The sequence below is a fragment of the Parahaemophilus parainfluenzae genome (genome assembly GCF_001053575.1).
In the GTDB taxonomy this organism is placed as follows: domain Bacteria; phylum Pseudomonadota; class Gammaproteobacteria; order Enterobacterales; family Pasteurellaceae; genus Haemophilus_D; species Haemophilus_D parainfluenzae_S.
The window spans coordinates 1-57,671 of record NZ_JVSL01000040.1 but is presented as its reverse complement, the minus strand read 5'-3'; the positions used below and the strand labels follow the sequence as shown (position 1 = coordinate 57,671).

The window sequence follows — 57,671 nt, the reverse complement described above, 5'->3', positions numbered from 1 at the left end:
GCATAACCTTCCGCATCTGGAATTTGCCATTGTGCAGCGTTTTTCAAATGTTTTTCAAAACTGAGTTGAACATACGGCGCAAGCACTTCATCAATGCGATTAATGGTTGTACCGCCATAAATATGGCTGGCTACTTGAGCAATAATTTGTGCAGTAACCGCTGTTGCTGTGCCGATAGATTTAGGCGGTTCAATTTCGGCATTACCCATTTTAAAACCATGTGAAAGCATACCTTTTAGATCAACCAGCATGCAGTTAAACATTGGGAAAAATGGCGCGTAGTCTAAGTCGTGATAATGGATTTCGCCTTTTTCATGAGCTTCAACAACATCTCTTGGCAGAATGTGACGTTTGGCATAATGTTTTGCCACAATACCCGCCAGTAAATCACGTTGGGTAGGGATCACTTTCGCATCTTTATTTGCATTTTCGTTAAGCAATTCGACGTTGCTTTGCTCAATCAGCCCTTCAATTTCTTTGGTTAATTGACTGCGTTTTTCACGAGCAAGGTCGCGATCGTGACGATATTCAATATAGGCACGTGCAATTTGTGGATACTTGCTTGTCATTAAGTGATTTTCAACGATTTTTTGAATCTGGTTGATATCAATTTCATGCTGATAATGACTAAAAATTTCAGTATTAATCTGCTGGCTCAGATCATGGATATACATTTCATCAACAATATTGACCGCACTTGCCGCTTTTTTGATGGCATTAGTAATACGTTGTAGGTCAAACCCAATTCGTGAACCATCACGCTTAATCACGAAGAAAGCATTCATTTTATGACTCCTATATAGGCTACTTTAAAAAAAACGAAAGCACTATATATAGTTTTATTTAGCAGATCAACGCACAATATGTAGTGTTATTTGCTGTTTTTTGATGGTTGGAATTAAGGTGAAACCTTGCTAAATCTGGGAGGAAAGAGTGTTTTTGTTGATAATTATTCTCAAATTATTTTTTAATAATTTGATCTGAATCAAGGTTTTTGCTAATAAAAAAACGGACGAAAAATCGTCCGCTCTTTTAGTCTTAGAAAAGAAATTAAGCTGCAACCATTACCATGGCTGGGCGAATCACTCGACCATTTAAGGTATAACCTTTTTGTAAAACGGTAGTGATTTGATTCGTTGCAAAGCCTTCTGCTGGTTGCATAGAGATAGCTTGGTGAAGATCTGGATTAAAGGTATCACCTACTGCACCAACAGGCTCGACACCAAAGCGAGAAACCGTTGAGAGTAATTCTTTTAAAGTCAGCTCGACGCCATCGAATAAGGCTTTGATATTTTCATCTTCCTTATTGGCAGGCGTTGCAAGCGCACGCTCTAAGTTATCAATCGTATTTAAAATGTCTTTTGAGAATTTTTCGAGCGCAAATTTATGTGCTTTTTCGATGTCTTGTTCACTGCGACGACGCATATTGTCAATTTCAGCACGCGTACGAAGCAATAAATCTTGCTCTTTTTTAGAGGTTTCTTCCACTTGTGCTTTTAATTGTTCTTCAAGCTCTTGTACGCGGGCAATCGCTTCTTCTAACGGATCTTCCGTTGAGCTGGTTTCTTGCTGAACTTCTTCAACAAGTTCTTCATTTTCATTTAAGTTTTGTGCTTGTTCTGACATCTTTTTCTCCATTTATCAAAAATAAGTGCTATTTTAGCAAAACTGAATTGCTATGTAATATAATGGCTAAAATTTTAAATTCAAGTGCGGTCAGAAATCGGTGAGTTTGCACTTGGGAGCAATCATAGTTATGGATGAATTAGTCAAATCATTTAAAACCATCGCCTTGATGGGAAAACCACGTCGCGACATTAATTTGCAAATGCATAAAAACTTGTATCAATGGCTGAAAGAGCGAGGATATCAAGTTTTAGTTGAAAAAGAGGTGGGAGAAAAATTTGGTTTACCGGAAGAGGTGTTAGCAACGGTTGAAGAAATTGGAGAGCAAGCTCAACTCGTAATTGTAATCGGTGGTGATGGCAATATGCTAGGGCGTGCTCGCATTTTGGCTAAATATAATATTCCAATGATTGGGATTAACCGAGGCAACTTAGGCTTTTTGACTGATATTGACCCGAAAAATGCTTATGCACAGCTCGAAGCGTGTTTAGAACATGGTGAATTTTTTGTAGAAGAGCGTTTTTTATTGGAAGCTAAAATTGAACGAAACGGAGAAATTATCTCCAGTAGTAATGCCGTAAATGAGGCGGTGATTCACCCAGCTAAAATTGCGCACATGATTGATTTCCATGTTTACATCAATGATAAATTCGCGTTTTCTCAGCGTTCAGATGGCTTGATTGTTTCCACTCCCACAGGTTCAACCGCTTATTCGCTTTCCGCAGGCGGCCCAATTTTAACACCAAATTTAAATGCGATTGCCCTTGTGCCGATGTTCCCACATACACTTTCTTCTCGACCATTAGTAATTGATGGCGATAGCAAAATTTCAATTCGTTTTGCGGAACATAATACTTCACAGTTGGAATTAGGCTGTGATAGTCAAATTGCGCTAGATTTTTCTCCTGATGATATCGTTCATATTGAAAAAAGCCCGCACAAGCTACGTTTATTACATCTTAAAAATTATAATTATTACAATGTATTAAGTACCAAATTAGGTTGGCTTAAAAATTTCTAATCCCAAAAGTTAAAAATCTCTTTACTGTATATCGTAACAGTTATAGTATATGGATATACAGTTAAGGAGATTTTTTTATGCTAACCCAACTTACCATCAATAATTTTGCAATTGTTCGTCAATTAGAGATTGAATTGGCGAAAGGAATGTCTGTGATCACGGGGGAAACCGGCGCAGGAAAATCCATTGCTATTGATGCATTGGGGTTATGCTTAGGGCAACGTATTGAAACGTCTATGGTTCGAGAAGGGCAGGAAAGAGCCGAAATCTGCGCCACCTTTTTTATTGAACCAACGAACCCCGCTTATCAATGGTTGCAAGAGCAAGAATTGCAAGATCCTGATAATCCCTCTGATTGTATTTTACGCCGTGTCATTAATGCAGATGGGCGTTCTAAAGCCTTTATTAATAGCACGCCTGTATCAGCTTCTCAATTAAAAGAAATTGGTCAATATCTTATTCATATTAATGGGCAGCACGCTTCACAGTTATTATTGAAAAATGATTATCAGCTTCAGTTGGTGGATACATTTGCACATCACCATGATTTGCTCGTTCAAATGCGAGAAGATTATCGCGCGTGGAAAAATCTTCAAACGCAAGTTAAAACCTTCCAACAAAAAGTTGCCGAAAATGAAGCGAAGAAACAACTTTTACAATATCAGGTAGAAGAGTTGAATGAGTTTGCGCTTCGTCCAAATGAATATTTAGAATTAGAAGAGGATCAACGTCGTCTATCAAATAGCGAACAGCTGACACAGTTATCACAATCAGCTTTACAGCTACTCAGTGAAAATGAGACCGTGAGTATCGATTCTATGCTTTATCGTGCGACACAGTATATTGATGAATTAAGTGAGTTAGATCCTCGATATGTTTCCGTTCAAACAATGTTGAATGATGCACTTATCCAAGTGCAAGAGGCGACAAGTGAAGTTCAACATCTTGCTTCTCATATTGAACAAGATCCGATGTTATTACAAGAGATTGAACAACGTTTAGGGCAAGCTTTACAACTTGCACGTAAGCACAATGTGAAACCAGAAGAATTGGTGGATTGGCATCAAAAATTAAAAGCGGAATTGACTGCACTTTTAGATTTTTCAGAAAGTGAAGAGCGTCTGATTCTAGAAGAAAAAGCAGCCTTTGAGAAAATGCAACATACGGCCAAACAATTACATGAAAGCCGTTGCCAAGCTGCGGGGAAATTAGCACAGCAGGTTACACATTCTATCAAAGGGCTTGCAATGGAAAATGCAGAATTTTTCATTGAAGTGAATTCGGATTTAACTAAAGTTGCGTCAAATGGGGCAGATAATATCGTCTTTACTTTACGTAGTAATTTAGGACAACAAGCACAACCATTAGCAAAAGTGGCATCTGGTGGTGAGTTGTCTCGTATTTCATTAGCGATTCAAGTATTAACATCAGATCAATCGGCGATTCCAACGCTGATCTTTGACGAAGTCGATGTTGGCATTAGCGGTAAAACGGCGAGCGTAGTGGGTAAATTATTACGTCAATTAGGCGATAAATGCCAAGTACTTTGCGTAACCCATTTACCACAAGTGGCATGCCATGGGCATCATCAATTTAATGTTGAGAAATTTACCGTTGATGATAAAACAGAAACTAAAATGACCGCACTTTCTCAAGAAGAGAGAGTTCCAGCTCTTGCAAGATTACTCGGTGGCAGTGAAATTACAGAACTTGCCTTGGCAAATGCGCAAGAAATGTTGGATTTAGTGAAGTAGATGAATTTTGCCTGAAAGCTTATTTTCTTGTCACATTTCAAAAATACTTGATAGGAATGCTTGCGTATTAGTCAAAAAAGCGTATTATAGCCGTCTATACGTCAATACATCCAAAAGAAGAGAACTTATGTCTAGCTATTTATTTACTTCTGAATCCGTTTCAGAAGGACATCCAGATAAGATTGCCGATCAAATTTCTGATGCGGTACTTGATGAAATTTTAAAACAAGATCCTAAAGCTCGTGTGGCTTGCGAAACCTATGTAAAAACAGGGATGGCGTTAGTCGGTGGTGAAATTACTACATCAGCATGGGTTGATATTGAAAATCTCACTCGCCAAGTCATTTGTGATATTGGTTACAAACACTCAGAGATGGGGTTCGATGGTAATTCTTGTGCGGTATTAAATGCGATTGGTAAGCAATCATCTGATATTAACCAAGGTGTGGATCGTGAGAATCCATTAGATCAAGGTGCGGGTGACCAAGGGATTATGTTTGGTTATGCGACAAATGAAACGGAAGTCTTGATGCCTGCGGCGATTACTTATGCGCATCGTTTAATGGAAAAACAAGCAGAAGTGCGTAAAAGCGGAAAATTAGCATGGTTACGCCCTGATGCGAAAAGCCAAGTGACCTTAAAATACGAAGATAATAAAATCGTGGGTGTGGATGCAGTAGTGCTTTCTACACAACATAGTGAAGAAGTGTCACAAAAAGAAATTTACGAAGGTGTGATGGAAGAAATCATCAAGCCAATTTTGCCAAGCGAATGGTTATCTCAACAAACAAAATATTTCATCAACCCAACTGGTCGTTTTGTGATTGGCGGGCCTATGGGCGATTGTGGCTTAACAGGTCGTAAAATCATTGTCGATACATACGGCGGCGCAGCTCGTCATGGTGGTGGTGCATTTTCTGGTAAAGATCCATCAAAAGTAGACCGTTCAGCTGCTTATGCTGCGCGTTATGTGGCAAAAAATATCGTTGCGGCAGGCCTTGCAGATCGTTGTGAAATTCAACTTTCTTATGCAATTGGTGTGGCAGAGCCAACTTCTATCATGGTAGAAACCTTTGGTACAGGAAAAGTATCAAACGAAGTATTAGTTAAGTTAGTGCGTGAATTCTTTGATTTACGTCCTTATGGTTTAATTAAAATGTTAAATTTAATTCAACCAATTTATCGCCAAACTGCGGCGTATGGACACTTCGGTCGTGAACAGTTCCCATGGGAAAAAGTAGATCGCGCTGAAGAATTACGTGCAGCAGGTCTAAAATAAGTAAATTAAATGTATATGATAAAAACCGCTAATTTAGCGGTTTTTGTTTACTTAGTATGATGATGTCATCTCAAACTCAGTTTCGGCATTTAAAAATGCAGGTGCAACGCAAGCTTGCAGAAACATTACAACTGGCTGAACGTCACTTTCAACAGAAATTTCCTATTCCGACAATCAGTTATGACTTGCGAGGTGTAAAGGCCGGCGTTGCATACTTGCAGAAAAATGAGATTAAATTTAACCGCACTTTGCTACTCGAGAACTCAGATGAATTTATTCATCAGGTTGTTCCCCATGAATTAGCCCATCTTATTGTGTATCAAGTATTTGGTCGAGTGAAACCGCATGGACAGGAATGGCAAGCGTTGATGACACAGTTATTTAATCTTCTGGCTGATACTTGTCATCAATTTGATATAGAGAATGTGCAAGGCAAAATGTTTGCTTATCAATGTGAATGTCAGACCCATTACTTAACGATTCGTCGGCATAATCGTATTCAACGCAATAAAGTTGCCTATTTATGCCGAAAATGTCAGGGGAAATTAGTTTTTCATAGTGAAAATTCATAAGCAGTGTGGTATATTTTTAGTGTTTTCAATCAAATAACAGGGGTTATCCAATGAAAAAATCATTATTAGCTATCGTTGTCGGTGCATTAGCGGTTGCTTCAACTGCAAATGCAGGTTTATATGCAGAAGGTGATCTTGGTCTTTCAAGAACTAAATTAAGTAATGGTGGATCAAGCAAAACTAAAGTTGAGCCTCGTGTTGCAGTAGGTTACAAATTAGGTAATGTACGTGTAGCAGGTGATTATACTCATCACGGTAACTTCCAAGGCACTAAAGTTCAAGGTTTAGGTGCGACAGTATTCTATGACTTCGATACCAACTCTCAAATTGAACCTTATGTTGGCGCTCGTCTTGCGGCTAACCGTTTCAAATTTGAAGATCGTGCAGAACAACGTTATAAAAGCTCTTCTGAAACCAAAGTGGGTTATGGTGTAGTTGCGGGTGCTAAATATAAATTAGCAGACAAGGTGTATGCAAACGGTGGTTTAGAATATAACCGTTTAGGTAGCTTTGACGATACTAAAGTGAATAACTATGGCGCTAAAGTGGGCGTAGGTTACGAATTCTAATTTCCCTTTTGAAAAGTGCGGTTGATTTTTACCGCACTTTTTCTTTTGGATGCATAAGTTATATAGGGTTAATCTATTTGTGATTGATTCATGTAGCAGTTAAAATCCTCGTTCTAAATAAAATCGAGGATTTTTTATTTTTAGAGGTGAGAATATGATTATCGTTTATGGCATTAAAAACTGCGATACGGTGAAAAAAGCATTGAAGTGGCTAGCTGAACATAATATTGAACATAAATTGCATGATTACCGTGTTGATGGATTAGATACTCAATTCTTACAACAAGCAGAAGCACAATTTGGTTGGGAAAATTTAGTCAATAAACGTAGTACGACTTGGCGTAATCTTGATGAAAATGTGAAAAATACACTCTCGAAATCTACCGCTCTTTCCGTATTAGCTGAAAATCCAACGTTAATCAAACGCCCGATTATTTTGCAAGATGGTAAGGCATTGATTGGCTTCAACGAAAAAGAATATAGTGCAGCATTTGCTTAAAAGAACAGTATTTCTTAGGAGTTTTTATGAAAGAAAAAGTGATTTCTTTAGCACAAGACCTCATTCGTCGCCCCTCTATTAGCCCAAATGATGAGGGCTGCCAGCAAATGATTGCTGAGCGTTTGGAAAAACTCGGCTTTCAAATTGAATGGATGCCTTTTAACGATACCTTAAATTTATGGGCGAAGCATGGTGCTGGTGAGCCCGTAATTGCCTTTGCAGGGCATACCGATGTCGTGCCGACAGGAGATGAAACGCAATGGACTTATCCTCCGTTTTCTGCCGAAATTGTAGATGATATGCTTTATGGTCGTGGTGCGGCAGATATGAAAGGCTCATTGGCCGCAATGATTGTGGCGGCAGAAGAATATGTGAAAGCCAATCCGAATGATAAGGGTACGATTGCTTTGTTGATTACTTCTGACGAAGAGGCTGCCGCGAAAGATGGCACCGTGCGTGTTGTTGAAACCTTAATGGCGCGCGGTGAGAAAATCACTTATTGCATGGTAGGTGAGCCGTCTAGCTCGAAAATATTAGGCGATGTAGTCAAAAATGGTCGTCGAGGTTCGATTACAGGTAACCTCTATATTCAAGGTATTCAAGGTCATGTAGCTTATCCCCATTTAGCGGAAAACCCCATTCACAAAGCAGCGCCTTTCTTACAGGAATTAACCACATATCAATGGGATAACGGCAACGAATTTTTCCCGCCGACCAGTTTGCAAATTGCGAATATTCATGCGGGCACAGGGAGTAATAATGTCATTCCTGGTGAGCTTTATGTGCAATTTAATTTACGTTATTGTACGGAAGTGACTGATGAAAGTATTAAGCAGAAAGTGGCAGAAATGCTCGAAAAACATGGTTTGAAATACCGTATGGATTGGAATTTATCAGGTAAACCATTTTTAACTAAACCGGGCAAATTATTAGATGCATTAACGACGGCAATTGAGCAAATAACTGGTATTACACCACAAGCAGAAACTGGCGGTGGTACCTCTGACGGACGTTTTATTGCATTGATGGGCGCTGAAGTGGTGGAATTTGGGCCACTTAATGCAACGATTCATAAAGTGAATGAATGTGTAAACGTTGATGATCTTGCCAAGTGTGGTCAGATTTATTATCAAATGTTAGTGAATTTATTGGACAAGTAAGATGAAATTAACGCCAGAAATGTTAACCGGCAAATCTCGTGAACATTTGATCAATTTGCCTACACCTCATTCTCCAAATCATTTTTTGCAAGCTGAGGCAATGAAAGCATTTCAAGGATTGCAGCAAAGTGCGGTCAAAAATGGCTTTAATTTGCAACCCGCGAGTAGCTTTCGTGATTTTGAACGTCAACAACTCATTTGGAACGGTAAATTTAACGGTGAACGCAAGGTTCATGATGATGTGGGAAATCCATTAGATTTAGCGTTATTAGATGATTGGCAAAAAGCACAGGCCATTTTACGTTGGTCAGCGCTTCCAGGGGGAAGTCGTCATCATTGGGGAACAGAAATCGATATTTTTGATCCTGATCTTTTGCCTCAAGGTCAATCTTTACAACTTGAACCTTGGGAATATGAAAAGGGTGGTTATTTCTTTGAACTTAGTGAATTTCTCACTGAAAATCTACCGCACTTTGATTTTGTTTTGCCATTTATAATTCAGCCAGAAGGTAAAAAAATTGGCCGAGAGCCTTGGCATATTAGCTATTTACCGTTGGCAGAGCAGGCATCACGATTATTTACGCCAGATGTGCTATTGCAGGTTTGGCAGCATGAAACCGTGGCTGGAAAAGAAACGTTAATTGCACATTTGCCTGAGATTTTTGAGCAGTATGTGGTTTAATAAAAAACGCAGCAAGTCGCTGCGTTTTTTTATGGTTTGATTAATTCTTTTTATTCTTTTCTAGGGATTTATGCTGAATTTTCACATTCTTGCCTTTGGCTTGGAAATATTCACCAATTTGTTGAGCAATGTAAACAGAACGGTGTTTACCTCCTGTACAACCGATGGCTATGGTGAGATAGCTTCGGTTATTTTGCTCTAACATCGGTAACCAGGTTTCGATGTAATTACGCGTTTGGTAGATAAAATTATTCACTTCATCATGTGCAAGTAAAAATTGTGCAACAGGTTCATCAAGCCCCGTCATTGGACGAAGTTCTGGGTTCCAGTGCGGGTTAGGTAGAAAACGCACGTCAAAGACATAATCCGCATCAAGCGGAATGCCGTATTTAAAGCCAAATGACTCAACCACGATTTTAAGTTCTTTATCCGTATTACCACGTAAAACTTCTCTTAAACGTTCAGATAACGAATGAGTAGAAAGTGGTGCGGTATCAATAATAAAATTAGCATGTTGAATTAAAGGCTCAAGCTGTTGATATTCTAGGTCAATCGCTGATTCAAGTGGAAGATCTTGCGCTGAAAGGGGATGAAGACGACGTGAATCGCTGTAACGACGAATAAGTGTACTACGATCGCTGTCCAGAAAGATGATTTTGACGGAATAAGTAGCTTGAATATCTGTCAGGATTTTGTCTAAATCAGCACTTGAATGGGGAAGATTTCGAATATCGAGGCTGATGGCAACAGCCGTTTGAGTTTTGGCGAGAATATTGGTGAGTTGAGGAAGTAAATCGAGAGGGAGATTATCCACGCAATAATAGCCCATATCTTCCAAAGCTCGTAATGCGACCGATTTCCCTGCGCCGGAGCGACCACTGATAATAATAATTTCCATCTGCGTGATTCCTTATGGTTAGTTGGTTAGGTTATACCTCTGGAGGTTCAATATTATCTAAATTTGTGTCATCTTCAGATTCCTCTGAATGATCGGCACATTCAAAAATTTGCCAAATTTCATCCGCACTTTGTGCTGAACGAAGTTGTTTAATTAAGTTTTTATCAGTTAATTTTTCATTGAGTTCTGCCAGAACAGGAATATATTCTTGGCAGTGATTTTCGGGTACGAGCACAGCAAAAACGATATCTACCGGTTTATTATCGGCGGCATCATATTCGACAGGCGTTTCTAATTGCATAAATACCGTTAGGATCTTATCTGATACAGTAGCAGGTAACTTGGCTTTAGGCATAGCGACACCATTGCCTAATCCTGAATTACCTAATTTTTCCCGTTCAAATAAACATTCAAAACATGCTTGTTCACCATTTTCGCAGTGAAGTTTTTCCACAACGAACGCGGCAATAGATTCAAATAATCGTTTCTTGCTAGAAAAAGCAACCCCCTGACGAATATCATCAGGGGAGAGCAGAGTCGTAAATTTCATAGGTTATAGTTTAAATTGTTCGCCTAAATAGACACGTTTAACGTGCTCATCATTCATGACTTTTTCCGGTGTGCCGGTCGCGATAATTTTCCCTTCGCCAACAATGTAAGCGCGTTCACAGACATCAAGGGTTTCGCGTACGTTATGGTCGGTAATTAACACGCCTAAACCACGATTGCGGAGATCCGTGATGATTTTCTTAATATCCGTCACCGAAATAGGGTCAACACCCGCAAAAGGTTCATCTAATAAAATGAATTTAGGATTTGCCGCTAAGGCGCGTGCAATTTCCACTCGACGACGCTCACCACCAGAAAGCGATTGTCCCAGGCTATCACGAATATGGCTAATATTGAACTCATCAATTAACTCATCCGCTCTCTCTCTGCGTTGCTCTGCAGTGAGATCTTTACGAATTTCTAATACCGCCATGAGGTTTTCATACACCGTTAAACGACGGAAAATAGAGGCTTCTTGTGGTAAATAGCCAATTCCTCTGCGTGCACGTTCATGCATAGGTAATACGCTAATATCATCGCCATCAATGGTGATTTTTCCCTGATCGTGACGCACTAAACCGACGACCATGTAGAAAGTAGTTGTTTTGCCCGCACCATTTGGACCTAGTAGGCCAACAATCTCATTGGAGTTTACGGTTAAACTCACATCAGAAACTACTTTTCGGCTTTTATAGCTTTTTGCGAGGAATTCAGCTTGTAATACAGACATCGGTTATTTTTTACCTTTTTGTTGTAATTGGGTTGGAATTAAGACGGTTTGCACACGCGATTTTCCATTACCATTGGCTTTTAACTGTTGTTTTTTCACATCATAAGTGATGCGTTCACCATTAATTTTGCTATCTAATTGTTTTAATTCAGCATTACCGGTCAATGTTAAGAATTCAGTGCCTAAATCGTAGTGAACTTTATTCGCTCTACCGTCAACAGGTTTACCATCATCAAGTTGCTGGTGGAAGGTAACAGGGCTACCAAATGCTTCAACAGTTTCTTTTTTACCTGAATTTTCTGGTGGGCGAGTAATGACCACTTTATTAGCTTTAATCAAAATGGAACCTTGCGTAATTACAACGTTATCCGTAAAGGTTACGACGCTGTTTTCCATATCTAAAGATTGATTATCTGAGACAATGTTAATCGGTTTATTTGTATCGTCTTTTAACGCAAAAGCAGATAAAGACGTCATCATTAACGCCGTTAAAAGCAGAATTTTATTGTTTGTTGATTTCATAATATGTTTTTACCTGTTCCTTTAGAGTTGCAACTTGCTGACGTAAATTTCCGACTAACTTCAATCCACTTGAGTTAAAGTTTAATCCGTTAATTTTTACTTGCGTATCGGAAGTAATGTCTTGTGTCTTTAAATTAATAACAGCCGCTTCGGTCTCAACACGTTGTAGGCGAGATAAAGGGTCAAGACTCTCGGCAACTACACCACCTTCAAGATAGAGCATTTGATCTTTTGTTAATTTTGCCTTTTTCGCGCTAAGCTTCCAATTTTGTTTTTCTAATTGAATTTTATCGGTTTTCGCTTCTTTGTCTTTATTATCTAAAGAGACATCAAAAAGATAGACTAACGGTGAAATAAAATCCGTATGACCGTCTTGTGTGTAATATTCCACTTTATCGGAAATCGCGAGATATTGCTTTTTACCTTCAGGCGAGAATACGGTAGTTTCCATTTTGTTACCGACGTATTCTGGGCTATCAGGCTTTTTAATTAGGCTTTGTAAATCGCCATGATCTTGATCAAGCGAATAATACCAGCCTAATAAAGCCAGGGCGATGACACCTAAAATAATATTCCAACGAATATTCATAAATAACGTTCTTTCCTTCTTAAAAGGGTAACTAATCATAGCACTTTTTTGACCCAAAGTGCGGTCAAAAATAGCCGTATTTTAGTCTTCTAAAATGAGTGTTTTTAAGATCTGATAAATTTCGCGATAAGCTTTTGACGGCTTATTTTGTTCCTTCTCTTTTTGTGCTGCACGAATCAAATTACGTAATTGTTGGCGATCCGCAGAAGGATGTTCATTTAACAAATCAGTCAGTGCTGCATCACCTTTCGCAACTAATTCATCACGTAAGATTTCCAACTTATGCAGCATCGCTTGTTGTTGATTATGTTTGTTTTCAATTTTTTCTAAAGCTTCACGAATAGGCTCTGCATCAATTGAGCGTAAGAGCTTTCCAATATATTGCAATTGGCGACGACGCGCCTCTTTTTGCAGGCGTTGCGCTAATTCAATGGCATCTTTCAAGCTATCGTCTAGTGGAACCTTAGTCAGATTTGCTTTGGTTAAGTTCACCAATTTCTCGCCGAGCTGTTTTAAATCTTCAGCGTCGCGTTTGATTTCACTTTTGCTTACCCAAATAATCTCTTCTTGGTCTTCATCTTCCCAATCAAAGGCTTCTTTTTTCTTACGTTTTGCCATTCTGTTACCTTATGAAAAATTTGGTGCATTTTAGCATAAACTTTCAAAATAAGATAAAATGGCGCAAATTTTTAATAGGATTATTACCATGAAAACAGCAGAAAATTTAACCGCACTTTTAAAATCTCAAGAGCAAACATTGCGTGATGCAGTCAGTTTTGCGATTGAAACCGCCCAGAAAGCGGGCGCCACCGCTGAAGTAGGTGTGACAAAAGTGAGTGGTTTATCGGTTTCAACCCGTCTGCAAGATATTGAAAATGTTGAATTTACTAACGATGGGGCATTAGGTATTTCCGTTTATTTAGGCCAACAAAAAGGTAATGCCTCTACTTCAGATTTAAGTGAAGAAGCGATTAAAAACACCGTTGAAGCCGCGCTCGCTATTGCAAAATATACCTCACCAGATGATTGCACAGGGCTAGCAGATAAAGAACTAATGGCTTTTGAAGCGCCCGATTTAGCACTTTATCATGGGGCAAGTGTTGATGTTGAACAGGCTACAAAATTAGCTTTAGAGGCTGAAAAATCAGCGTTGGAATATGATGCTAAAATCGTGAATAGTAACGGTGCAAGTTTTAATTCACATACTGGCGTGCGTGTTTATGGTAATACGCACGGCATGCTACAAAGTTACTTATCTAGCCGTTATTCTTTATCTTGTTCGGTGATTGGTGGAGAGTTAGATCAACTGGAAAATGACTACGAGTACACGGTTTCACGTGAGTTTGATTCGCTTTCTTCAGCGGATTGGGTAGGGCAGAATTGTGCGAAAAAAGTGATCGCGCGTTTAAATCCACAAAAATTAACAACACGTGAAGTGCCCGTGATTTTCTTAAATGATGTGGCAACAGGATTAATCTCTCATTTAACGGGGGCGATTAGTGGCGGTAGCTTATATCGTAAATCCAGTTTCTTGCTTGATCATCTTGGAAAACAAGTATTGCCAGATTGGTTCCAAATTAGTGAGCGTCCGCATTTGTTAAAACGTTTAGCCTCTACGCCTTTTGATAGCGAAGGGGTGCGAACACAAGATCTTGAAATTATTCAAGATGGCGTGTTGCAAACCTATTTGCTCACCAGTTACAGCGGTAGAAAAATGGGCATGCAAAGTACTGGTCATGCAGGTGGTATTCACAACTGGCTTGTAAAACCAAATTTAATGGGGGGATTGACCGCACTTTTACGTCAGATGGACACTGGTTTATTGGTTACCGATGTCATGGGGCAAGGCGTAAATATTGTAACCGGTGATTATTCCCGTGGTGCAGCCGGTTTCTGGGTGGAAAACGGTGAAATCCAATATCCTGTTGCTGAAATTACTATTGCCGGTCAATTACAATATATGTTGAAAAATATTGTGGCAGTAGCAGATGATGTTGAGCATCGAACCAATATCCAAACCGGTTCAATCTTACTCGACAAGATGAAAATATCAGGGAATTAATAAATTTTATAAAAATGATAATAATTCTTATTGACAGATGATTTCTTTCTGCTACTATACGCACATCTGTTTCGTAGCGATTGCAGGTTGCTTCAACAGGTAGAGTAGAAAGTAAATTCGTTAGGGTTAAAAAGGCTGAAGGTTTAAACTTCAGCCTTTTTTATTGTAGAATACGCAAACGATTAAATTAAAAAGGAAAGACCATGAAAAAACACCATGTCGATATTATGATTTCAGAAGCGGATGTCCGTAGTCGCATAGCTGAACTTGGCGCGGAAATTACGCGTTTTTATCAACAAAAAGCCATTGATAAACTGATTGTTGTCGGGCTTTTACGTGGTTCATTTATGTTCATGGCCGATCTCGTGCGTGAATTAAAATTACCAGTAGAAGTCGAGTTTATGACCACTTCAAGCTATGGTAGCGGAATGACAAGTAATCACGATGTGAAAATTACGAAAGATCTTGAAGGCGATATTCGTAATGAACACGTGCTAATTGTTGAGGACATTATTGATACAGGTTATACCCTTGAAAAAGTGCGTGGCATTTTAAATTTACGCGATCCTGCAAGCTTGGCGATTTGTACCTTATTAGATAAACCTTCTCGCCGAGAAGTGGAAGTGCCCGTTGAATGGATTGGTTTTTCTATTCCGGATGAATTTGTTGTCGGCTATGGTATTGATTACGCTCAACGTTATCGTAATCTAGGCTATATTGGTAAAGTGGTTATAGACGAATAATTTATTTTTTCAATAAAAAGAGCGGTCAAAATTCACAATGATTTTTGACCGCTCTTTGTTTGCTAAGATTAGCGTTTCGCTTTTTTGATAAACTTCATCAAGCGTTTACGTTTACGTAATTGGTTTGGTGTGAGTTTATTTTTTCTACCTGCAAATGGGTTTGAACCTTCTTGGAATAGCAAGCGAATTGGCGAACCAATAATTTTCAAACTCTTACGATAATAATTAGATAAATAACGTTTGTATGAATCCGGTAGTTTATCCATTTGGTTACCATGCACCACGATAATTGGTGGATTATAGCCACCTGGGTGAGCGTATTTTAATTTAATGCGACGTCCGCCAATCATTGGTGGTTGATGCTCATCCGTTGCCATTTGTAAAATACGGGTGAGAAGGGAAGTCGTCATTTTTTGTGTCGCACAAGCATAAGCTTCTTTAATCGAATCAAAAAGATTCCCCACGCCACTGCCGTGTAAAGCAGAAATAAAATGCACACGGGCAAAGTCGATAAAATCTAAACGGCGATCTAATTCAGATTTAACGCGATCTTTCACATCTTGATCTAAGCCATCCCATTTATTTACGACGATCACCAGTGAGCGACCTGCATTTAAGATAAAGCCAAGTAGAGAGAGATCTTGATCTGAAATGTTTTCACGTGCATCAATGGTGAGCAATACCACGTTTGCATCTTGAATCGCCTGTAATGTTTTGATGACAGAGAATTTCTCAACGGCTAAATGCACTTTACCACGTTTACGCACACCTGCTGTATCAATTAAGGTGTATTGCTGACCATCGCGTTCCATTGGAATGTAGATACTGTCGCGTGTTGTGCCTGGCATATCGTAAACCACCACGCGATCTTCACCTAAAATACGATTGGTTAATGTCGATTTACCGACGTTTGGACGGCCTACAATCGCAATTTTGATATTTTTATCTTGTTCGTCTTCAAGCTCTTCGTCCAATGCATCATCAATTAATGACGTATCTTCCTCTGAATCGAAGTCAAATTCGTGATCCCATTCATCTTTTTCTTCTTCATTAGAAGTGCGGTCATTTTCCGCTTCATTTTCTTGTAATTTTTCCGCTAAAGGGGCAAGTACTTGCTCCATCAATTGGGTTACACCACGACCTTGTGATGCGGCAATTTGTTCAATTTCACCTAAGCCTAATTGATAAAATTCCGCACAGTGTGAGTCTGCATCAATACCGTCAGTTTTATTTGCCACCACGACGGTTGTTTTATTAGTACGTTGGCGTAAGTAATTAGCAATACCAATGTCTGCTGCTGTTAAACCTGCGCGCGCATCCACTAAGAAAAGTACCACATCGGCTTCTTCAATCGCTAATAAGGATTGTTCCGCCATTTTTTCTTCAACACCTTCTTCAGTGCCATCAATACCGCCGGTATCGATCACAATGAAATCATAGCCAGAAATATTGGCATGACCGTATTTACGATCTCGGGTTAAACCAGGGAAGTCTGCGACAAGCGCATCACGAGTACGGGTTAAGCGGTTGAATAGGGTGGATTTACCTACGTTTGGGCGACCCACTAAGGCAACGACAGGAGTTGTCATAAAAATATCTCTGTAAAGTGTAAATTTGGTTAATTATAGCGAATGTTGGCTGGCAGGTAAAATTCGGGCATAAAAAAAGCACCTTCAGGTGCTTCATTATCTCGGCTTAATTGGCGGAATGGACGGGACTCGAACCCGCGACCCCCTGCGTGACAGGCAGGTATTCTAACCAGCTGAACTACCACTCCGTGAGTATATTAAGACAAGTTTTAAATTGGCGGAATGGACGGGACTCGAACCCGCGACCCCCTGCGTGACAGGCAGGTATTCTAACCAGCTGAACTACCACTCCGCTAAGTGCTGGGTATAATAATGATGAACGTTAAAACCGTCAATCTTTTTTTTCTTTTTTATGTTTATCTGATTAATAGATAACCGATTAATGTGAGGCTTCGTCACCCGTACGAATCGACCAAAAACATTTACCGTCGCTTTTTTTATTGACCAATTTAAGGAAATCTAAATGGGCTTGGAGTTCATCATCAGTGGGTTGTAAGACTTTTAAATTTTGCGAAAAATTGACCGCACTTTGAAGATCTTGAATATTGCCACTAGCTTGGATCATCGAACTATCCGCATGCTCTTCATCAAATAGACTGGTTTGCCCGCCCGTCATGGATAAATAAACGTCGGCCAAAATCTCCGCATCCAGTAACGCCCCGTGGAGTGTTCGTTTGCTGTTATCAATGCCTAAACGATCACACAATGCATCTAAGCTATTACGTTTGCCGGGATACATTTGGCGCGCCATTTGCAACGTATCGGTGACGAGGCAAATGTCGGTTGTTTTAATATCTAACCCAAGTTTACGGAATTCATAGTCCATAAAGCCCACGTCGAAGGGTGCGTTGTGAATCAGTAGTTCCGCCCCACGAATATATTCAATAAAGTCTTGTGCAATCGTTTTGAAATCCGGTTTATCTGCCAGCATTTCATCCGTAATACCGTGAACTTTAATGGCATCAGGATCAACCAAACGATCCGGCTTAATATAAATGTGAAAATTATTACCCGTGTATTTACGGTTGATCATTTCCACCGCGCCAATTTCAATAATGCAATGTCCTTCGTAATGCGCACCAATTTGGTTCATACCGGTGGTTTCAGTATCCAGTACAATCTGGCGATCCGGATTTATCATTGTTCTACCTATTTGTTTCCTTTAAAATACTGCCTATTTTACACAAGCTCGAATTAGTTATGCAAAAACAGATTGAAATTTTTACGGATGGATCTTGCCTAGGTAACCCGGGAGCTGGTGGCATAGGAATTGTCCTTCGCTATAAACAGCATGAAAAACATATTTCAAAAGGGTATTTCAAAACCACCAATAATCGCATGGAATTACGAGCTGTGATTGAGGCCTTAAATAGCTTGAAAGAGCCTTGCCATGTAACGCTTTATAGCGATAGTCAATATATGAAAAATGGCATCACACAATGGATTTACAATTGGAAGAAAAACAATTGGAAAGCGAGTACGGGCAAAGCGGTAAAAAACCAAGATTTATGGATTGCGTTAGATCAGGCGATTCAAACCCATAACATTAATTGGCAGTGGGTGAAAGGGCATTCTGGCCACCGTGAAAATGAAATTTGTGATGAATTAGCGAAACAAGGCGCAGAAAACCCAACTTTCGAAGATATTGGTTACGAAGGCTAGTCTGCACCTTGTTTTAAAGTGCGGTTATTCTTGATAACGAATTAACCCTTCCTGCTGTGTGGTGGCAATTAATGTGCCATCTGCAGCAAAAATTTGTCCTCTCGCTAAACCACGTCCGGCAAAAGCATTGTTACTTTCAATGGCATGTAAGTGCCAATTATTTAAATTGAAGGGGCGGTGGAACCAAATGCTGTGGTCGATTGTAGCCACTTTCATTCCTTTCTGTAAAAAGCCTTTCCCATGTGGGTGAAGTGCGGTCAAAATACAGTGGAAATCAGAAAAATACGCTAAGAGACATTGTTGTGTCTGCAAATCTAATGGCGCTTCGCCATTGGTTTTAAACCAAGCATATTGTTCAGGTGGCAGTTCACGGCCATCAAATGGATTGTTCAAATATCGGCTATGAATCTGAAATGGTCGTTCTTGGGCAAATTTTTCACTCAGGCTTTCAGGCAAAGTTTGCGCCACTTTTAACATCATTTCGTGCTCATCAATACATTGTTCAGGGCCTAGCACTTGCGGCATGGCTGATTGATGGTCGAAGCCTTCTTCAGGGACTTGAAATGACGCAGTGACGTGGCAAATCACATTTTTATGTTGAATGGCTTTTACGCGTAATGCAGAGAAGTTGCGACCTTCACGTAAGGTTTCCACATCGTAAATAATCGGGTATTGGCTGTCGCCTGGTGCTAAAAAGTAAGCATGGCAAGAATGGAGTACGCGCTCAGGCGGGGCAACTTGCATCGCGGCAGAAAGCGATTGTGCCACGACTTGACCGCCAAACACTTGACGAAAACCTAAGTCTTCACAGGCTCCGCGAAAGATAAGATCATCAATTTTTTCTAATTTTAACAATTCGATGAGTTGATTTAATTTGTCCGACATTATTTTTCCTTTTATATATACAAAAAGACCGCATAGTTATGCGGTCTGAAGTGTTTTTATACGTTAAAGCGGAAGTGCATAACATCACCATCTTGGACGATGTAGTCTTTACCTTCTAAGCGCCATTTACCCGCTTCTTTTGCTCCGTTTTCACCTTTGAATTGGATGAAGTCATCGTAAGCAATTACTTCTGCACGGATGAAGCCTTTTTCAAAGTCTGTGTGGATGACAGCAGCAGCTTTAGGGGCGGTTGCACCAACTGAAACTGTCCATGCGCGCACTTCTTTTACGCCTGCAGTGAAGTAGGTTTGAAGGTTTAATAAGGCATAACCTGCACGAATTACACGGTTTAAGCCTGGTTCTTCAATGCCAAGATCTTGTAAGAATTCGATTTTTTCATCGTCATCAAGTTCCGCAATTTCAGCTTCAATCGCCGCACATACAGGCACCACAACAGAGCCTTCTTTTTCTGCAAACTCACGTACTTTGTCTAAATACGGGTTATTTTCAAAACCGTCTTCATTCACGTTCGCAATGTACATGGTTGGTTTTAATGTGAGGAAGTTATAGCTTTTAATTGCTAATAACTCATCTTTATCTAAAGGAACAGAACGAATCATGCCTGCTTCAGAAAGTACAGGAAGGATTTTCTCCATCACAGAAAGCTCAAATTTTGCGTCTTTATCGCCACCTTTTGCACGTTTTTGTAAACGTTGGATGGCTCGTTCACAGCTGTCTAAGTCAGCAAGGGCTAATTCGGTATTGATGGTTTCGATATCGCTTAATGGATCGATTTTACCCGCAACGTGCACGATGTCATCATTTTCAAAACAACGAACAACATGGCCAATTGCATCAGTTTCACGGATGTTAGCTAAGAATTTATTCCCTAAGCCTTCACCTTTACTTGCACCTGCAACCAAACCAGCAATATCCACAAATTCCATGGTGGTGGGCAACACACGTTCAGGTTTAACAATTTCCGCTAACGCATCTAAACGCGGATCCGGCATTGGTACCACACCAGTATTTGGTTCGATTGTACAGAACGGATAGTTTGCCGCTTCGATACCGGCTTTGGTTAATGCATTAAAAAGGGTAGATTTACCAACGTTTGGCAAACCAACGATACCACATTTAAATCCCATGATGTTTTCCTTATTTTGAGCGTAAGTGCGGTTAAAATTTATGGTGTTTTTTCACCGCACTTTTGAGTTAAATTTTAAAACTGTTTAAGCGATTGGTGGCTTTCACCATGCCTTCTTTGAAAAGCAATTCAATGCAATCGGTGGCTTCGTCTAACGCTTTATCGAGTGCTTCTCTTTCTGCAGGCGCAGGTTTGTTAAGCACAAAACCTGAAACTAAATCACGGTGTCCAGGATGGCCAATGCCAATGCGTAAACGATAGAAATTGTTGCTGTTACCAAGCTGTGCCACGATATCTTTTAAACCATTGTGACCGCCATGTCCGCCACCTTGTTTTAATTTTACGGTGCCCGGCGGTAAATCTAATTCATCGTGTAGCACTAAAATTTCTTCTGGTTTGATGCGATAAAAATTAGCAAGTGCACCTACGGCTTTTCCGCTTAAATTCATAAACGTCGTCGGCACTAAAAAACGCACTTCTTTGCCATTAATTAGTGTTTTTCCTACATAACCGAAGAATTTATTTTCTGCATTAAGCGAAACATTAAAGCGACGAGCTAAACGCTCAATCAGCCATTCACCTGCATTGTGGCGAGTTTCCGCATATTTATCGCCAGGGTTTCCCAGCCCCACGATGAGTTTAATTTCAGACATAGTTTTCTGCTTGAATAAAAATAGTGGCGTATTGTAGCGAAAAAGGGCTAATTTCTCAATCTATAAGGCTAAGACTAAAACGCCCGAGAGAATTAATAGACTTCCTATGACTAATTTCATGCTTAAGGGTTCTCCTAACAAAACTACGCCTAAAATAATGGCAATGACCACACTGAGTTTATCAATGGGCGTAACCCAAGAGGCGGGCGCCATTTGTAACGCACGATAATAACAAAGCCAAGATAGGCCCGTAGCAACACCAGAAAGAATTAAAAAGGTGAGTGGTTTTGCGGCGATATGTTGTGGCAGTTGCCATTCATTGCGGGCACTAATGATGCCAGCTGTGACCAGTAAAACCACAATTGTACGGATAAAGGTCGCGAGATTGCTGTTAATGCCTTCAACCCCTAATTTTCCTAAAATAGCGGTAAGCCCAGCGAAAAAGGCTGAACCGATAGCAAAAAATACCCAATTCATGATGAACTCCTGATTTTATCGTTAATATTGACCGCACTTTTCCGCTATAATAACGGAAAACTCATCAAGACAGAATAAGACATGAACCAAATTAATATTGAAATCGCCTATGCCTTGCCGGATCGTTATTATTTGAAGTCCTTCAAAGTGGATGAAGGCACGATGATCCAAACGGCTATTTTACAATCAGGCATTTTGCAACAGTTTACCGAGATCGATTTACGTGAAAATAAAGTGGGGATTTATTCCCGTCCTGCAAAATTAACGGATCAATTAAAAGATGGCGATCGTATTGAGATTTACCGTCCATTATTAGCGGATCCTAAAGAAATTCGTCGTAAACGAGCAGCAGAACAAGCCAAAGCTGCACAAGAAAAAGCCCAACAAGAAAAACAGGAAAAGGAGTAAAAAAAATGACCGCACTTTCCAACCAATATTGTCTGCCTGATGGCATTACCCCTGAAATTTTCCTGCGTGATTATTGGCAGAAAAAACCATTGATTATTCGTAATGGTTTGCCTGAAATTGTTGGCCAATTCGAGCCTGAGGATATTATCGAATTAGCACAAGGCGAAGATGTGACTGCACGTTTAGTGAAAACCTTTTCAGATGATAATTGGAAAGTGTTTTTTAGTCCGTTATCTGAAGAAGATTTTGCAGATGTACCCGAGAAATGGTCGGTGCTCGTCCAAAATTTAGAACAATGGAGTACAGAACTCGGTCAGCTTTGGAATAAGTTTGGCTTTATCCCACAATGGCAACGCGACGATATTATGGTGTCCTATGCACCTAAAGGTGGTTCCGTTGGTAAGCATTATGATGAATATGATGTATTCTTGGTACAAGGCTATGGTCATCGTCGTTGGCAGTTAGGCAAATGGTGTGATTCTTCCACTGAATTTAAACCGAATCAGCCGATTCGTATTTTTGACGATATGGGTGAATTGGTGATTGATGAAGTGATGAACCCAGGTGATATTCTTTATATTCCGGCTCGTATGTCGCATTATGGTGTGGCAGAAGATGATTGTTTGACTTTTTCTTTTGGCTTGCGTTACCCGAATTTAGCTGACATTTTTGATAACGTGAATAAAGCGTTTTGTCATCAGGATCCTGAATTGAATTTAAGCGAATTCCAATTACCGTTACGCTTAACGCAATCAGAGCAGAGCACGGGCAAGTTGGCAGATGAAAATATCCAAGCAATGAAAAAGCAATTCTTAGCGAAATTGGCAGAGTCAGAAGCCTTTGATGCCTTGTTCAAACAAGCGGTAGCAGGCACAGTGAGTTCACGTCGCTATGAAATGTTAGTATCCGATGAAATGTCCGATCCTGACGAAGTGCGGTCAATTTTAGAAGAGGAACAAGGTGTGTTAATGCAGGACAATAACTGCAAATTACTTTACACCGAAAATCCGCTCCGCATTTATGCGAATGGCGAATGGTTGGATGAAGTGAATGTTATTGAAGCGGAAGTGTTGAAACGCCTTTCTGATGGTGAAGCGCTAGATTGGGCATTCTTAAATAATTTAGTGAATGATACGGAAGATCCTGAAAGTACAATGGAATTATTACTTGATTCGATTTGTAACTGGCTAGATGACGGTTGGGTGTTGATTGAATAATGTCTGAAAACATTTACTCCGTTTCCCAGCTTAACAGCGCCGCTCGCCAAATGTTGGAAGGGAATTTTTCACAGATTTGGCTTACAGGGGAGATTTCTAATTTCACCCAACCTGTGTCGGGGCATTGGTATTTAACGCTGAAAGATGAAAATGCCCAAGTTCGCGGTGCGATGTTCCGCATGAAAAATTTGCGGGTGGGATTTCGTCCGCAAAATGGTATGCAGGTCTTGGTGCGGGCGAATGTCAGTTTATATGAACCTCGCGGTGATTATCAGCTGATTATTGAATCCATGCATCCTGCTGGCGAAGGATTATTGCAACAGCAATTTGAAGCGCTAAAAATGAAATTGGCGGCTGAAGGGGTGTTTGCACAAAACTTGAAGAAAAGCTTGCCGGACTTTGCTAAAGCGGTGGGGATTGTTACCTCTTCGACTGGCGCAGCGTTGCAGGATATTCTGCATATTTTGGCTCGCCGCGATCCGAGTTTAAAGGTTGTGATTTACCCAACGGCAGTGCAAGGAAAAGAAGCAACGACTGAAATCGTCCAAATGATTGAACTCGCCAATGCTCGTCAAGAAGTGGATGTATTGATCGTCGGTCGAGGTGGTGGTTCCTTAGAAGATCTTTGGTGCTTTAATGAAGAAGAAGTGGCGCGTGCTATTTTCCGTTCTAATTTACCGATTATCAGTGCAGTCGGTCACGAAACGGATGTTACCATTGCAGATTTTGTAGCTGATTTACGAGCGCCGACACCGTCTGCAGCGGCAGAGTTAGTGAGTCGCAATCAGCAGGAATTACTTCAACAGTTAGCCTATAAACAACAGCGTTTGGAGATGGCGTTAGATCGTATTTTTAGTCATCAACAACAACGTTTACAACAGTTACGTTTACGTCTGCAAAATCAACATCCACAAAATCAATTATTGATGCAGAAAGCCAGAACAGAACAATTACATCATCGTTTAGTTTTGGCAATGCAGCGCCAAGTGGATAAAACGCAACAAAAATTGACCGCACTTTCAGCTCGCTTAAAACAAAATCCGTTGCTTTATCGATTGCAAAAACAATCCCAATATTTAGCTCAGTTACAAGTGCGGTTAAATTTAGGGGCGAATCGTCAAGTCACGGAACGTCAAAATAAATTGGCGACATTGTGTGGTAAGTTAGATGGATTAAGTCCATTAAAAGTATTGGCTCGAGGATATTCCATCGCAGAAGATGCCAAAGGACATGCTATTGTGAGTGTGAAACAAGTCAAAACGGGCGATACGATTAAAACGAAGGTGGCAGATGGGGAAATAACCAGCCGCGTTTGTTAATTCAGATAGATTCTTAATGTAAACCTATGATGAATAAGAAATCATCATAGGTTTTCTTTTTTTGTGACCGGCTTCAAAGTTTCAACAAAAAAATAGAGGGTTCAGTTTTTTTTATTTTTTTATGGGAGTATTATGCGACCTCGATACTAGGAGAGTAATGATGTCAGAAATTCAACAGTTTAGTCAGCATGATATAGAAGTTCTTAATGAAGAAACTGTTTATAAAGGTTTTTTTACACTTAAGAAAGTACAGTTTAAACATAAGCTTTTTGCCGGTGGAGAAAGTGGTGTCGTGACAAGGGAGTTGTTGGTCAAAGGTGCTGCTTCTGCAGTGATTGCTTACGATCCGGAAGAAGATGCAGTGGTTTTAGTTGAGCAAGTACGTATTGGTGCATATCAGCCTGAAGCAGCTCGTTCCCCTTGGTTATTAGAATTGATCGCCGGGATGGTAGAAGAGGGTGAACAACCTGAAGAAGTCGCTTTGCGTGAAAGTGAAGAGGAAGCAGGCGTATCCGTTCAAGATCTCACACATTGTTTAAGCGTGTGGGATAGCCCGGGCGGTGTCGTCGAACGTATTCATTTGTTTGTCGGACGAGTAGATAGCTCGCAAGCCAAGGGACTTCATGGTTTAGCTGAAGAAAATGAAGACATCCGTGTTCATGTGGTGAAACGTGAGCAAGCCTATCAATGGATGTGTGATGGCAAAATTGATAATGGCATTGCAGTAATGGGCTTGCAATGGCTTCAATTAAATTACGCCCAATTGCAGCAACGCTGGCAATAGGAGTCTCATGAGCAATACATTTGAATACGAACCCGCGAGTGAAGTTGTTAAATTATTACAAATTACCGATCCTCATTTGTTTAAAGATACAAGCAAAGACTTATTAGGTATCAACACGCACGAAAGTTTTTCTCAGGTGTTAAAAGAAATTCAGTTGGAGTCTTTTGAGTACGATGTCGTGCTTGCAACAGGGGATTTGGTACAAGATAGTAGCGACGAAGGCTATCTGCGATTTGTTGAAATGGTTAAACCGTTAAATAAGTCAGTATTTTGGCTTCCGGGTAACCATGATTTTCAACCCAAAATGGTCGAGCATTTAAGCCAATCGCCTATTAATGCGTCAAAACATTTACTTCTAGGCAAACATTGGCAAGTGATTTTGTTAGATAGCCAAGTATCCGGTGTGCCTCATGGTGAATTGAGCGCTTATCAGTTAGATTGGTTAAAAACAAAATTAGCGGAAAATCCAGCGCGTCATAGCTTAGTCGTCTTACACCACCACCTATTGCCAACGAATTCAGCATGGCTTGATCAGCATAATTTGCGTAATGCGCATGATTTTTCAACCGTTCTTGCTCAATTCAACAATGTAAAAGGGATCTTATACGGGCATATTCATCAGCAGGTTGATAGCTATTGGCAAGGTTATCAAACCATGGCAACACCCGCGACTTGTATTCAATTTAAGCCTGATAGCAATCATTTTGCGTTAGATACATTACAACCAGGCTGGCGTGAAATTGAACTACATCCAGATGGGCGAATTGAAACGAGAGTAAAACGAATCAAACAAAAAACATTCCTACCGAATATGGAGGAAGACGGATACTAAACAAAGTGCGGTTAAAATTCAGGTGATTTTAACCGCACTTTTTCTATACCGAAATGGGTAAAAGTCCATTTTACACTAGCCAGAATTCCCACAAATCTGTACAATAGCCGACCGATTTTATCTTTTTACTAATCTTTATTTTTTAAGCAATATGACGCAAAAATTACATATTAAAACATGGGGCTGTCAGATGAATGAATACGATTCATCAAAAATGGCCGATCTTCTCTTAAATACACATGGTTTGGAATTGACAGATATTCCAGAAGAAGCAGATGTGTTACTTCTTAACACCTGTTCTATCCGTGAAAAGGCACAAGAAAAAGTGTTCCATCAGTTAGGTCGTTGGAAAGAATTAAAAAAACAAAATCCAAACTTAGTGATTGGTGTGGGCGGTTGTGTGGCTTCACAAGAAGGTGAGCATATTCGTCATCGAGCACCTTATGTGGATATCGTATTTGGTCCGCAAACTTTACATCGCTTACCAGAAATGATTAACCAAATTCGTGGCGGTAAAAGTTCGGTGGTGGATGTGAGTTTCCCAGAAATTGAGAAATTTGACCGCTTACCAGAGCCTCGAGCAGAAGGTCCAACCGCGTTTGTGTCTATTATGGAAGGCTGTAATAAATATTGTACTTATTGTGTGGTGCCTTATACCCGTGGTGAAGAAGTGAGCCGTCCTGTTGATGATGTGTTATTTGAAATTGCGCAGTTGGCAGAGCAAGGTGTACGTGAAATTAATTTATTAGGCCAAAACGTAAACGCATATCGCGGCCCGACATTTGATGGTGGTATCTGTACATTTGCGGAATTATTACGTTTAGTGGCATCTATTGACGGTATCGACCGTTTACGTTTTACTACCAGCCACCCCATCGAATTTACAGATGATATTATTGATGTGTATCGTGATACGCCTGAGTTGGTAGACTTCGTACACTTACCAGTACAAGCTGGTTCAGACCGTATTTTAACGATGATGAAACGTGGTCATACCGCGTTAGAATACAAATCAATCATTCGTAAATTACGTGCGGTGCGTCCAAATATTCAAATCAGCTCAGATTTCATTGTTGGCTTCCCGGGTGAAACCAATGAAGAGTTTGAACAAACAATGAATCTCATCGCGCAAGTTAACTTTGATATGAGCTTCAGCTTTATCTATTCCGCGCGCCCAGGCACACCTGCAGCTGATATGCCAGATGATGTTACTGAAGAAGAGAAAAAACAACGTCTCTATCTTTTACAAGAGCGTATCAACCAACAAGCGGCACAATATAGCCGTCGTATGCTTGGCACAGAGCAACGTGTATTGGTAGAAGGGCCGTCTAAGAAAGATATTATGGAATTAACAGGACGTACTGAAAACAATCGTATTGTGAATTTCCAAGGCTCACCAGATATGATTGGTAAGTTTGTCGATATCAAAATTACGGATGTTTATACTAACTCTCTGCGTGGCGATGTCGTGCGTACTGAAGAGCAAATGGGATTACGTATTGCACAATCACCACAAGAAGTGATGAACCGTACTCGTAAAGAAGATGAATTAGGCGTAGGACGTTATCACGGCTAACCATTTAAAATGAATATGGATAAGTAACCGTACGAAAGTGCGGTTATTTTTTATGTGTTTTTAGAAAAAGAGAGTAGGAAGTCTTTCTCCTAAATTTTAGGCATAAAAAAACACCCCTTAAGGTGCTGATTTAAAGTGGTGGGTCGTGAAGGATTCGAACCTTCGACCAACGGATTAAAAGTCCGCTGCTCTACCGACTGAGCTAACGACCCACTGGTATGATTTTGAAATGGTGCCCGAAGCCAGACTTGAACTGGCACGCCTCGAAAGGCGAGGGATTTTAAATCCCTTGTGCATATACAACATCATCCACAAGACTGCATTTTAGCAGAATTAAAGAAAGAAGAAGGTATATTACAACAATACACCAATATGTTAATTGCTAACATATCCTTACTTGTTGCAGAGTATAACAAAAAAACTGTAGATGTAAAGCCTCTCACGAAAAAAAATAGTGTCCGAAGGCACTATTATAATTTATAGCATCTCTACACAATCTCTTAGCATATCAACATTATGTTGAATATAGGTTAGTGTGACTGATATATTTTTATGTCCTAATAGCTTTTGTACTATGTAAACATTATCAGGATTTTTCATTAGCCGAGTTGCTGCGGTATGTCGAAAACGATGTGGTGATAAGGTAAAGTGCAAGTATTGAGATAGTATTCTGAAAAAATGGGACAACTGATCTTGGCTCATTGCACCATGATGACAACGTGTAACTTGTGAAAATAAGTTTATGTTGAATAATTGTTGGTCATTTGGGGAACCTAGTCTGAAGTGTTCAAACAGTAATTTGTCCAGAGCGTGATATAATCGTCGATTGATAGGCACTTCATAATATGAATGGTTTTTATTTATTTCCGATCGTACACAGATAACCCTATTTTTCATATCTATGTCACCTAATGTTAGTTTTAATAGCTGTCCTCGTCTTATTGCGGTATATCTCAATGTAAAAATTAATGCTTGAGTAAACCACCATGGCTGTAGGTATTGGGGAATATCATTACGTTCAATAGGATTTACCAGAAAGTGATCTAATTTCTCTAGCTGCAAGTCTAGAAAGGTTTTTCGCTTATTTTGTCCGGACGTCACCTTTACATGCGAAAAAGGATTGTCTTTCCGGTTTAGTAAGTTAGATTCCAACCCAAAACTATATAATGCATGTAAATGAGTAACATTATTATTCCAAGTAATAGGTTTTATTAATCCTGAACCTAGTCTTAGCTTTCTCCAAAGAATAACTTCTTCACGTGATAAATTATCCGGCAGGATATCTCCGCTAAATTTTAATAACTGATTGACAACTTTTAGATATCCTTTTTGAGTCTCCGCTCTATGGCATTTTTCAAAGAAAAATCGTTCGAGTAATGATTTAAAGGTAACATTACTTTTATTAAGTGCTTTGGCTACTTTGCAATTCTTCATTTTGATTCTCCTTTAACGTAAGATACATATTGTCCAATGGTACCTTACCATCGGAGAAGAAGAGTGAAGTGTCTTCTATTAAATAACCTTTAATCTCTGATTTTTTACGTGGACCGGCGACATTACATGTCCAAATATTTAATCCGGTGTCACCATTTTTCCCTGGCTGTTTCTTGTGTAGTTTTAAGCGTTGAAATTCGTTCTGTAAAGCCTTCCACACAGTTTTATCCTTCTGTCCCAGTTGTTCAAGAACAAATTGCTGAAATATGGCCGGAGAGGCTAAAAAAACATTACCTTTTACCATATGTATTTTGGCGTTGCTCGAATTTAGTTCTAATTTATTGGTAGCCAAAGAATCACGTATCCAGGAAATTAAGTTATTTGCTGTAATTTTGCCTACTTCAAAGTTACTGTCCCTTTTATTTTGAGGGATGTCATCATCTTTATATAGATTATGATGTGCGGATTCTAAGCTCTCATCCTTTTCTTTTGCAATTCTATGTGATGTAGTTTCCATTTGTATCTCTTGTGCTTGTGGAGTAGCTTGGGAATTCTGCACATCTTGTCCTATAGATAGTAGGTCTAAGGTAAATGCATAATCATCTTCATCATTTTTATTTTTTTCTTCGACAGGTAACGAATCTTCAGTAACTTCTAAAACTACATTAGTCTGTTCTATAACCTCACTTAACATATTTTCCGTTTCTGATTCGTTTTTATCACTTAATGGAATTACTGTGCCATTAAACATTTCAGGGCGTTGATCAAAATTTTCCCAGACTAGACTAGGTGAAATTTTTAGTAGAGTGAATTCTGTATTAGGAACCCATGTATCCGTCGCTACTTTACAACGCCAAACAGCTCGATCATCAGGCGTTGGTTCTATTAATCTGTGGGACTGCATTTCATCAAATAATCGACTATTTTGAGATGCAACGCTTATGCCTTGCTGCATCAGATATGCGCGAATTTTGTCTGTGACATTTTTACTAACAAGCCATAAGGCATCTTGAGTTAACCAACCGTCTGCGCCGGGAGTATTAAGTTTCAGGTCTTGTGTTAGTAAATGTCGTAACGCAATGAGAATTTGCTTCGGTAATGATGTTTGCGGACGGTCGTGCAGTTTATTAATATCACCACCTAAATTGTTTGCCACGCTAGCCTGATCTGCACGTTGAATTATTTCTCCTAAGATACCGGCCTGATCATAATGGCCGCTAGCAAAATACATTAAAGATGCAAAAACATCTGGATATTGAGCCAGCCAATTTAATGCAAATTTAGGCAATAAATGTTGAGCTAATAATCCTCCCATGGTTGGGTGCAGGTGGTAATCTCGATTTTTGATATACTTAAATCGATAATTCTGCCCCAGTTCAAACAAATTTTTATTGTCCCAAGCAAACCATGGTTGTCCATTCTTAGTTTCAATTTCTAAATCAACGGCAATTTTACCAATGTCATGCAACAGCGCGCCATAAAGTATGGCCGCAGTCCAAGCCTCCGCTTGTTTTGATTGTTCTTCCGGAGGAGCACCAGGAGGTAATAAATAACTCTGTCTTAATTTTGCAGCAAATGATATGACCTCCAGTCCATGATCAAGCATACCTCCTAAGTGTGCATGATGATGGCTTTCAGATGCGGGTAAGTTTTGTACTAGTTCAGCATATCGTTCGATTGGTTGTCGATATAGTTTGTTAAATAAATCTTGTGACATTGATACTTTTTGCCACAGTATTGATAGCAGTTTTTGTCGAAGGGGGGTATCCAATAAAGTGTTAGCGGGCATTGGAGTTATCCAGCCGTCGTCATTGATTAATGTTACAGTATCTTGTTGTTTTTTACGTTTGAATGGCCAAAATTTCATTTTCATATTGAATCTGCTACAAAAAATATATTGCTAAAACTGTATCAGTCTTTATCAGGAAAAAAAGCATAAACTGTTTTTGATAATAAAACAGTTTATGCTTTTTTGACCTTTTTAGCCATTTCTGCCTTTAGGGCCTTTTCGGGTAGGCCTGTTTCCTTTGGAAACAGTTACCCTTACCCCTTTAATCAGCCCTTTGTCCTTTTTAATTTTTTTATTAAAATGAAGCTAACTACACTAAAAAGAAGAAAAAATGAAATTTATAATCAAAAATAGTAAGGTATATATTGATTTTTCTTGTAAAAAGACAGAAATATTCAAATATCAATTAAACGATATAACTATTTTTTCAATAGTTAAGCGATTTAAAGAACGTAGAAACCACAAAATAAGACCTGTGGGTGATAATTGTCCCATGTTATATGCCATGAAAAAAGCTGATGGGTTAACAACAGATCAGGAAACTATAGAGCTACTTTATAGCTATGCAGAGCAATGCATAGATAATTATGTATTTGAATGTGTAGCATTTGATGCCATTATTCTCATACCATCAAAACATGATATAGGTAGGCGGTTGGCTTCAATTTTGCACGAAAAGTTTAACATACCTGTTATAGATGATTTTCTTAAAAAAAAATCACCTCAAAAACTTCTTGAAGATATAAAAGATGATCAAACTATCCCACAATCATCAAAGCAAGCTATAAGAACGGCATTACGAAATTGCACCAATGGTCTCTCTGTAAAAGAGATTGCACCAAAACATAGATGCCATTTAAGTATATTTAACGGAGATCATGTAAAACTGCCACCTGATACTAAGCATGTACTGTTAGTTGATGACATCTCATCCTCCGGTTCTACGTTTGAAAGTGCAGCTAAGGTGATAAAAGAGCATTGTAAACAAGTGAAATTAATTTCTGCAATGACTCTCTTTAGCCCAATAAAGCCTGTCATAATTAAGAATTAATTGTTAGCATTTGATTTTAATGATTAAACAATGTGTTGACATTAATAGCTCTATTATTTAAGATTGCGACATTAAATTTTTTGTTTAAAGAGTTTAATTGACAGGGTAAATGTCTCCTCGGTCATAAAATATAGCAGAGACCCGCAGAGTGCACCCAAGCCAGCTTATAATGAGCAAGTATGGGATTCTAGGCAGCGGCTAGAGATAAACAATGGGGAGCTTGCTCCCCATCATATTTCATGGCTTATTCTTTGTTCATTTCATCGTAGCTATCATAATCACCATAGTCATTTCCTGCTTCATTACCCTCATCTTCGTTTAAGTTTAATTGTGACTCAAGTTCTTCTCTGTATTCATCATCTAAAAACTTCCAATAGTTGCAAATTAGTTCTGTGTCAGAATAACGTTCCCATACACCTGGATAGTAATAGTTTGCTTCAACGTGGCATATCTTTCCAATATCTGGGTTATTAGTGGTGGCTGAGGATTCAGATATGAGTAATATGGACAATATAAAAAGTAGTTGTTTGGAGTACATTAAAGAAAACTCATTAACAGAGGAAATGTTTGAAATTTTAGGGAATATCATCTGACGTTAGTAGTTTTTTTTAAGTTATGATTTCTAGGAATTATTTATAGGTATTTGAAGATATGGAAGATCAGGATCTAAGTGAAATAATTAATCAGGTCTTGGACGGGTATCGTAAGGAAGTTTCGTCAATGTTGCATGACGATTTGTCTCTTCTTTCAACCATAGATTGGGTGTTTTTTAGTGGCCCAGAGAAGGATTTATCAAGAGATTTTATAGACGGTTTCTGCTTAGCTCTATTTTATTGTGGAAAAATTAAAAATGAGGTAGATGTCTTACGTCTTCAAGACATCATTACGTCACAGCGTACATTGTTAAATATGTAAATGCCCTTATCTGTTTAGATAAAGGCATTTATGTTAGTAAAACATTGGCTCATTTTCCCAATCTATCTCAAGTGAGGTTTCTTCTACTGGTCCAGGTTTAATAACTTGATATTCTGCTTCAGTATAGGAAGCCACACCCTCTAATTTTTTGTTCCAATTTCCCAATATATGACCCGGTGTGTATAAATGAAAGTGAACTTCATTTGTTAGGCTATTTCCAATTATGACTTCTCCTGGAATATGTAAGAGAGTCATTTGGATATAGCACATCAGTGCCGCGGTAAAATCTAAATCTTTCGCTTGTACCCACATTTGCTGTTGCGGATTAATGTTTTCTTTGCGTAAATAATTATACGCTTCGATAATCATTACTCCTGAACCGCACGTCGGTTCTTGCAATGTCAAAAAGCCACGTCGCTGAATTAAAGCGTGACAATCTGATAATGTCATTGCAGCCATTGCATGTGCGATATGACTGGGCGTGAAGTGTTGTGCTTTATATCTATCTCCGAGTTCCAATCCCATAAAGACCGAGCCTAGGAAGTCGTAAGTTTTATGCTCTAAGGCTTGAACGAGAATAACCGACAAGCGAACAAGAGCTTGTTTTTCTTCTTCCGTATAATGCGACACAGCGGTTTGATAACGTTGTTTTAACGTTTCGTCTGCGTGCACTCCATACAAAATGAGATAAAACTCAAGTCCGATAATTGTAATAAAGTCATAAAATACTTCAGAACGTCTATAGTGCGGTGCAATCGATTTAAAAAGTGCGGTAAATTTACTCTCAAAATCCATAGATAGCTCCTAAAATAACGGGAGCCATCCACTTTGAGGAAGACTCCCCAAAGGGTGTTATAAGAGAGTGCCGACAAATTTATTTACCGGCACGATAAGTGAATTTAGGATTTAAGCGGCTAATTTCTCTTTTTCCGGCAAGGCCGATTCAAGAGCATTCAACAAAAACTGAGTTGCTTCTCGTGCTTGTGAAGATGCACGAAAAATAGCTTTTTTATCCGCTTTTAATGCTTTAATCCAATGTTCAATGTATGCAGCATTTTGTGAAATATCATTGCGAACATTCACGTGAGCGCAAGTAAATGCACTGGTGAGTTCAGCAATTAACTCTTCAAATGCATATTGTTCAGAGCCAAATTTATCAAATTTAGCTACACCGTCACGATTTAATCGGTCTTTATGCCCGGTGGCGTGACCACATTCGTGTAGCAAGGTTGCGTAGTAATCGTCAGATGTATTGAATTTTTTGAAATCCGGCATCACAATGCAATCCTTGCGCGGGATATAACAGGCACGATCTTGTGCTTTGTTATAAAGTTGCATACCCATTTTATTGGGTAATACATCTAAATCCGGTCGAGGTTGCATTTCTGAAGATTTTTCCGGTTCAGGAAATTCTTCATAGTATTTTTCTAGACCATCACATTGTTCAATATTGAACACATGATGGCCACGAATAAATACCGATGACTTCATTTTCGGATCACCGTTTTCATCAAGTACAACGTTTCCGTTATCATCTTTTTCTTCAAACATATTTTGTTTATAGAAAATAATAACCGTACTTTTTTCGCCGGTGCGAACTTGTCCGCCGAGATGATTTGCCCCTTGGAAAGTTACCCACTTGCGTTGAGTAAAGTTTTTCCTAATGGCGCTCATCCAAAGCAGAAGTACGTTGATTCCGGAATATTGACGACCGCTTTCACCGTTGCATGGAATAGCCATTTGTGGCCAACCACTATCCCAAGGTTTCTGCCAGGGCATCACGCCTTGTTCCAATGCTTCAATGATTTGGTCTGTAATTTGTTGGTATAAATCTTTTGGGGGAGTTTGGTTTTTCATGACTGTTCTCCTATGAAAAATAAGGGAACAGCCCCAACAGGAAACTGTTCCCGTCGGGATGAAAATGAGAATGCCAAAAGCGTACTGCGAAAGTGCGGTCAAATTTTGGCATGAATGTGAAATTAACAATGAATAAGTTGTTTTTGCATTAACGTGGCTTGTCTTGCAATCAGTCCATATTGTGAACGAGCGTCACGAATTGCTTCTCGGATCAACTCATAACGTACTCCAGCAAAAGAGTGATCTTTTTCTGGATAAGTCACATAACCATAGCTTTCACTGCCCAATACGATACCGGTTTTTTTATCTTTGATTTCTACAGATAAATCAGCAAATTGCAAATTTGCTCTTAGGACTTCTTGGCATAGCCATTGTCCTTCTTCGTCATCAAAATAATTCAAATCGGTAGGATTTGTAAGCAACTCGACTTGGTAATTGGCTGTTTCAAATTGATAAGCCACTTGAGATGCATATGGTGTTGCATCCAAAATGGAATACCCTTCTTTTTCTAATTGGCAGGAGACGGTTTTAATATATGTCTCTAAGTCACCAATGAAATTATCCCAAAGTGCGGTATAACGCGCTTTGTTTGTAGCAGGGAAATACCAATCTTTCTTACCCTCGTCAAAAAAACGTAGTGTATCTGCCGAACAAATGGTTAGTGTCATGGTATTCCAATGAGAATAGTGATAACCGAAAGAATTCCGGCTAATTTCAAACTCTTCATTGTAGTCCCATTCTTCAATTGCTTTCACTAACCGCGTAAACATACGTTGTTGTCGTCTGGCTTTAGGATAGAGTTTTTGATGTAGTAACACCAAGTCGTCAAAAGATAGCGCTCCATAAAAGGCAACACCATCGCCTTGACAGTATCCTAGCGACCATTCGATATGCAAATTATCCGGAAATCCGGCAGCAATAAGTTGGTGATTAAAGTGAGATGTGAGTAGGTTCATGCAGTGTTCTCCAATAAAAATATAAATTAATTAAAGGGAACACGCCCACCGGAACGCATTCCCGTATGGGGGTTAACGGACAATTAAGCAGTCCGGATCTCTTTGATGTAAAACAACACTATAAAATTTAAAGTGTCGTCCAGATTTAGTAGGAATTTCCTGAAGAATCCTTACCGATTCAGTATTCTCTGGCTTATTTTCCCAAGCTTGCAACGCGTTTTGTTGTAAGCTTTCGATAATTTCCTTTTTTCCCTCTAAATCAGATAAGGCTGAAAAGTTAATTGAGACTCTCATTTTTCCCTCTCAAATAAAATAAAAGGGAAACGTCCTCCGGTCAGGAAGTGTTTCCCTGACCGGAACATAAATAACCTTAACGTATGAAGAACATACAGACATTACCTAGTATAAAACTAGTAACACTTGAAGATACTACCCATGTAACGTAACGTTTTTTGAGTCGTTCTTCTTGTTTCTTTAGTGCTTCCTCTGTTTCGCTATTTATGTAATGCTGAACGGAAGATTTAATCCCATCCTTGAATGCTAAGATTCCTAATGCAGCTTGTTTCTTTAGAGTTAAGTACATCGTTGCCGCTTTTGCACCCAATTCTTGGAATTTGACTTTTCGTTTATCTTGCGCATCTTCAGGAAAGAAAAATGTGTCTTCCGACGGCGAGAAGTCTTGTTGATTTAAATGAGACATGAATACTCCTTGTTTAATTTGTAAGGAGCACTCCCGGCAGGGATGAGACTCCCTACGGGGTTAGAAATGAAATGTGAAATGAACATCTACTCAAAGAGCGTCAGATTTCAAGATGCAACTGACATTCGGACTGTGCACTAATTCATCTCAATGATGAATCGAAGACTTAAAAGTGCGGTCTTCCTGGGCTTAGTGTTGTCAACGACAACGAACTAATGAAGTTAGGCTAAGAAAATGTAGAGCTATTGTCAAATTTTTTTTGATCTTTTTCTATAAACAAAAAAATGTTTTTAGTCCAAAAACTTTGTATATACTTTTTGGACAGTCCAAAAACTCATTTTATAGAGTTTTTGGAATTCATTTTAAGGGTATCCAAAAAGTTTTAGGTATAACAGAAACATTATGTATACTTGCTGCTGATGAAGGTTTTACCTATATTACCACGATTCAAGAACATAATATGGTAATGAAAGCCATTGAGCGTGGCGTATATGATGAAGCAATTTTAAGAACACTTAATATAGATATAAAAATTCTTTGTCAGAAAATGGCAATGTTGAAACTAATTATTCGAAAAGTCTCCGAGAAACTTGCTAATAAACCTGTTGGTAAAGAAATTTTCCGAATTTTACGAAAAATGAAACTAGAACGGCAAATTGAGGCGTCTGATATGATGTTACTCAGCTCTCGCAAAGAAGAATTGATTGAATCACACAGGCTTAAAGCTACATCAGAACTTGCTGATGTAGCTATTATGTAAAAGGAAATGGAGCGTCTCAAGGAAAACTATAAAATTTCTGAGGAAAAATTAGCCGATCTGAAACTTAGTCTAATTGTAGCCAAAGGCTATGTAAACAAACTTCTTAACAATGTCGTTACCCCAGAATTTCTTGGGAATGATATCTATCATGTACTAAAAGAAGTTTGTGAAAAATAGGACAACTATAGTAAGAGAGTCGCTTTTTTTACCAACTCTTTTACTATGGTTAAACGTCAAACAATTCCTCCTTTTAAGTGCCTTCTTAGTCTCATACCTTTCCTACTGTGTACTTACTGATTCTTGATTCTGTACAAATAGAACTTGTGTTTAATTACTTGTAAAAGTGAATGATAATTGTTATCATTAAAAAGATGATCGTATAGGTGTTATATTTTTGTTAATTTAGAATTTAAATAATGAGCACAATGAATAAACTATCAGATCTAGGCTTTGCTGCCTGGGTTAATAAAAGAGATGTCGGATATCACTCATTTATTTATATTGAGTTTTCACCTTCTTCGTTGAATGTTGAGTTGTTTAAGAAATGTATTGATGAAGTTGTGGATTCTATGGATATATTTCTAATGGAAATTAGTGATAGTGGCTTATTTGAAAAAAGATTAGACGACACTAAATCTGTATCTATTGATATCCTAAAATTAAATAAAGAGTCTGAATTTCACCGTAAAGATATTCTCAGAGGAAATTTTTTAGGATCAGAAGATAATCAAACTTTTGATTCTAGTTTTTTAAAAATTAGGTTTGTTGAGAATGAAAATAAGAATATAAACGTTAGTTTTCTAGCAAATATGGCTGCTATTAATCCGGCTATGTTGTATTTATTCATTAAAAATGTATCAAGTTTATATTCTAACGAGTTTTCTTCTCTGAAGAATAAATCATTATCCAACAATATTAATGATAAACAGTTAAATTCTATTAATTATAATCAACATCTTGTTAATGTTGATATTCCGGGATTGGCTTGGAATTTTATTAACCCTAATAAAGGTAAGTTAAGTAATTTATGTCTGAATATAGACTGTAATATATATAGAAAGTTACAGAATACCGCTATTCTTAATAAACTCTCATTATCTCTAGTAATCAAAAGTATTTTCTGTTTTTCCATTTCTCTGTTTTCCCCTGATCCAAAATTTAGACTAAGTCTACCTTACTTCAAAATAAAATCAAATATAGATGCAATTTCAGATTTCTCAATTCAAGAGATAGATATTAATTCAAATTTATCTATTATAGAAAACGCACAATGTTTATTAGATAATAATTATATATATCTTAATGAACAATACTCTGGAGTAGAATTATTACGTAAATTAAGTGAAATTTCTAACAAAAGGGAGATTGCGCCATTAGTATATACCGATTTGATAGATTACGGAGACCTTTTTAGTGGTGAGATAAAGAATTGTTTGGGATTACCGATTTTTAGTGTTTCTAGAGGTGCTGGTGTGGCTATAGATGTTCAGCAAGTAATAATGAATAATCATCTTTATTCTAATTGGGATATTAATACTGATTTAATTGAAACTAATGCTGTAAAACCTATAGCTGATATTTATGTAAGACTTATTAGTTATTATGCTGATAATCCTACCGCATGGCAATTACCTTTATATAAGGTAAAAGAACAGTTAGGGTTATATGATAGACCTATTAGTCAAGAGTCTAATGGTGATGTAAAAATTGCGGGGAACTATTTTACTATAGATAGGATACAATCGTTAATTCAAATATTGCTCCCTCAACCAGTAAAGGTCATTATGGTATATCATGATAATAAAAAAAATGGACTTATTCTTCTCATTAGAAAGGACAATAATATAGTTTCTCTTACAGATATACGAAATAGTATTGAAAATAACTTTCTTGGACAGTTAGTTTTTAATGAAATATTAATCATTGAGTCAGTTATATTTACGAATTATACAGAAAGTGATTACTTAAGTAAATATCAGCTAGAATGGCTAAAAAGAATTTCTGAATCACAGAATGAAGAAATAATTATTTTTTTTGATGTTATTAAAGTAATAAGTCTAATGATGAGTAAAACACTTAAAAAAACAATAAATCCTAAAACTGATAAAAATATAGACTTCTTTTCAATTGGTGGAAACTCATTGTTAGGAGTTCAGTTAATTATAGAGATCAATAAATATTTCTTATTTACGAATGTATCTATTGCTGATTTATTTCGTTTACGTTCCGTATATGAATTGTCTAAGTTTTTATATGAAAAGAATCCTAAAATTTCATTACAAACAGCGCAAATAATTTTACAGTTAATGGCTAAAAATATAAATGGTTGAATAAGATGAATATGAATAATCTTCAAAGAGCATATATGAGTGGTCGTTCTAGCTATATGCCATTAGGTGGTATAGACATGCAAGATATTAGATGCTTCTATGTCGAATATAGTAAGGATGTAGTAATTGGAGCTATAAAGAATGTACTGTCGCATTATAAAATTTTTAATTATGTAATTAATAAAGAAGATTGTTTAACCTTAAGTCCTAAAAAATATGAAACTAATAGAATTGTAGTGCTAGATTCTTATATCGAAAATCAAGAAAGTATTATGAGGCTAGCTAATTCCTATATTAAAGAATATATTTCTAAAGTATTTGATATTGAACACTCATTATGGAGAGTCATTGTAGTCAATCTAATTGAAAGTGGAAAGGTTGATAAAGCATCTTGTTTGGTCGTTTTATCTTTTAATGGAATTATCGTTGATGGGTATGTTATTTCAAGAATAATTAATGAGATTTTCTCTTATATATCTAAAGGTGAGTTTTCTCCTTCATTAAGTAATAATGATTTAATTATAAATAGAGAATTATCAATAGCACAATCTTATTTAGAGAACAACTTCTCAGGTTTGCAGAAGCCAATTACACTACCTTGGATAAATAATATAGAACAGCTTAGATTTACAAAGAGAAATAGCTTTACAATTCCAATTAAGAAAGAATTATTTTCTCAGTTATCTAAACAGGCAGCAGAAAATGGTTTTTTTGAAAATACTATTTACACTTTGGCTGTTTGTAAATGTTTAAATAAGTATGTTAGATATAATGATTTTGTAATAGCTATTCCTACTTCATATAGTGCAATAAAGTCGACGTGTTCTAATAACTCTTCTTTTATTCCTTTGAGGTATAGAGAAGAACCTAATAGTAAGCTATTTGAAGAAGCATTAAATTTGCAAAATTCTATTATTTTAAGTTTAGAAAATAATATTGATGGAATAAGTGTAGCTCAACAACTAAGCTCACAATTAAAAACTATATTACCTTTTCCTGTTGTATTTACGAATGGATTGAACTGGGATCCTTTAGAAAGTGTACCTGGAGTTAAATACTTGAAAGGTATCACAGAAACGCCTCAAGTTGCCTTAGATATCCGATTTGTTCATCTTAATAGTGATTGGATCCATTTAAGTTTGGATTACGCTGAGGATGCGTTATCTAGAAGTTTTATCATATCATTAGCTCAAGATATTAATTCTTATCTTAAGAAATTATCCACAGAATTATTTACTATAAAATCTCCCTGTGAAGGAATGGGTGACAATTTAGCGGAAAGAGGTAAAGTTATGTCAGAAAAATTTTTTATTGAAAGAATAATATATAATATTTTTGATAATGCATCAGATAGCATTGCATTAATCAATAATAATCAAAGTGTTACCTATAAAAAATTGGGACAGAAAGTTTATCAGGCGGCACAAAATTTAGATATAGAATCAATCACTTCTAATGATGTTGTTGCACTATGTATACCGAAATCTTTTGATCATATTTACTATACTCTGGCATGCATTTTTTCGGGTATTATTTGGCTTCCATTAGATGCTAATGCTCCACCTGAACGGATTTTATTCCAACTTAGAAATGCTAAAGCTACAGCAATAGTTATTAACCGTGATAATAAACATATAGAAGAAATAATTAGAGTTAAATTAAAATCAATAAAATGCATTATATTAAGTGAAAATAGTGAAGAAATATGTAGTATCAGTAATTATGCAAATGCTAAGCGCTGGAATTATTTAAAAGATTATTCTAGTTCTTATTATTTATATACTTCAGGAACGACTGGTATACCTAAATGTGTTGCACTAAATAATATCGCTACTAATAACACGATACAAGCTAGCATTAAACAATGGAAGATAACTCATAAAGATTGTGTTATGAGTGTTACGCCTTTTTATCATGATATGTCATTATTTGATATCTTTGGTACATTATGCGTTGGTGCAACACTGGTCCTTCCTGAAAAGGATAAAGTGAAAGATGCGTTTGAGTGGGCTAACTTAATTGAGCAATTTAAAGTCACTATTTGGGTATCTGTTCCAGCTGTTACGGATATGTTATTAATGGCAGCCAATAGTCAACAATTAACCTCTATTCGTTTACTTGCCCAAGGTGGTGATTATATAAGAATTAAGACTATACGTAATTTAATTAGCATTAATCCTAATATTAAACTATATTCATTAGGAGGTCCAACAGAAACAACAATTTGGAGTATTTGGCATGAAATAAATATTGATTATGATTTAGAACATTATGGTTGTATCCCTTATGGAAAACCTTTAGTAGGAAACAATTATATTATTTTAGATAAAAAAAATAATGAATGCTCTGCAACTCAAGTCGGAAATATAGCAATGAGTGGAATTAATCTTTCTAATGGTTATATTGTGAATGGGGAATTAGATTTTGAAGGATATAAGAGAGTTGGCAAGGAGTTAGAACATTGGGTTTATATTTCTAAAGATATTGGTTTTCAGGAGGTTGATGGGGTAATAATCTTTAAAGGTCGAGAGGAAGGATACCTTAAAATAAAAGGAGTGCGAGTTAGTGCCGCAGAGGTGGAAAAATATATTTTAGATATTCCCTCAATTAGCCAATGTATTGTTGTAGAGTTACCTGATGAAGAATTAAGTTATTCAGAACTTGCTGTGGCATATGTTTCAGATAAAACATATCAAAAATCTTTACAATCTCTGTATACTCAAGAATTACGTAAATATTTACCAGAAGTAAGTATTCCTACAAAGTGGTATCAACTGCCAGAACTACCACTCACTCCAAATGGGAAATTTGATAGAAAAGAGGTTAGAAATACAATTCTTAATATGAAAAATGGATACATTTCTACGCATAAAATAGATTCTGATAAGAATATTACAGATGATAAAAATGTTGAGAATTCAGGCTCTATATTAAGTGATGAAAAATATAAGATTTTTATGGAATTAACTCAGCAGGAAATTCAGTCAGCGTATATATCTTCAAATGATGAATTACAACGTATAGCAACGGAATATGAGCAAAGAGTTTGGCTTCTACATCAGCAAGATCCTTTATCTGCTGCTGGACCATTTATGATTGCATTAAATCTAAAAGGAGATTTATGCCTTGTAAAGCTAATGTCATGTTTATATAAACTTTATGATGATGATTCTGCATTTAATAGTTGTTTTTTTATTGAAGATAAAGATGGTGTATTAAATAGAAAATTAAATAAATATAAACAACATGAAGTAGTGGAGTTACATCAGGTCGAAAATATTAAAGAGGGATGTGATTTTCTTATAGAAAAGTTAAATCAAGTAATAAATATTGAATCAGGTCCAATTATAAGATTTTATGTTTTAGCTATGAAAAATAATAGTTGTCTCTTAGGTATACACTCGCATCATATCTTAATGGATAATAACTCATGGTCAATTATTTTATCAAAATTATCAAATTTATATAATAATAATGATGTGGGTTATCCAATTTCTAATGGTGGGATGGAAAACTTACTCGTAGATAGTGATCCTTATATTAAGGAAGAATATTGGAGTAAAAAATTTAAGTCTGGACTTACCTCATTTGATTTTTCTAAAGAGTTTAGATTTATTTCCAATTTCAATAACGGAATTAAGATAAATAATTTCTTTTTCAAAGAAAATAAGGTAAGTCGGTGTGTCCTAGATATACCGAATAGTCAACTTAATAGTTATTTTAAGGATTTAAGTTTAAGTACTGTGGTGGCTAATTTTGGTTCTTATCTACTAAGTAAAACCCATAGTGAATTTATAGATATTCTTATTCCAGTCGTAGATATGTCCCCTGTCGTTTCTTTAAATAGATTAAGAAACACATCAAATGTATTACCTATTCGCATTGAGAATAGAGAATATAAAAAAGTAAATTCAGTTTGTAAAGATATTATTGAACAAATCACTAATGGCGTTATTAATAGCTTACCGTATGAAAAGATAATTAATATTACTAATAGTGATCGTAATCATTTACCTAACATTCTAGTAACAGAGTTTGATAATCCTGCTAAGCATATAAATCTAGTAGGAGTATCCCATGAAATTATAGATATTCCCCCAGTAGACTCTTACTATATGATTACATTGGCATATTGTAGAAATTTGAAGAATAATATAACTAGATTTGAGTTGACAACCAATAAAACAATTGATCCGTTAATAACTGGATTATTATTACAAGACTTTATAAATAGTTTATATATAGAAAACTCACAAGAACACATCAGTATATTAAAAGAAAAAATGGAAAATAATAAAGAAAATATTAATCAAACTATACTACATTCTATTATTAATGTTTATAGTCAAGTACTTAAAAGAGAACTTGATAAGGATGATAATTTCTTTGATTTAGGAGGTCATTCCCTAACAGCAACTCTTGCTATAGGTAAACTAAAAACTCAATATGGTTTAGACATAAAAATAAATGATATTTTTACATACCAAACTCCTAATGAACTTGCTTATTATATATCAGAAATTCATAAGTCAGATGATACTTCTAATGATTATTTACCAAGTGAAAGCAGAGCTGAATTTTCTACTGAGAGTGAATATAAGAAAAATAAATATCCAATTACACTATTACAAAAATTCTATCTTGAACAAGCTCAATTAGGTAAAAATAAGATATTTAACATTCCATTTGCTTTTAAATTACTCGGTAATATTGATAGCAATATTTTAAAGGAAATATTTTTAGATATAATAGAGCATCATACTGCTTTAAGAACTATTATTATCCATAATGAAAATACTGAAGCACAACAACTTGTTATTAGTATGAAAGATGTAAATGAACAAGTGTGGTTTAATGTATATGAGGCTAAGGATGAAAAGGATGCAAAAGATTTTGTTATTAAAGCTGGATATAATAGTTTTGATCTAACTAAAGAAATCCCTATAAAAGTAAGTTATATACAAACTAAGAATAATATTTGCTATCTTTCTGTTCTTATCTATCATAGTGCATTTGATGAGTGGTCTGCATCAATATTTATTGATGAATTTATAAGTCTCTTAACTTCTAAGTTAAATAAAAACACTTTAAATAATCAAACACAATATAAAGAATATCAAACTTATCAATATTATGAGTATGCCATTGAAGAGTTTCATAATAGAAACTCTATTTTGGAAGAGGGTTTATATTTTTGGAAGCAAAAATTAGGCACTTTAACAGAGCAAAATGGACTACTTAATTGTTTAGATAAATGTACTTTATCTGCAGATATTACTCCGGTTGATAAAGTTATTCCAATAAAATTATCTTTTAATCATATCATTAAATCTTCTTTAATGGATTTATCTTTAAGGTTAAAGACATCATTATTTCAAGTTATTTATAGTTTGATTGTGCTAACTCTATATAAATTAGGAGCAGGTAATAATATATTAATTGCTACATCAACATCCTGTAGAGAAAATCCTAAATATCATAATACAATTGGATTATTTACTAATGTCATTTTAAATAGGGTTATTATTAAACCTGAAACATCTTTATTTAACTTATTATGTGAGAATCAAACTGCTATTATGTCAGCTATTAGATATTCTCAAACCCCTTTTCCATTTTTACTTAATGAACTTGCAGATCCATCAGCTAATAATTTAGTTGAATATTATATACAAATGCATGCTGGCAATCCTCTTAATAATATTACCACACAAATTAATGGTGAAACTTTACGACTTGAATTACTTGAACAACAATATACTGAGCCTAAATTTGGTTTGCATTTTGAAATATATGACGAACCTTTAGATCAAGAGAATTCACTTGTATTTTTAATTCATTACATGCCTGGAAGATATAGTATTGACAGTCTTAAACCGTTGAAAGAGTCTTTAATATCAATAATAGAAAAAATAGGTAGCATTGATTTAAACACACCAATTAATAAAATCAACTTTTAATAATAGGAGGATAAATGAGTAATGTAAATAATATATATGACGTGGCCGGAATTGGGATTGGACCCTTTAATTTAGGTCTTTCATGCCTACTATATGAACATAAATCTCTGACAAAAGTATTTTTTGATTGTAAGCCTAGTTTTGATTGGCATACTGGTATTATGCCTGAGTGGGTTACCTTACAAATTCCATTTATTGCAGACCTGGTAACATTTGCCGACCCTACTAATAAATTTTCAATACTTAATTATTTTAAAGAAACTGGTCGTTTATACCAATTTTATATACATGAGAACTTTTATCTTTCTAGAGAGGAATACAATAAGTATTGTCAATGGGTGGTAAATAAACAAAACGTTTTAAATTTCAATAAGAGAATAGAGAGTCTATATTATAATAATACAAAACAATATTACGAGATAGATGTTTTAAATATGAATACTAATAACATTGAGAAATATAATGCCAAAAAATTAGTTATTGGTACAGGAACCTCTCCTCGAAAACCATCTTATTTTAAAGATGGACAAGATGGTTTATATCTCTCATCAGAATACATGAGTATAAAAGAATATATTCAAAATAAATCGTCTATTACTATAGTTGGTTCTGGGCAAAGCGGTGCTGAGATTTTTTATGATCTTCTAAAGGATTCTTGTCGATATTCCTACAAATTACAGTGGGTGGGGAGACCTAAGAATTTTTTTGCTCTAGATCTAAATAAGTTAGCCTTAGAACTAACATCACCAGACTATAAAGAATTTTTTTCTTCCCTTTCACCGAAAGTAAGAAAAAATTTACTACAAGAACAAAGTTCTTTATATAAAGGCGTTAATCTATTATTACTAAATCGTATTTATGATTATTTATATCTTCATCATGATCAATGCAAAGATAGAGTTAATATCTATCCAGGTTTGGAAGTAACCAATTGTATTAGATGCAATGAAAAATGGAATATTCCTGTCAAAAGTAAATTATCTCAAAAAGATTATTCCTTAAATTCTGAGGTCATTATTTTTGCTCTTGGATATCAATATGTAGAGCCAGAATTTTTAAGGGGTGTTAATGATATTATTAATAGAGATGAATACGGTAATATATTAGTTTCTGATATATATACAATTGACTCTAGGGATACCATTTTTGTTCAAAATGTTGGTTTAGAACAGCATGGTATAGTAACTCCGGATCTTGGTATGGGTCCTTATAGAAATTCTATTATTGCAAATAACCTATTAAACGCAGAATATTTTGATATTGAAGAAAGAATAGCTTATCAGAAGTTTTTGTGATTCATGTTTTTATATGTAAGGATTGAAGAATGGTTATTGATAGTATGCCTTCATCATATGTAATACATTTGGGTAATGATGAATTTAAATTTACACAATTTAATTATCCCTATGATGTTCCACTTCTTCATAAGTGGTTAAATGCCAAACATACAATAGAGCAATGGAAGCTTAATAAACCGTTGAGTGAACTTAATAATTATTTTTTTAGAATGACTCAAGATAAACACCAACGTTTATACATTATTTCTCTTAATGGAATTCCATTTTCATATTGTGAAGTTTACTCTGCTTTTTGGGATAGAATTTCTAATTACTATAATTCTTCTGACCTAGATGTTGGATGGCATCTATTAGTCGGAGAAAGAGAATATATATCTAGGAGTCTTATTAAAAAGATAGCGTATATCATCAGTGAGTTTATTTTTAACACAACTAATAGCTCAAGAATTATTGGAGAACCGGACGTTAGAGTAAAATGGAATGTAATTGCCGGCGACTTTAATTACATACCACAAGGAGTTATTCAATTACCTGAGAAAACAGCGTTGCTTTACTTTTGTAATAAGAATGATTATCATAATTCTTTAGGGTATTTTTTGAACAAAAATCTGGAAACACCAAATGATGAAAACACCGATTGCTGATAATGATAAAAAATTAGATATCATGGATCATTTAAATCAGGATCACTCTGATGAATTGTTGATTGTCGCAAATTATTATGGACAGAACAGTGATTATTCTGAGGCAAGGATTAGTGATATTTTTGAAGAAGGAGTGGTCATTGATGCTTGTCATATCGATCGTGGAAATTTACAGTTTTATGTGCCATTTACGATTACTGGTTCAATTGAGGAAAAAATTCTCTATTTGGCTTATTATGCTTTGACTAAACAAGGTGAAAAATTCAAAGGTAATAAGCGGCAATTCTTCACCGTTGGACAAAAATCAATGCCCTCTAAAAATATCATGCGTATTTTCATCAATGGCGTTAATCCATTTCCCGAATACTATGCAGCTTACTGTTATGGTTTTGTGTTAAAACACATTGATCGTCCGAAAAAAATTCACTCAAATAATATGAAAAAAGGTTTTTTTATGCGGGTGTTTGATCGTTTGTTTATTTGGCTGCTACGTATCTTGAGCTCTAAAAACAGAATGAAACTGCTCGAACAAATGAATAGCGATATTCGCTTATATACCCTGCGTTTGTCCGCCCAAGATATTTCAGGCCAATATGTTCAAGGCGCCATTGATGTCTATTTACACGGAGACAGTCCTGGGGGAGCTTGGATTAAACAACTTAAAGAAGGTGATATTATTTTCAGTCGGGCGAGTATAAAGGATAAACATCCACATTTACGACATGGAAAAAACGTGTTGATCGGTGATGAAACTGCCTATCCCGCCTTGGCTGGCATTCTTGAGTTATGGAGTAATCCCGAACCGCCCATTATTTTGATTTTGATGAATGATCCTGAAGAAAAGGACTATTTTAAAGATCTTGCTATGCCTAAAGATACGGAACAACATTATTTGATTTATGCAGAGAAAAAACAGTCTGATTTGGTGATTGATACACTAAAGCAACTAGGCAGTTTGGATGGTGCCTGGGGTGGGTTGGAACGGAGCGAAGCACAAAAAGTACGTCATTATATTCGTAATGTTCTTTCTATTGATGGAACCAAAAATCACATTAAAGGTTACTGGACTATGAAATAGTCTCTATTTATTTAAAAAATAAAATTCTTTTTCACTTAAAAGGAGAACACAATGAAAACGAGTAAGTTGCTTTTGTTAACGTTAGCTACGTCCCTAACTGCTGAGCCGATATTTGCCAATACAACGTCGAAAAACAATAGCCAAACGGTGAAAACTGAGGAATTGGAGCCTATCATTGTGTATTCGAGAGGTGTGCGGGAATCTAAATTAGATACGCCGTTTATGGTGGATATGATTGATAAACAAGATATAAAAACAAGAAATACAAAAAATGTTTTGGAGGCATTATCTACATTACCAAGTTTGAATATCCATAACGGCAATAATGCTGCCACAACCGCCGTTTGGATTCGTGGCGTAGGCTCTTTAACCAACACCAGTATGGACGACAACTCTGTAGATGTTGTAGTGGATGGCATAAGCAACGGCAAATCTGGCTTAGCCCGTCCATTGCTTGATATCGAACGGATTGAAGTAGCCAAGGGACCGCAAGGAACTTTATTCGGTACTAAAGCTGAGGCGGGCAGCATTATGATAAAAACTGCTGATCCGCAACCGGAATTTGAGAGCAAAATTGGTGTCAATGTAGGCAATTTGAATTTACGTGGTATAAACGGCTTGCTTAATGTGCCACTTTCTAAGCAGTTTTCATTCCGATTGGCCGCACAAGTGGAACGTTTTGACGATTACATAAAAGATAGAGATACAGGGAGACCACTGAATACAAAAACAAATGACGCATTACAGGCAAAACTTCGTTGGAATGACGGAGATCGCAATGATGCAGTATTAAGCATTTATCACGATCAGCGTAAAAACTTCTTACCCATTATTCTTTCAGACCCATTTTCGTTTAAAACCAAAACAAACGGTTTGCCGCATAATGCGTATCGTAAAAACTCTGGTATTTCGTTGAAATATATGCATGCGTTTGATTTTGCCGTTTTAGAATCCACCAGTGCCTACCATTATCACGATGCCAATGTTAACCGCCCGTTAAGACCTCTTGATATGTTGGGAGTATTCTATGATGCGGCAAAGGCTCCTCAGACGTTACGTCCATTATTAGATCAATATTACTATAAAAACAAAAATAATCGTCAAAATGTTAATGAACGGGTAAGACAATTCTCACAGGAATTAAAATTGACCTCGGAAACTGATAGTGGCTTAATTTGGGTAGCTGGGGTATATTTTGAAAAACGGAAACGAGATTTTAATTACGATGCAATTCGAGATATCCAACCGTTACCACCAACTCCGATGGTACTGGGTGCCGATCATTTTAATGGGGTGCTGAATCGTGAATTTGATTATGAAACAAAAGCACTTTTCGGCGAGCTCACATTCCCTTTGACCGAAGTATTAAAAGTCGTTGCCGGTGCTCGGTATGGCAATGAACGTTTGAACTATAGTGCAATTTATACACCAAATCCTAGCTTGACCAATCTTGCACACAATAGCGAAAAACATAAAATCAGCGACAATTTCTTAAGCGGTCGTTTGGGTCTGAACTATACTATCACACCAGAATGGCACCTTTATGCCATTCAAAGTTGGGGTAATAAATTCGGCGGTTTTTCTGATTACGGTACCAACATTGCACTTAAGGGAAATGACCAACCTTACAAATCAGCCAAAATACTGAGTTCGGAAATAGGCAGTAAGTTTCTCACCGCTGACGGCAAATTCGGACTTGATGTGTCTTTATTCAACAGCAAGTTGAAAGATGACCATATCACCATCACCCTCTATCCGTCTTATTTAACTAGTACGGGAAATGCAGACACTCGCTCTAGAGGGGTTGAATTAGGTCTGTTCTGGCAATTAACAGACCAATGGAAACTCAAACAAGACCTCATTTATTTAGATACCAAGGTGACAAAAGTGCCAGCAGAATCCAACAATATTACGACAAAAGGAAACCGCTTGCCGCAAGCGGCGAAGTGGAGTGGTTCACTGTCAGTTGCATACTCTTCTCAACCGTTTAATCTTGGATTGATTGGCAAATCACAATTGCTGAGCGATTTATCCGTTCGTTATGTCGGTAGCCGTTATGCTCAACCAGATAATGTACAAAAATTAGGTCGCTATGTACTGTTAGACTTTTCTATCGGACTGCAAAGCCAACATCATAATGTTTCACTTTGGACCAAAAACCTAACCAATAGGAAATATCACGCATTCGGTATAATGCCTGGCTATGCTGGATTGCCAGCAACTGGACGCACGTTTGGCGTAAATTATAGTTATCAATTTTAGAGAAAAAGATGGCACATAAGCACAGCAGTATGACTTGGTTAATGCTAACAACATTATATATAAGTCAATATATCGGTATTTCATTTGTACTGACTGCCTTGGTCGTTGTTCTTCGAGCTTCAGGGTTTGCATTGGATAAACTGGCGCTACTTAATCTGATTGCATTCCCGATTGCTGGAAAATTATTGTTTGCATTAGCTGTCGATCATATCCTAACGTTCTTCCAAGGACGCTATCGTGGTTGGTTGATTATCGCACAAGGTAGTATGGCTGTTTTATTGGTAGTCATTAGTTTTGTTGATATTACTCAACATTTTTACACAGTAGTCGGGCTGTTTTTTCTCTACAGTATTATGACCTGCATTCAAGATGTCGCCATTGACGGATTAGCCTGCAAAATTTTTGAGCCCTCTGAACGACAAAAAGCCAACGCCGTGCAGTATGCTGGAAATTTATGCGGGAATGTGATTGGTGGCGGTGTGATATTGCTGTTTTACGACATCATTCAATGGCAAGGTGCTTTACTAGTGTTAGCAACATTGACGACGCTCTCTTTTGTTCAATTAGTTTTTTATGTTGAACCGGAAACTGAAAAAACGCAAGTCGGGGATAGCGGTACACAATACCGATTCTTTAGACAGGTAACTGCCTTTATGCGTGCCAATAAATTTTGGTTTCTTCTGCTGTTTATACTGCCAAGCGGTTTTGCTTCAGCTTATGCACTGATTAACCCAATGTTGGTGGATGCTGGCTGGTCAATTGCTGATATTGGTATGGTTACTAAAATTTACGGCTCAATTATCGGCGTACTTTCTGCTTTATCAATTATTCCTTTAATAAAACAATTTGGACGTATTAAAACGTTACACTATCTGGTCGCCTTTCAAACCTTGCCTTTGCTCGGCTTACTCATACTTACCAAACAACAGCTAGAAACATCAATGGTTTATGGTGTTATTGGTTTGTATTCGCTGATCCAACCGGCATTATTAGCCTCAATTAGTACTTTAATTATGGATAAAGCCGCACCTATGCAAGCGAAAGCGACCTTCTTTTCATTACAACTCAGTGTTATTGTGGTTATGGGATTTATTTATGCTGCGCTTGCCATGTATTTTGCTAGCCAATACGGTTATTTTTTCGTATTGCTCTCGTCTATTCTGCTAAACCTTATCGTCGTTGTACTTACCTTAAACATAGTAGATAAAGCACGGTGAGCATAATACTATTTCATCTTAATATATACCTACATCGTATTTCTATTTTTTTACTTTACCAATTAATGTGTAATTAAAGCTATCAACGATCTCTATATCATCAAGCATACGATTCTTATCCACACCTTGTTTTTCTAAAAACTCTCTAATCTCGATAAGATGAACAGTTTTATTATTATATGTCATAATATACCCATGGATCTTCTCACCTAATAGTTCATCAGGAATACCGACTATCGATATATCTTTAATTAATGGATGTTTTAGTAATATTGTCTCAAGTTCACTCGGAATAATTTTCTCACCACCTCGATTAATTAATTCCTTACATCTTCCAGTTACAACGATATTTCCTTTTTCATTTATATATCCTAAATCCCCTGTTCTATAAAAACCATCTTGAGTAAAGGATTTTTTATTAATGGTATCTGCATTATAGTAACCATTAATAGTATAGGGGCCTCGGGTTATAATTTCCCCGATGTCACCTTTAGGTAATGGAATTAAATTTTCATCAACAATAACTATTTCATCATGTGCAGATATCGGAGTTCCTTGACTGTAAATGATTGTTTCAAGATTATCATCTAATCTAGTGTAGTTAACTAATCCTTCAGCCATTCCATAAACTTGCTGTAATATTACTTTAGGAAAAAAATTAATAAATTTTTCGGCAAGTACTGGAGATAGTCTAGCTCCTCCTACTTGAATTACTTCTAATGTACTAAGATCATAGTATTTTATTTTACTGCTATTTACCCATAAACTTACTAATGATGGTACTAACGATACCTGAGTAACTTTATGTTTTTGAATAAGCTCGAAACAAGTATCTGGACTACCGTTTTCTGCAATTACTATTTTTGCTCCCACATAAAGAGCTCCAAGGACACCAGGAGAGCTCATGGCAAAGTTGTGAGAAATTGGTAGAGCAACTAGTTGCACGGAATCTTTCTTTAATCCGGAGATTTTTGCACTTTCTCTTACCGAATAAAGATATTCATCATGTGTTCTTGGTATAAGTTTCGGTATACCAGTAGTTCCCCCAGATAATTGAAGAAATGCAATGGATGTTGCTTCTGTCGCTCTAGGTAAGGATGAGTAAACGGAAAATTGTGGGAGTGAAATAATTTCACCCCGATTAAATGTTCGAATAATTTGAAGAGATTCAGGATAATTTGGCATATGGCAGACTATATCCTCCGCTGAATTGTCTGTAGTTTGATCTTTAATCCTGAGATAAACAGTCGCATTAGAAGATTTAGTAATATGGTATATTTCATGTGACCTGTGTCCATACAGACTAAATATAGGTCTAGCCCCAGCATAATAAATACCAAATAAAGCAATAAGAAAGTCTATACTGTTTGGGGCTTGAAGTATTATAAAACTATCCTTTTTAATCCCGATTTCTTTTAGAAATTCTCCAAAATTTATAGTGGCTTGATATAATTCCTTATATGTAAGAAAAGATTCTCCTTCAGCAAGGGCGATCTTATCACCATAAGTTCGACAAATTTCTGTAAGAAAATCAAAATGATTTTGTCCCTGCCAGTACCCTAATGATTGATAAAGTTCTATTCTTTGCTGACTAAATGGAACATATAGCTGGCTCAAAATAACCTCCCTTGTAATTAATAATGATAATGATTTTTATTTATTATCTGGTATAATGCCTACAATTTCAATACCTACAAATTACTTAGTATCTATGAACAAAAAATATAGCTTATTCTGTCTGCCATCAGCAGGTAGTAGTGCGTCAATGTATGGCTTATGGTCGAAATATGCAACGGATTGGCTTTCCGTATACCCAATTGAATACCCTGGGCATGGGACAAGGTGCAATGAGGCGTTGATAGATAATGTAGACAGTTTGGTTGGTGACGTTCTTGAGCAAATTTTATCTATAACCAAAGAAAACATTATCTTATTTGGGCATAGTTTTGGGGCAGCATTAATATGGCATCTAATTAAGAGTTTAAAACAGCTTAAACTAGAAAGAAATATAGAGTTGGTAGTTCTTAGCGGTAGACCAGAAACATCTACGTTAAGAAATGCTGTAGTACATCCATCACAATGGTCTCAAGAGACAATTTTAGATAAAGCCAAGAATTATGGTGGTATTCCTCAATTAATAATTGATGATACTGAAATTCTTACGTTCTTTTTAAAGATTCTTCAAAATGATTTATGTGTAAATGAAGATTTAATTAATAATGATAAACTTATTCTAGAACGACCATTATGGGTTATCATTGGTAATGATGATCAAGTTACAACACCTCACTCAGTAGAAATGTGGAAGTTTTGGACTACTCAGTGGAAAGGAATAACATCATTTCCAGGGGGGCATTTCTTTTTGAGAGATGAAGATACTATTAGAAAGATTATTTACGGTATACAAGAAATTATTTTTAATTGTAAAAAATGCAAGGAATACTAACATGAAAGATGAATTAATAGCCATTGTAGCTAACACATTAGGGATTGATGTGAAGAATGTACCTTATGACTCAAATTTAATTTCCATAGGATTACATTCTTTAGCATTAATGAGCATAGCAGAACAACTAACTAAAAAATATGATAAAAATATTAAATTTTCATTGTTAATGAAAAATCCGACCATAAAAAGTTGGGAAAGTCTTATTGATAAATTAGACTGATAATATATTACTATTCGTAATAGCAAACCTAAATAATAAAGTCTTAGAATAGCTAAATTAAGATTTTATTAAGTTAGATATGGGAAATATTATGGAATCATTTATTGTCCAAACTAAAATCACCACTTTCCAGTGGAAGGTTATTGCTATCTGTTTTTTTATTGTATTATTAGATGGCTATGATATTGCAATAGTTGCGTATATTGCCCCTTTATTAAAAAAAGAAATGTTATTATCCTCTGTTAATGTTTCTTATTTATTTGTATCTGGTGTATTAGGTCTCATGCTAGGAAGTATGTTATTCGGTTCGTTAGCAGATAAGTTTGGTAGAAAATTTATACTGATAGTATCTATAGCATTATACGGTGTTACAACAATTTTATGCGGTTTTGTTAATGATCTCTTTTTATTAGTATTATTTAGATTTCTTACTGGACTGGGGTTAGGGGGAGCTATGCCAATTTGTATAGCTTTATGTTCAGAGTATTCTCCTCAAAGATATAAAATGCTCTTATGCACTTTAAGCTGGAGCGGATTTACCCTAGGAATTAGTTTAGGCGGAATAATTTCTAGTTGGTTACTTCAAGAGTTTAGTTGGCATTGGTTATTTTATATAGGAGGTATATTACCTATTCTATCTATCATTATAGTAGTGGTAAGTTTACCAGAGTCATTAGAATTTTTAGTACGTAATCGACTTAAATATGGTAATTTCGAAAAATTAAGAATAATTCTTGAAAAGATAAATGGTATTCACATCGATGTATTATTGGAAAAAATTAATTCTACAGATGTTTGTGATAATTATTTATTGCCAACAGTTAAATATCTTTTCAAAAAAGAGAATGCCTTTTATACCATATTTCTATGGTTAACGTTTTTCTTCTCTTTGATGGTTTTTTATCTATTGGCTTACTGGATACCTATTCTATTTGATGTTCTATTTTCGTTAGATAAAATTAATTTTCTAGCTTCAATGCTACCTTTAGGGGGGACTTTTGGTGCTTTTTTATTAGCTATACTGATTGATTATAAAAAAGAATCTTTTCTTATATTATCTTTATCATATTTAACAAGTGTGATTTTCTTATTGCTTACTCCTAATTTTATTGATGATTATAATTGGTTATTATTCTTTGTTTTTTTAGTAGGCTTTACTATAGCTGGCGCACAAAATGGTATTAATATTGTTTCTGCTACTATTTATCACGAAAACATAAGAGCGACTGGCATTGGTTGGTCTATGGCTAGCGGTCGACTGGGTTCTATTGTCGGTGCATATATAGGTGTTTTCCTAACCAAAGATCAAGAAATTGATTTTTTCTTTAACTGTCTCTCTATCGGCACTCTGATATGTGGGTTATCACTTTTATGTATTCTTTTATATAGAAGGGTAAAAAATGGTTTGTAATTATTAAATTAATCTAAATACCTATTGTTTAAAAATAAGTTGAGAAATAAATATCATGGATGAATTAAAATCTATGAAGGTTAGTAAGTATAATACTCTAATGCGAGATGTTGACATTTTTTACTACTCTTTTGATAATGATAGAGTGCTAGATAAGCATGTAAGGAATTTATTCTGTCATATATTATCTAAGCAAGAAATAAACTTAGCTAATCAATATAAAACATCTATTCTAATAAAGAAAGCTATCGCTAGGAGAGCTCTAACAAAAATTATTCTGGCTAATTATCTTTCTAATATCTCACCTAAGAATATTAAGCTGTTAAAAACTCAATACGGTAAACCATATTTAGAAAATATGGAGGTACATTTTTCTATCTCACACTGTGATACGATGTTCTTGATTGGAGTAAGTAAAAAATTTGAATTGGGGATAGATATAGAAGACATAAAAAACAAGGATTATTCTGATATCGCAAAATATGTATTATCTGATAAAGAGTATAGCCTTTATGAAAAAGAAAAATTGGAGAATAAAGAAAATTTGTTTTTGTCATTTTGGACAAGAAAAGAGGCCTTTTTTAAAGCCAATGGCATAGGCTTACCCGATAACCTAAATATGTTAGATACAAGTTATTTTCTTTCCAAAGAAATAAGAGCAAATAACAATTATCGTTGTTTCAATATTTCTATAGATGTAAATCATATTGCACATGTCGTTTTAATTGTTTAAGGGGCTATGCTAGATAACGAAATAACATTCCATTTAGATTAGAATAACTTTATGAGAAAAGTCGTTTAAGTCAGAATAAACAAACTAAGCTCATTTAGCTATTTGTAGTAGGAGTTACTGCTAGAATAGCAAGCGAGTTGGTTAATGTAAACAAAAATACTAGCACTTATTATTTTCATCGCTTACACTTGCTCATTTATCAAACGATTTCTCATTTGGGGATGTTTGATGGTGAAATTGAAACCGATGAAAGTTACTTCGGCGGTGCCCGAAAGGGCAACTTAGGCATCAGTGATGTAGGTAAAGCAGCCATATTCTGATTTTCCAAACGAAATAGCAAGGTTTATACCGTTATAATACCGAATACACAATCAGACACAAGAACATATGTCAAATCTACAAATAAGTAGCATAATAGGAAAAACTTAGAACGGTAGAACAAGGCTTTAACCTATTTTCACCCCTTTTAAATGCTATTAATTTTATGTTTCACATATTTTTATATAGTTATTTTATATCCTGTTTGTACAGGTTATGTTTTATTTTTAGATATATTACTTAATTTATTTTTTAAATCTATCATATCTGTTCTGGGGACGGCATAACGGCGGAGCCTCCGCCGATTTGATAAAATACCTTGTCGTAAAGTGCGGTTCCTTCGGCAGACCCGCCGTAATTATCAGCGATGGAAGAGACACTAATTGTCATGATTCCAACCCCGATAGCTAGAGATAGTTGATTTATTTTCATTATGATTACTCCTGGATCCAATCAATACTGTATAAATACACGCCACGAGGCTT

56 protein-coding genes, 3 tRNA genes and 1 pseudogene (1 of these 60 running past the window's edge) are annotated in these 57,671 nt (G+C 36.5%); 33 read left to right on the top strand and 27 right to left on the bottom strand.

Annotated elements, in window-relative coordinates; translation table 11 throughout:
* A protein-coding gene (nrdD, locus tag AC979_RS09000; RefSeq protein WP_049373904.1) for an anaerobic ribonucleoside-triphosphate reductase crosses the window boundary here: on the bottom strand, positions 1 to 785 show its 5' end (the start). Its footprint begins 1,342 nt before the window's first position; the window shows 785 of its 2,127 coding nt (coding positions 1–785); it begins with the start codon at positions 783 to 785; its stop codon lies beyond the left edge, outside the window.
* Between the two features lie 265 nt (positions 786 to 1,050).
* The gene (grpE, locus tag AC979_RS08995) at positions 1,051 to 1,626 is read right to left on the bottom strand and encodes a nucleotide exchange factor GrpE (RefSeq protein WP_049373903.1); all 576 of its coding nucleotides are present in this window, start codon (positions 1,624 to 1,626) and stop codon (positions 1,051 to 1,053) included.
* Between the two features lie 130 nt (positions 1,627 to 1,756).
* Here grpE and AC979_RS08990 point away from each other — a divergent pair, with 130 nt between their 5' ends.
* The 8 genes from AC979_RS08990 to AC979_RS08955 all read left to right on the top strand — a co-directional run bounded on the left by AC979_RS08990 (position 1,757) and on the right by AC979_RS08955 (position 9,162).
* A complete protein-coding gene (locus tag AC979_RS08990; protein ID WP_005696488.1) occupies positions 1,757 to 2,647 on the top strand; it encodes an NAD(+) kinase in 891 nt (296 codons plus the stop codon).
* Positions 2,648 to 2,724: 77 nt separating this feature from the next.
* Complete coding sequence (gene recN / locus AC979_RS08985) at positions 2,725 to 4,401, top strand: DNA repair protein RecN (protein ID WP_049373902.1); 1,677 nt, start codon at positions 2,725 to 2,727, stop codon at positions 4,399 to 4,401.
* Between the two features lie 127 nt (positions 4,402 to 4,528).
* Entirely contained in the window at positions 4,529 to 5,680 is a 1,152-nt protein-coding gene (gene metK, locus AC979_RS08980) for a methionine adenosyltransferase (RefSeq protein WP_049373901.1), read from the top strand.
* A 56-nt stretch (positions 5,681 to 5,736) separates the two neighbouring features.
* Positions 5,737 to 6,252 (top strand): SprT family zinc-dependent metalloprotease, encoded by a 516-nt coding sequence (locus AC979_RS08975; RefSeq protein WP_049373900.1) that lies wholly within the window; start codon positions 5,737 to 5,739, stop codon positions 6,250 to 6,252.
* A 50-nt stretch (positions 6,253 to 6,302) separates the two neighbouring features.
* Positions 6,303 to 6,821, top strand: coding sequence for an opacity family porin (locus tag AC979_RS08970; RefSeq protein WP_049373899.1), 519 nt, complete (start codon positions 6,303 to 6,305; stop codon positions 6,819 to 6,821).
* A gap of 154 nt (positions 6,822 to 6,975) precedes the next feature.
* Entirely contained in the window at positions 6,976 to 7,320 is a 345-nt protein-coding gene (locus AC979_RS08965) for an ArsC family reductase (protein ID WP_049373898.1), read from the top strand.
* 26 nt (positions 7,321 to 7,346) lie between these two features.
* On the top strand, positions 7,347 to 8,480 hold the full coding sequence (dapE, locus tag AC979_RS08960) for a succinyl-diaminopimelate desuccinylase (RefSeq protein ID WP_049373897.1): 1,134 nt from the start codon (positions 7,347 to 7,349) through the stop codon (positions 8,478 to 8,480).
* A gap of 1 nt (position 8,481) precedes the next feature.
* Positions 8,482 to 9,162, top strand: a complete 681-nt coding sequence (locus AC979_RS08955) for a M15 family metallopeptidase (protein WP_049373896.1) — start codon at positions 8,482 to 8,484, stop codon at positions 9,160 to 9,162.
* 40 nt (positions 9,163 to 9,202) lie between these two features.
* Here AC979_RS08955 and rapZ read toward each other — a convergent pair whose 3' ends face one another.
* The 6 genes from rapZ to yjgA all read right to left on the bottom strand — a co-directional run bounded on the left by rapZ (position 9,203) and on the right by yjgA (position 13,068).
* On the bottom strand, positions 9,203 to 10,060 hold the full coding sequence (gene rapZ, locus AC979_RS08950) for an RNase adapter RapZ (RefSeq protein WP_014065069.1): 858 nt from the start codon (positions 10,058 to 10,060) through the stop codon (positions 9,203 to 9,205).
* A 31-nt stretch (positions 10,061 to 10,091) separates the two neighbouring features.
* Positions 10,092 to 10,610 carry a PTS IIA-like nitrogen regulatory protein PtsN gene (gene ptsN / locus AC979_RS08945; RefSeq protein ID WP_049373895.1) on the bottom strand — a complete coding sequence of 173 codons (519 nt, stop codon included), beginning with the start codon at positions 10,608 to 10,610 and terminating at the stop codon, positions 10,092 to 10,094.
* 3 nt (positions 10,611 to 10,613) lie between these two features.
* Positions 10,614 to 11,339 (bottom strand): LPS export ABC transporter ATP-binding protein, encoded by a 726-nt coding sequence (lptB, locus tag AC979_RS08940; RefSeq protein ID WP_049373894.1) that lies wholly within the window; start codon positions 11,337 to 11,339, stop codon positions 10,614 to 10,616.
* Between the two features lie 3 nt (positions 11,340 to 11,342).
* Positions 11,343 to 11,861, bottom strand: coding sequence for a lipopolysaccharide transport periplasmic protein LptA (gene lptA, locus AC979_RS08935; protein ID WP_005696469.1), 519 nt, complete (start codon positions 11,859 to 11,861; stop codon positions 11,343 to 11,345).
* Positions 11,842 to 12,450: an LPS export ABC transporter periplasmic protein LptC gene (lptC, locus tag AC979_RS08930; protein WP_049373893.1), complete on the bottom strand. Its 609-nt coding sequence runs from the start codon at positions 12,448 to 12,450 to the stop codon at positions 11,842 to 11,844. Before lptC ends, lptA begins: the two co-directional genes overlap by 20 nt.
* 81 nt (positions 12,451 to 12,531) lie before the next feature.
* Positions 12,532 to 13,068, bottom strand: a complete 537-nt coding sequence (gene yjgA / locus AC979_RS08925; protein ID WP_014065072.1) for a ribosome biogenesis factor YjgA — start codon at positions 13,066 to 13,068, stop codon at positions 12,532 to 12,534.
* 88 nt (positions 13,069 to 13,156) lie between these two features.
* Between yjgA and pmbA the strand changes: the two genes are divergently transcribed.
* Complete coding sequence (gene pmbA / locus AC979_RS08920; RefSeq protein ID WP_049373892.1) at positions 13,157 to 14,512, top strand: metalloprotease PmbA; 1,356 nt, start codon at positions 13,157 to 13,159, stop codon at positions 14,510 to 14,512.
* A 203-nt stretch (positions 14,513 to 14,715) separates the two neighbouring features.
* Positions 14,716 to 15,255 (top strand): hypoxanthine phosphoribosyltransferase, encoded by a 540-nt coding sequence (gene hpt, locus AC979_RS08915; protein ID WP_049373891.1) that lies wholly within the window; start codon positions 14,716 to 14,718, stop codon positions 15,253 to 15,255.
* 68 nt (positions 15,256 to 15,323) lie between these two features.
* Here the strand turns inward: hpt and der are convergent, their stop codons facing one another.
* The 4 genes from der to dnaQ all read right to left on the bottom strand — a co-directional run bounded on the left by der (position 15,324) and on the right by dnaQ (position 17,985).
* Entirely contained in the window at positions 15,324 to 16,844 is a 1,521-nt protein-coding gene (der, locus tag AC979_RS08910) for a ribosome biogenesis GTPase Der (protein ID WP_049373890.1), read from the bottom strand.
* Positions 16,845 to 16,955: 111 nt separating this feature from the next.
* Positions 16,956 to 17,032, bottom strand: a tRNA-Asp gene (locus tag AC979_RS08905).
* 27 nt (positions 17,033 to 17,059) lie between these two features.
* Positions 17,060 to 17,136, bottom strand: a tRNA-Asp gene (locus AC979_RS08900).
* Positions 17,137 to 17,223: 87 nt separating this feature from the next.
* Positions 17,224 to 17,985: a DNA polymerase III subunit epsilon gene (dnaQ, locus tag AC979_RS08895; RefSeq protein ID WP_049373889.1), complete on the bottom strand. Its 762-nt coding sequence runs from the start codon at positions 17,983 to 17,985 to the stop codon at positions 17,224 to 17,226.
* 59 nt (positions 17,986 to 18,044) lie between these two features.
* Between dnaQ and rnhA the strand changes: the two genes are divergently transcribed.
* Entirely contained in the window at positions 18,045 to 18,506 is a 462-nt protein-coding gene (gene rnhA, locus AC979_RS08890) for a ribonuclease HI (RefSeq protein WP_049373888.1), read from the top strand.
* A gap of 24 nt (positions 18,507 to 18,530) precedes the next feature.
* On the opposite strand, the gene tesB is transcribed toward rnhA, so the two are convergent.
* The 4 genes from tesB to AC979_RS08870 form a co-directional block, all read right to left on the bottom strand.
* Complete coding sequence (gene tesB / locus AC979_RS08885; RefSeq protein WP_049373887.1) at positions 18,531 to 19,391, bottom strand: acyl-CoA thioesterase II; 861 nt, start codon at positions 19,389 to 19,391, stop codon at positions 18,531 to 18,533.
* Between the two features lie 56 nt (positions 19,392 to 19,447).
* A complete protein-coding gene (ychF, locus tag AC979_RS08880; RefSeq protein ID WP_005698295.1) occupies positions 19,448 to 20,539 on the bottom strand; it encodes a redox-regulated ATPase YchF in 1,092 nt (363 codons plus the stop codon).
* Between the two features lie 67 nt (positions 20,540 to 20,606).
* Positions 20,607 to 21,191, bottom strand: coding sequence for an aminoacyl-tRNA hydrolase (gene pth / locus AC979_RS08875; RefSeq protein WP_014065080.1), 585 nt, complete (start codon positions 21,189 to 21,191; stop codon positions 20,607 to 20,609).
* 60 nt (positions 21,192 to 21,251) lie between these two features.
* A complete protein-coding gene (locus tag AC979_RS08870) occupies positions 21,252 to 21,668 on the bottom strand; it encodes an EamA family transporter (protein WP_049373886.1) in 417 nt (138 codons plus the stop codon).
* 81 nt (positions 21,669 to 21,749) lie between these two features.
* Between AC979_RS08870 and AC979_RS08865 the strand changes: the two genes are divergently transcribed.
* The 6 genes from AC979_RS08865 (at position 21,750) to miaB (ending at position 27,804) form a co-directional block, all read left to right on the top strand.
* Entirely contained in the window at positions 21,750 to 22,076 is a 327-nt protein-coding gene (locus AC979_RS08865; protein WP_005696455.1) for an RnfH family protein, read from the top strand.
* Between the two features lie 5 nt (positions 22,077 to 22,081).
* Positions 22,082 to 23,293, top strand: a complete 1,212-nt coding sequence (locus AC979_RS08860) for a cupin domain-containing protein (RefSeq protein ID WP_049373885.1) — start codon at positions 22,082 to 22,084, stop codon at positions 23,291 to 23,293.
* Positions 23,293 to 24,612: an exodeoxyribonuclease VII large subunit gene (xseA, locus tag AC979_RS08855; protein WP_049373884.1), complete on the top strand. Its 1,320-nt coding sequence runs from the start codon at positions 23,293 to 23,295 to the stop codon at positions 24,610 to 24,612. The genes AC979_RS08860 and xseA overlap by 1 nt, the downstream gene beginning before the upstream one ends.
* 160 nt (positions 24,613 to 24,772) lie before the next feature.
* Positions 24,773 to 25,396, top strand: coding sequence for an ADP-ribose diphosphatase (nudF, locus tag AC979_RS08850; RefSeq protein WP_049373883.1), 624 nt, complete (start codon positions 24,773 to 24,775; stop codon positions 25,394 to 25,396).
* 7 nt (positions 25,397 to 25,403) lie between these two features.
* A complete protein-coding gene (gene cpdA, locus AC979_RS08845; RefSeq protein WP_049373882.1) occupies positions 25,404 to 26,228 on the top strand; it encodes a 3',5'-cyclic-AMP phosphodiesterase in 825 nt (274 codons plus the stop codon).
* 151 nt (positions 26,229 to 26,379) lie between these two features.
* Positions 26,380 to 27,804 (top strand): tRNA (N6-isopentenyl adenosine(37)-C2)-methylthiotransferase MiaB, encoded by a 1,425-nt coding sequence (gene miaB, locus AC979_RS08840; RefSeq protein ID WP_049373881.1) that lies wholly within the window; start codon positions 26,380 to 26,382, stop codon positions 27,802 to 27,804.
* 136 nt (positions 27,805 to 27,940) lie between these two features.
* Here the strand turns inward: miaB and AC979_RS08835 are convergent.
* From AC979_RS08835 to mobH, 3 genes are all read right to left on the bottom strand, one after another.
* Positions 27,941 to 28,016: transfer RNA gene (locus AC979_RS08835), tRNA-Lys, on the bottom strand.
* 265 nt (positions 28,017 to 28,281) lie between these two features.
* A complete protein-coding gene (locus AC979_RS08830) occupies positions 28,282 to 29,238 on the bottom strand; it encodes a tyrosine-type recombinase/integrase (protein WP_065420565.1) in 957 nt (318 codons plus the stop codon).
* A complete protein-coding gene (gene mobH, locus AC979_RS08825; RefSeq protein ID WP_065420569.1) occupies positions 29,207 to 31,105 on the bottom strand; it encodes a MobH family relaxase in 1,899 nt (632 codons plus the stop codon). Before mobH ends, AC979_RS08830 begins: the two co-directional genes overlap by 32 nt.
* 253 nt (positions 31,106 to 31,358) lie before the next feature.
* Between mobH and AC979_RS08820 the strand changes: the two genes are divergently transcribed.
* Entirely contained in the window at positions 31,359 to 32,078 is a 720-nt protein-coding gene (locus tag AC979_RS08820) for a phosphoribosyltransferase (RefSeq protein ID WP_049373879.1), read from the top strand.
* A gap of 244 nt (positions 32,079 to 32,322) precedes the next feature.
* Here the strand turns inward: AC979_RS08820 and AC979_RS08815 are convergent, their stop codons facing one another.
* Positions 32,323 to 32,616 carry a hypothetical protein gene (locus tag AC979_RS08815; protein WP_049373878.1) on the bottom strand — a complete coding sequence of 98 codons (294 nt, stop codon included), beginning with the start codon at positions 32,614 to 32,616 and terminating at the stop codon, positions 32,323 to 32,325.
* 113 nt (positions 32,617 to 32,729) lie between these two features.
* On the opposite strand from AC979_RS08815, the gene AC979_RS08810 reads away from it, so the two are divergent.
* Positions 32,730 to 32,993 (top strand): hypothetical protein, encoded by a 264-nt coding sequence (locus tag AC979_RS08810; RefSeq protein ID WP_049373877.1) that lies wholly within the window; start codon positions 32,730 to 32,732, stop codon positions 32,991 to 32,993.
* Positions 32,994 to 33,026: 33 nt separating this feature from the next.
* Here AC979_RS08810 and AC979_RS08805 read toward each other — a convergent pair whose 3' ends face one another.
* The 5 genes from AC979_RS08805 to AC979_RS08785 all read right to left on the bottom strand — a co-directional run bounded on the left by AC979_RS08805 (position 33,027) and on the right by AC979_RS08785 (position 36,506).
* A complete protein-coding gene (locus AC979_RS08805) occupies positions 33,027 to 33,788 on the bottom strand; it encodes an N-6 DNA methylase (RefSeq protein WP_049373876.1) in 762 nt (253 codons plus the stop codon).
* Between the two features lie 111 nt (positions 33,789 to 33,899).
* Entirely contained in the window at positions 33,900 to 34,850 is a 951-nt protein-coding gene (locus tag AC979_RS08800; protein ID WP_049373875.1) for an ArdC family protein, read from the bottom strand.
* Between the two features lie 122 nt (positions 34,851 to 34,972).
* Positions 34,973 to 35,806: a hypothetical protein gene (locus AC979_RS08795; RefSeq protein WP_049373874.1), complete on the bottom strand. Its 834-nt coding sequence runs from the start codon at positions 35,804 to 35,806 to the stop codon at positions 34,973 to 34,975.
* Between the two features lie 72 nt (positions 35,807 to 35,878).
* Positions 35,879 to 36,100, bottom strand: coding sequence for a hypothetical protein (locus AC979_RS08790; protein WP_049373873.1), 222 nt, complete (start codon positions 36,098 to 36,100; stop codon positions 35,879 to 35,881).
* Positions 36,101 to 36,176: 76 nt separating this feature from the next.
* Positions 36,177 to 36,506, bottom strand: a complete 330-nt coding sequence (locus tag AC979_RS08785; RefSeq protein WP_049373872.1) for a hypothetical protein — start codon at positions 36,504 to 36,506, stop codon at positions 36,177 to 36,179.
* 259 nt (positions 36,507 to 36,765) lie between these two features.
* On the opposite strand from AC979_RS08785, the gene AC979_RS08780 reads away from it, so the two are divergent.
* The 9 genes from AC979_RS08780 to AC979_RS08745 all read left to right on the top strand — a co-directional run bounded on the left by AC979_RS08780 (position 36,766) and on the right by AC979_RS08745 (position 52,055).
* Complete coding sequence (locus AC979_RS08780; protein ID WP_239657836.1) at positions 36,766 to 37,266, top strand: plasmid partitioning protein RepB C-terminal domain-containing protein; 501 nt, start codon at positions 36,766 to 36,768, stop codon at positions 37,264 to 37,266.
* A 6-nt stretch (positions 37,267 to 37,272) separates the two neighbouring features.
* Complete coding sequence (locus tag AC979_RS10590) at positions 37,273 to 37,443, top strand: hypothetical protein (RefSeq protein WP_239657835.1); 171 nt, start codon at positions 37,273 to 37,275, stop codon at positions 37,441 to 37,443.
* Between the two features lie 248 nt (positions 37,444 to 37,691).
* Entirely contained in the window at positions 37,692 to 39,596 is a 1,905-nt protein-coding gene (locus tag AC979_RS08775) for a phosphopantetheine-binding protein (protein ID WP_161797285.1), read from the top strand.
* A 35-nt stretch (positions 39,597 to 39,631) separates the two neighbouring features.
* The gene (locus AC979_RS08770) at positions 39,632 to 45,556 is read left to right on the top strand and encodes an AMP-binding protein (RefSeq protein WP_049373870.1); all 5,925 of its coding nucleotides are present in this window, start codon (positions 39,632 to 39,634) and stop codon (positions 45,554 to 45,556) included.
* Between the two features lie 14 nt (positions 45,557 to 45,570).
* A complete protein-coding gene (locus AC979_RS08765) occupies positions 45,571 to 46,851 on the top strand; it encodes a lysine N(6)-hydroxylase/L-ornithine N(5)-oxygenase family protein (RefSeq protein WP_049373869.1) in 1,281 nt (426 codons plus the stop codon).
* A gap of 29 nt (positions 46,852 to 46,880) precedes the next feature.
* The gene (locus tag AC979_RS08760; RefSeq protein WP_049373868.1) at positions 46,881 to 47,498 is read left to right on the top strand and encodes a GNAT family N-acetyltransferase; all 618 of its coding nucleotides are present in this window, start codon (positions 46,881 to 46,883) and stop codon (positions 47,496 to 47,498) included.
* Positions 47,476 to 48,576 (top strand): siderophore-interacting protein, encoded by a 1,101-nt coding sequence (locus tag AC979_RS08755; protein WP_080971335.1) that lies wholly within the window; start codon positions 47,476 to 47,478, stop codon positions 48,574 to 48,576. The genes AC979_RS08760 and AC979_RS08755 overlap by 23 nt, the downstream gene beginning before the upstream one ends.
* Positions 48,577 to 48,627: 51 nt before the next feature.
* Complete coding sequence (locus tag AC979_RS08750) at positions 48,628 to 50,838, top strand: TonB-dependent receptor (protein ID WP_049373867.1); 2,211 nt, start codon at positions 48,628 to 48,630, stop codon at positions 50,836 to 50,838.
* Positions 50,839 to 50,846: 8 nt separating this feature from the next.
* Positions 50,847 to 52,055 (top strand): MFS transporter, encoded by a 1,209-nt coding sequence (locus AC979_RS08745; RefSeq protein ID WP_049373866.1) that lies wholly within the window; start codon positions 50,847 to 50,849, stop codon positions 52,053 to 52,055.
* A 42-nt stretch (positions 52,056 to 52,097) separates the two neighbouring features.
* Here AC979_RS08745 and AC979_RS08740 read toward each other — a convergent pair whose 3' ends face one another.
* Positions 52,098 to 53,672, bottom strand: a complete 1,575-nt coding sequence (locus tag AC979_RS08740) for a (2,3-dihydroxybenzoyl)adenylate synthase (protein ID WP_049373865.1) — start codon at positions 53,670 to 53,672, stop codon at positions 52,098 to 52,100.
* 94 nt (positions 53,673 to 53,766) lie between these two features.
* On the opposite strand from AC979_RS08740, the gene AC979_RS08735 reads away from it, so the two are divergent.
* The 5 genes and pseudogenes from AC979_RS08735 to AC979_RS08715 all read left to right on the top strand — a co-directional run.
* Entirely contained in the window at positions 53,767 to 54,501 is a 735-nt protein-coding gene (locus AC979_RS08735) for a thioesterase II family protein (RefSeq protein WP_161797284.1), read from the top strand.
* Between the two features lies 1 nt (position 54,502).
* The gene (locus tag AC979_RS08730) at positions 54,503 to 54,724 is read left to right on the top strand and encodes an acyl carrier protein (protein ID WP_049373863.1); all 222 of its coding nucleotides are present in this window, start codon (positions 54,503 to 54,505) and stop codon (positions 54,722 to 54,724) included.
* Between the two features lie 91 nt (positions 54,725 to 54,815).
* Entirely contained in the window at positions 54,816 to 56,135 is a 1,320-nt protein-coding gene (locus AC979_RS08725; RefSeq protein WP_049373862.1) for an MFS transporter, read from the top strand.
* A 55-nt stretch (positions 56,136 to 56,190) separates the two neighbouring features.
* Positions 56,191 to 56,868 (top strand): 4'-phosphopantetheinyl transferase family protein, encoded by a 678-nt coding sequence (locus AC979_RS08720; RefSeq protein ID WP_049373861.1) that lies wholly within the window; start codon positions 56,191 to 56,193, stop codon positions 56,866 to 56,868.
* A gap of 92 nt (positions 56,869 to 56,960) precedes the next feature.
* Positions 56,961 to 57,248, top strand: a pseudogene (locus AC979_RS08715) (IS1595 family transposase); the annotation flags it as partial.
* A 199-nt stretch (positions 57,249 to 57,447) separates the two neighbouring features.
* Here AC979_RS08715 and AC979_RS10510 read toward each other — a convergent pair.
* The gene (locus AC979_RS10510; RefSeq protein WP_193387055.1) at positions 57,448 to 57,618 is read right to left on the bottom strand and encodes a hypothetical protein; all 171 of its coding nucleotides are present in this window, start codon (positions 57,616 to 57,618) and stop codon (positions 57,448 to 57,450) included.
* Positions 57,619 to 57,671: the final 53 nt, after the last annotated feature.

Coding starts and splice junctions, on each gene's coding strand:
- grpE (WP_049373903.1), bottom strand. CDS start 1,626: ATGTCAGAACAAGCACAAAACTTAAATGAAAATGAAGAACTTGTTGAA.
- AC979_RS08970 (WP_049373899.1), top strand. CDS start 6,303: ATGAAAAAATCATTATTAGCTATCGTTGTCGGTGCATTAGCGGTTGCT.
- AC979_RS08955 (WP_049373896.1), top strand. CDS start 8,482: ATGAAATTAACGCCAGAAATGTTAACCGGCAAATCTCGTGAACATTTG.
- lptB (WP_049373894.1), bottom strand. CDS start 11,339: ATGTCTGTATTACAAGCTGAATTCCTCGCAAAAAGCTATAAAAGCCGA.
- AC979_RS08865 (WP_005696455.1), top strand. CDS start 21,750: ATGAACCAAATTAATATTGAAATCGCCTATGCCTTGCCGGATCGTTAT.
- AC979_RS08975 (WP_049373900.1), top strand. CDS start 5,737: ATGATGATGTCATCTCAAACTCAGTTTCGGCATTTAAAAATGCAGGTG.
- tesB (WP_049373887.1), bottom strand. CDS start 19,391: ATGTCGGACAAATTAAATCAACTCATCGAATTGTTAAAATTAGAAAAA.
- AC979_RS08730 (WP_049373863.1), top strand. CDS start 54,503: ATGAAAGATGAATTAATAGCCATTGTAGCTAACACATTAGGGATTGAT.
- AC979_RS08745 (WP_049373866.1), top strand. CDS start 50,847: ATGGCACATAAGCACAGCAGTATGACTTGGTTAATGCTAACAACATTA.
- miaB (WP_049373881.1), top strand. CDS start 26,380: ATGACGCAAAAATTACATATTAAAACATGGGGCTGTCAGATGAATGAA.
- nudF (WP_049373883.1), top strand. CDS start 24,773: ATGTCAGAAATTCAACAGTTTAGTCAGCATGATATAGAAGTTCTTAAT.
- AC979_RS08755 (WP_080971335.1), top strand. CDS start 47,476: ATGATGAAAACACCGATTGCTGATAATGATAAAAAATTAGATATCATG.
- xseA (WP_049373884.1), top strand. CDS start 23,293: ATGTCTGAAAACATTTACTCCGTTTCCCAGCTTAACAGCGCCGCTCGC.
- AC979_RS08725 (WP_049373862.1), top strand. CDS start 54,816: ATGGAATCATTTATTGTCCAAACTAAAATCACCACTTTCCAGTGGAAG.
- rapZ (WP_014065069.1), bottom strand. CDS start 10,060: ATGGAAATTATTATTATCAGTGGTCGCTCCGGCGCAGGGAAATCGGTC.
- AC979_RS10590 (WP_239657835.1), top strand. CDS start 37,273: ATGGAGCGTCTCAAGGAAAACTATAAAATTTCTGAGGAAAAATTAGCC.
- rnhA (WP_049373888.1), top strand. CDS start 18,045: ATGCAAAAACAGATTGAAATTTTTACGGATGGATCTTGCCTAGGTAAC.
- recN (WP_049373902.1), top strand. CDS start 2,725: ATGCTAACCCAACTTACCATCAATAATTTTGCAATTGTTCGTCAATTA.
- pmbA (WP_049373892.1), top strand. CDS start 13,157: ATGAAAACAGCAGAAAATTTAACCGCACTTTTAAAATCTCAAGAGCAA.
- pth (WP_014065080.1), bottom strand. CDS start 21,191: ATGTCTGAAATTAAACTCATCGTGGGGCTGGGAAACCCTGGCGATAAA.
- AC979_RS08800 (WP_049373875.1), bottom strand. CDS start 34,850: ATGAAAAACCAAACTCCCCCAAAAGATTTATACCAACAAATTACAGAC.
- AC979_RS08990 (WP_005696488.1), top strand. CDS start 1,757: ATGGATGAATTAGTCAAATCATTTAAAACCATCGCCTTGATGGGAAAA.
- AC979_RS08785 (WP_049373872.1), bottom strand. CDS start 36,506: ATGTCTCATTTAAATCAACAAGACTTCTCGCCGTCGGAAGACACATTT.
- AC979_RS08805 (WP_049373876.1), bottom strand. CDS start 33,788: ATGGATTTTGAGAGTAAATTTACCGCACTTTTTAAATCGATTGCACCG.
- lptC (WP_049373893.1), bottom strand. CDS start 12,450: ATGAATATTCGTTGGAATATTATTTTAGGTGTCATCGCCCTGGCTTTA.
- AC979_RS08870 (WP_049373886.1), bottom strand. CDS start 21,668: ATGAATTGGGTATTTTTTGCTATCGGTTCAGCCTTTTTCGCTGGGCTT.
- lptA (WP_005696469.1), bottom strand. CDS start 11,861: ATGAAATCAACAAACAATAAAATTCTGCTTTTAACGGCGTTAATGATG.
- dapE (WP_049373897.1), top strand. CDS start 7,347: ATGAAAGAAAAAGTGATTTCTTTAGCACAAGACCTCATTCGTCGCCCC.
- AC979_RS08815 (WP_049373878.1), bottom strand. CDS start 32,616: ATGTACTCCAAACAACTACTTTTTATATTGTCCATATTACTCATATCT.
- AC979_RS08775 (WP_161797285.1), top strand. CDS start 37,692: ATGAATAAACTATCAGATCTAGGCTTTGCTGCCTGGGTTAATAAAAGA.
- ychF (WP_005698295.1), bottom strand. CDS start 20,539: ATGGGATTTAAATGTGGTATCGTTGGTTTGCCAAACGTTGGTAAATCT.
- AC979_RS08750 (WP_049373867.1), top strand. CDS start 48,628: ATGAAAACGAGTAAGTTGCTTTTGTTAACGTTAGCTACGTCCCTAACT.
- AC979_RS08720 (WP_049373861.1), top strand. CDS start 56,191: ATGGATGAATTAAAATCTATGAAGGTTAGTAAGTATAATACTCTAATG.
- AC979_RS08765 (WP_049373869.1), top strand. CDS start 45,571: ATGAGTAATGTAAATAATATATATGACGTGGCCGGAATTGGGATTGGA.
- AC979_RS08830 (WP_065420565.1), bottom strand. CDS start 29,238: ATGAAGAATTGCAAAGTAGCCAAAGCACTTAATAAAAGTAATGTTACC.
- der (WP_049373890.1), bottom strand. CDS start 16,844: ATGACAACTCCTGTCGTTGCCTTAGTGGGTCGCCCAAACGTAGGTAAA.
- AC979_RS10510 (WP_193387055.1), bottom strand. CDS start 57,618: ATGAAAATAAATCAACTATCTCTAGCTATCGGGGTTGGAATCATGACA.
- AC979_RS08795 (WP_049373874.1), bottom strand. CDS start 35,806: ATGAACCTACTCACATCTCACTTTAATCACCAACTTATTGCTGCCGGA.
- AC979_RS08790 (WP_049373873.1), bottom strand. CDS start 36,100: ATGAGAGTCTCAATTAACTTTTCAGCCTTATCTGATTTAGAGGGAAAA.
- dnaQ (WP_049373889.1), bottom strand. CDS start 17,985: ATGATAAATCCGGATCGCCAGATTGTACTGGATACTGAAACCACCGGT.
- AC979_RS08860 (WP_049373885.1), top strand. CDS start 22,082: ATGACCGCACTTTCCAACCAATATTGTCTGCCTGATGGCATTACCCCT.
- AC979_RS08760 (WP_049373868.1), top strand. CDS start 46,881: ATGGTTATTGATAGTATGCCTTCATCATATGTAATACATTTGGGTAAT.
- AC979_RS08770 (WP_049373870.1), top strand. CDS start 39,632: ATGAGTGGTCGTTCTAGCTATATGCCATTAGGTGGTATAGACATGCAA.
- AC979_RS08735 (WP_161797284.1), top strand. CDS start 53,767: ATGAACAAAAAATATAGCTTATTCTGTCTGCCATCAGCAGGTAGTAGT.
- AC979_RS08810 (WP_049373877.1), top strand. CDS start 32,730: ATGGAAGATCAGGATCTAAGTGAAATAATTAATCAGGTCTTGGACGGG.
- mobH (WP_065420569.1), bottom strand. CDS start 31,105: ATGAAATTTTGGCCATTCAAACGTAAAAAACAACAAGATACTGTAACA.
- AC979_RS08965 (WP_049373898.1), top strand. CDS start 6,976: ATGATTATCGTTTATGGCATTAAAAACTGCGATACGGTGAAAAAAGCA.
- AC979_RS08820 (WP_049373879.1), top strand. CDS start 31,359: ATGAAATTTATAATCAAAAATAGTAAGGTATATATTGATTTTTCTTGT.
- hpt (WP_049373891.1), top strand. CDS start 14,716: ATGAAAAAACACCATGTCGATATTATGATTTCAGAAGCGGATGTCCGT.
- cpdA (WP_049373882.1), top strand. CDS start 25,404: ATGAGCAATACATTTGAATACGAACCCGCGAGTGAAGTTGTTAAATTA.
- metK (WP_049373901.1), top strand. CDS start 4,529: ATGTCTAGCTATTTATTTACTTCTGAATCCGTTTCAGAAGGACATCCA.
- yjgA (WP_014065072.1), bottom strand. CDS start 13,068: ATGGCAAAACGTAAGAAAAAAGAAGCCTTTGATTGGGAAGATGAAGAC.
- ptsN (WP_049373895.1), bottom strand. CDS start 10,610: ATGAAATTTACGACTCTGCTCTCCCCTGATGATATTCGTCAGGGGGTT.